The following is a 55,944-nucleotide window of genomic DNA, read 5'->3' as shown; positions in this document are numbered from 1 at the left end:
GGTCCCATGGACGACGTGGTGAACGGCGTGACGGAAGGCGTGACGGGCGAACCGGGGCAGTTCGGCGGGGAGTTACGCCGCCGGCGGCTCGCCGCCGGACTCTCCCTCGCCGACCTGGCGGGCCTCGTGCACTGCAGCCGGGGCTACCTCAGCCGTATCGAGAACGGCCACCGCCGGGTCACCCGTGAACTCGCCGAAGGCTGCGACGACGCGCTGGACGCCAAGGGCGAACTGCTCGACCTGGCCCCCGAGTCGCGCGGTGACACCCCCGACGTACCGCCCGCGCGAACACCTGGTCTCCGGCGCGCGACACCACTGCCCACCTCTAGTACGGTCCCGGCCCAACCCTCCCGGTACGGCGCGGAGTTCGACCGGCTGCTGGCCCGCGGCGACACCAGCTACCTGGCCGGACGCATGGAGGAGGCGGACGCCTACTACCGCCAGGCCCACCAGTGGGGCGCGGACAACCCCGAGGCGCAGGCCGTGGCCGTCGTACGGCGGGCCCGGCGCTGGTCCGATCCCGGCCGCGTCGACCACGAACTCCTGCACCTGATCCGGGAGACCCTCGCCGCGCTCAAGAGCCGTGACGGCGCCGAGGCGGCCGGACTTCGCCTCCGCCTCGGCGCACATCTGGCGAAGAAGCTCTCCATGGCCGTCAGTGAGGACACCGCCTGGCCCGGCGCCGGACCCGAACGCGGCGCGGACCTGGCCCGCCGGACGTTGGAAGGCCTGGCCACCGGCGGCCAGGACGAAGAGACGCGCTGCGAGGTGCTCACCGAGTGCCGCTGGGGCCTGTACGACTTCGTCCCGGCCATCGAATCGCTGACCGTCTCCCTCCGCCTACGGGACTGCGCCCTGCGCGCCCGCTCCCCGTACTTCCTGGGCGAGTCCCTCGTCGCGCTCGCCATCGACCAGCTCCGCGTCGGCCGGGTGCACGGCGCCACGGGCACGGTGGCCGAGCACCGCAGGCACGCGGCCCGTACGCGCAGCGCCCTCGCGCGCTGGCAGCAGTGCACCCTGGACACCCTGCTCGACCTGTGGTGCGGCCGGTTCGACTCCGCCACCGACTGGATCTTCGGCGAGTCCCGGGAGATCGTCGCGAGCCTGGAGGCGGACCTCGCGGTCCCCGCCGACACCCTGCTGCAGACCCGGCTGGGCCAGGTGTACTGGCTGCTCAGAGAGCAGGGCAGGATGGCCGAACTCTTCAGCTCCGGGCTCGCCGACGGCGTCGAACGGCACGGGTACTTCCCCGTCTGGCGGGCGGGGTTCGCCCTGGCCCGCTGCGAGGTGGGCGACCACGACGAGGCGGCCGACCGCCTGCTCGCCTTCCTCCGGGAGACCGCCGACTGCACCTCCCTCCCCCCGCACGGCTGGTCCGTACCGGCGCTGGTCCTGCTGGCGGAGGTCTGCGCAGGCCTCGACGCACACGGCGGCTACGCGGCCGAACTCGCCCACGCCGTACCGGTACTGCGCGAGGCGCTCGCCCGCAGACCGGCGGGGATCGCCCTCGCAGGCTGGCCTGTCGTCCTGGTCGGCCCGACAGAACGTGCCATGGGCCTGCTGTCCCTGGCGGAGGGCGACACGGCAACAGCCCTCGGCCACTTCCGCCAGGCCGAACGCCTGGTAGTAGGCAGCTCACCACCCCAGACGGCCCGCCTCAGGGCGAACGAGGCCCGCGCACTGCTCCGCGAGAAGGACAGCACACGCCGGGCCGAGGGCATGACACTCCTCCGGTCGGCACTGGTGGGAGCGGAGGCGAACGGAATGGGACTACTGGCGGCGGAATGCCGGGAGCTGCTGGCAGGGGAGGAGGGACCGCCCCTCGGCCCGCAGGGCCGCTAGGGGCGCGGGGAACTGCGCGACCAGCCCCCACGCACCCGCACCCGACAACGCACCGGCCCTACCCGTTCTGCCCAGCCGTCCCCGCGAGCCACTCAAACGCCGCCCTGGCCATGAACTCCCGCTGCCCACCCCGCACCAGCAACTCCGCCGCAGCGAACCCGGGATCATCGGCCTGTGCGGCGAGGTACGGGATCGCGACGCAGCGCATACCGGCCGCGTGCGCGGCGGCGGCGCCGGGAGCCGCGTCCTCCATGACCACGCAGTCCGCGGGTGCCACCCCGAGGCGCCGCGCGGCCTCCAGGAAGACGTCCGGCGCGGGCTTGCCGTGGGCGACCTCGTCGGAGGACACGACGGTCCGCAGATACGCGTCCAGGCCCGTGCCCGCCAGGGTCGCCTCGATGGTCCGCCGCGCGGAACCCGAGGCCACCGCCATGGGAACCCCCTCACCCGCCAGCAGCTCCACGAACTTCCGCATCTCGGGATAGACGGGAGTGTCGGCCCGGGCCAGCTCCAGATAGCGCCGGTTCTTCTCCGCGAGCAGTTCCTCGACCGGCGCGCGCAACCCGTACCGCTCCCGCCACAGCGTGACCGTCTCCCGGGTGCTGATGCCCACGGACTTCTCCTGATCGGCCCAGGTGAAGCCGGTGACGCCGTACGCGGCGAGGGTCCGCCGGCTCGCCTCGTAGTAGTTCGGCTCGCTGTCCACGAGGGTGCCGTCGAGATCGAAGATGACCGCGGTGGTGCCGAGAGTGCTCATGGCTCCCAGGATGCCAAGAGGCACAGACAAGAGGCACAGAGAGGTCAGCCCGCGGCCGTACGTCCGATCGACTCCACCAGCGGCAGCAGCCGGTACGGGACCCGCTCGCGCAGCGCCACCTCCGTGCGGGTGCGGACCACGCCCGGCACGCTGATCAGCGCCTGGATCACGTCCTCCAGATGCGCGTTGTCACGGGCCACGACCCGCGCGAGGAGATCACCGCCACCGGCGATCGAGAACGCCTCGACGATCTCCGGTACGGCCGCCAGCGCGTCCCCGACCTCGTCGAGATGGCCCTGGGTGACCTCGATGTGCACGAACGCGAGCACCGGGTGGCCGAGGGCGGCGGGGGAGAGGGAGGGACCCGTGCCGGTGATCACGCCGTCCCGTTCGAGACGGTCCAGGCGGGCCTGGAGGGTGCCGCGCGCGACGCCGAGGACCCGGGCGTACTCACGCACGCTGGTGCGCGGCTGCTCCAGCAGCAGCCGCAGGATGCGGGTGTCCAGCTCGTCCACGGCCATGGCGTCCGGCCTCCTCGTACCTGGTCGTGCATGGTCCGTTGGCTCGGCGGTGGACGCTCGAGGACCGAAATGTCTGTGCCAATGGTCCAGCTTATTCGATCGCACTTGAGCCAGTGGTGGCAGGGATGCTGCAATGTCCCCGTCGATGGCGCTGCGGACTCCGCGGCGCCTTTTGCATGCCGAATTTCGGATTTCAGACGGTGGGGGCGGGACAGCAGTGCTGAAGAGGGTGTTCATGGCGCCGGACCCGGGCCGCGCACGGCTGCGCTTCGCCGCGCGGGGCGTGCTCGGCATCGGTCTGGCCGTCACCGTCTGCGGCCTCGCGGGGCACTCGCTCACCGGCGCCGTGACCGGCGGACTCGCCGCGCTGCTCGCCCTGTTCACGGTCACCGACGCGACGGTGCGCGGGCAGGCGGTCACCACCGCGCTGCTGCCCGCCGTCGGCCTCCCGGTCCTCGCCGCCGCTGCCGAACTGCACGACCGTCCGGTCGCCCGAGGGCTGGTCTTCCTCGCCGTCGTCGGCGCGGGCGTCTACGCGCGCCGCTGGGGCCCGCGCGGCCACAGCCTGGGCGTCTTCGCGTTCATGACCTTCTTCGTCGCCCAGTTCCTGCACACGGGACCGGAGCAGCTGCCCGAGCTGTCCGCCGCCGTCGTGCTGTCCCTGCTCACCGCCTCGGCGGTGCGCTTCGCACTGTGGTGCTACGAGCGCCGTACGACCCCGGTGCCGGCCCCCGTCGCCCCGGCCGGCGAACGGGGCCTGGCCCGCGCCACCACACGCCAGGCCGTCCAGGCGACGGCCGCCGCCGGATTCGCGTTGGTCGTGGGCCAGCTGGTGTCCGGGGACCGCTGGTACTGGGCCGTCGGCGCCACCTGGTGGATCTTCGTGAACACCACCTCGCGCGGCGAGACCCTGGTCCGGGGCTTCCGCCGCGTCCTCGGCACGGTGCTGGGCATCGGGCTCGGCCTCGCCGTCGCGGTACCGGTCGCGGGGGCCGCCGTCCCCACCGCGGTGCTGGTCGCCGTCTGCGTGTTCGGCATCTTCTACTCGGCCGCCGTGTCGTACACGTGGATGATGCTCTCGGTCACTCTGCTCGCCGAACTGCTGTACGGGCTCCTGGGCGTCCTCGACCCGGCGCTGCTCGCCGTACGGTTCGCGGAGACCGGTGTCGGAGCCCTGGGTGCGCTGCTGGCCGTGCTGTTCGTCCTGCCGATCACCACGCACGCCACCACCGACGCCTGGATCCAGCGCGCCCTGCGCTGCGTCCACGCCTGCACCGCCGAGGCCACCGCCCGCCTCGCCGGTGCGCCGGGCGACGGTGCGATCCCCGACCCGGCACCGCGCGTGGCCGAACTGGAGCTGCTACTGGGGCGCGTCCGGCTCTCGGTCGCGCCGCTCGTGCATCCGCTCAACCCCGTACGCGCCCGTAAGCGCCGGGCGCACCGGGTACTGGCGCTGCTCGACGACTGCGCCCGCGAGATCCGCGGCCTGGCCGCCGTGGCCGCGGACCCGGAGGCCTCCCACGACATCCGGCTCGCCGCCGCCTGCCGACGGGTGGAGACGGCCGTGGAGGCGCTCACGGAGGGCCGCGCCGACACCGTCACGGCCCCCGCCGACCGGCCCCACGTCGCTGAACCCGCTCTCGCCCACCTGCACGGCCTGGAACGGGCCCTGGCCGAGCTGGCCAAGCCGCTGCGCGGCCCCTCGGGTTCGCCGCTGGTCGGCGCCTGAGGTTCCGGCCGTACGGACCCTCCGATGGTCTAGACCGATGAGGTACGGTCGCCCCGACCGATCAGCGCACCGAGAGGGGACGGCAGTGGGGCAACGGCGAGCGTTCATCGGCTCGTTCACGGCGGCCGGGGGACCGGGGGTCCTGGTCGCCGCCGTGGACGACGACAGCGGCGCCCTGACGGTGCTCGGCGCGGCGGACGACGTACCCGACCCGTCGTATCTCGCCCTCGCCGCCGACGGGAACACGCTCTACGCGGTCAGCGAGACCGCCGAGGGCGCGGTGGCCGCCTACCGCGTGACCGGCGACAAGCCCGAACTCGCCGGGCCGCCCGTGCCGGTCGGCGGTGACTCGCCCACGCATCTCGCCCTCTTCGCCGGGCACGTACTGACCGCCAACTACGGCTCCGGCAGCGTCACCGCGCTGCCCGTCCGCGCCGACGGCACCCTCGCCGGCAGCGCGTCCGACGTGCTGCGGCACACCGGCTCGGGCCCGGACCCGGCGCGCCAGCAGGGGCCGCACGCCCACCAGGTGCAGCCCGACCCGAGCGGCCGGTGGGCCGTCGGCGTCGACCTCGGCACGGACTCCGTCCAGGTGTGCGCACTGCGCGACGGCACCCTCGTACCGCACCGCGAGACCGCCCTGCGCCCCGGTTCCGGACCGCGCCACCTGGCCTTCCACCCGGACGGCCTGTACGCCTACGTGCTGAACGAACTCGCCCCGACCGTCACCGTCTGTCGCTGGGACGCCGCCGAGGGCCTCCTGACGCCTCTGGGCGAGACGCCGGTGCTGCCGGGCGCCCCCGACGGCGACGCCTATCCGTCGGGCATCGTCGCCTCGCCCGACGGCCGCTTCGTGTGGACCGCGACGCGCGGCCAGGACGTCGTCTCCGTGCTCGCCGTCGACGACGCCGGAGCGGCCCTGCGGCTGGTGGACACGGTGCCGTGCGGCGGCCACTGGCCCCGCGCCCTCGCCGCCTCCGACGGCTTCCTGTACGCGGCGAACGAGCGCTCCGGGGACGTGACCTGGTTCGCCCTCGACCCCGACACCGGCCTCCCGCGCCGAACCGGCTCGATCGAGGTCCCGGCCGTGTCCTGCGTGATCTTCGGCTGAGCACCCGCCCGCGCACGCCGGAAACGCCGAGGGCCCGCTCCTGGGAAAGGAGCGGGCCCTTCGGCGTACCGTGTTCCGGCCGTCGTACTGCGCCGCCGTACGGGGGTGCTGCCCAGGTCAGCGGACCGGGGCGCCCTGCGGCTGCGGGGCGATGCCCAGCGCCGTCGTGTACTTGGCCAGCGCCAGCTTGCCGATGGCCGGGTACGGGCCGAGCGCGTCGGAGGAGGCACAGCCCGCCTCCTTGGCCGCGGCCTCCAGCAGACCGGCGTCGATCTCCGGGCCGATCAGATACGGGGCCAGCGCGAGGTTCTGCGAGCCCGAGGCGCGCAGCTGCTCGGCGATGGCCGCGATCGAGCCGTCCTGGTCGAGGGCCGCCGCCATCACCGGCACGGCGAGCCGCGCGGCGAGCAGCATGCCCGTGATACCGGCCGCCTGCACGGCCTCCTCGCCGCCCACGGAGGCCAGGATGATGCCGTCCGCGGCGGTCGCCACGGTGAACAGCCGGGCCCGGTCGGCGCGCGCGAGGCCCGCCTCGGACAGCCGTACGTGGAGTCCCTCGGCGAGCAGCGGGTGCGGGCCGAGGACATCGGTCAGGTCGGCCGCGATCCGGCTCTCCATGACGGCCTGACGGACCTGGCGCAGCAGCGCGTTGTCCGGACCGGCGAGCAGCGGCACGACGACGGCCACGGGGCCCTCGGGCTGCTTGGCGTCCGCACCGGCGGCGAGGGCCTGCTCGTAACGGGCGGTGCGCTCCTGCGCGGTGTGCGTGAGCACGGACTGGAGCGTGGGGAACTCCGCGTCGTCACCGTCGAGGTACCCGATGCGGGCGTCGAGGCCGGGCAGCTCGGAGCGGGCGATGCTCACGACCTCCTCGGCGAGGCTGCGGGTGGCGGCACTGGGCGTGCCCGGCACCGCGAGGACGAGCGCGGGCGCACCCTCGGGAGCCGCCAGCGGTTCGGGGCGGCGGTGCCGGCCCGGCTGGCGGGGGCGCGGCATTCGTACGGGCAGGCCGGCGGGCCCAGTGGGGGAGCTCATGGCGCCGCATGTTACTGGCTTATTGGGCTCCCTTGTTCGGGGAGGGTGCAGGTGAGCGGTATCCGTCCGCTTTTGTCTGATGAGTTACGTGCGGATCAGAAGTGGTCAGTACGTGGTGACTTCGCCGCCGGGTGGAGGGGAAGGATTCGGCCGTGATGATCCTTCGGTGCTGGTCAACCGCGCGCGGCCGACAACGCCCGGTGGGGCGGGCGGACTTGCCCGACGGGGGGACGAGTCGCCCACTGTCCGACAATCCGGCATCAGGTTCGTATGCCGGTCATTCGGGCTCGTATGTCGGTCGATACGCGCGGTGTTCGGTCGTCACGCCCCCTGCCCGGTCAGGGCAGGCGCCAGTCCACCGGGGCTGCCCCCTGCCCGGTCAGCAGGTCGTTGGCGCGGCTGAAGGGACGTGAGCCGAAGAAGCCGCGGTCGGCCGACATGGGGGAGGGGTGGGCCGACTCGACCGACGGCAGACTGCCCAGGAGCGGGCGGAGGTTGCGGGCGTCGCGGCCCCACAGGATCGACACCAGCGGCTTGCCCCGCGCGGCCAGTGCGCGTATCGCCTGCTCGGTGACCTCCTCCCAGCCCTTTCCGCGGTGTGCGGCGGGGCTGCGCGGAGCCGTGGTGAGCGCCCTGTTGAGGAGCAGTACCCCCTGCTGGGTCCATGGCGTCAGATCGCCGTTGGACGGCTGGGGCGCCCCCAGGTCGGTGTTCAGCTCCCGGAAGATGTTGATCAGGCTGCCGGGCAGCGGGCGCACCTCGGGCGCGACCGAGAACGACAGCCCGACCGCGTGCCCCGGGGTCGGATACGGGTCCTGCCCGACGATCAGGACCCGGACGTCGTCGAAGGGCTGCTGGAAAGCCCTCAGGACGTTCGGTCCGGCCGGGAGATAGGTGCGTCCCGCGGCGATCTCCGCGCGCAGGAAGTCGCCCATCTCGGCGATCCGTCCGGCAACGGGTTCGAGGGCTTTCGCCCAGCCCGCTTCGACAATCTCATGCAACGGTCGTGGTGCCACGGCGTCACCCTACTGCCGTACATACGACAGAGATCAACCGGTGGTCTAAGCCCGACCGGGGATGACCGAACCGTTGCTGCTTCTGACCCTGCCCGTGCACACCGCCCCCTACAGTTCTGTCAGTTGGACCCGAGCCGTTTCTTTGTGACGGCGTCTCAGCTTCCCTGTTCCTCTGTGACTGTGTCTCAGTCGATCACCGCGGCTCGCACGCACAGCACGTCCGGCAGGTGGGACGCCAGCTGCTGCCAGCTGTCGCCGTCGTCCGCCGACGCGTACACCTCGCCGTTGCGGTTGCCGAAATAGACGCCCGTCGGGTCCGCGTCGTCCGTGCACAGGGCGTCGCGCAGCACCGTGCCGTAGTGGTCCCCCTGGGGCAGGCCCGCCGACAGGGGCTCCCAGTTCAGGCCCGCGTCCGCCGTACGGAAGACCCGGCAGCGGCGGTCGGCCGGGACACGGTCCGCGTCGGCGGTGATCGGGAAGACGTACGCCGTGTCGCCGCGGTGCGGGTGGGTCGCCGCCGCGAAGCCGAACGTCGAGGGGAGGCCCGCGCCGATGTCCGTCCAGTGCGCGCCCGCGTCGTCGCTCCGGTACACACCCCAGTGGTTCTGGAGGTAGAGCCGGTCGGGGTCGGCCGAGTCCTTCGCGATCTTGTGCACGCACTGGCCGAACTCCGGGTTCGGATCCGGCAGGAACACCGCGGAGACACCGGAGTTGGAGGGGGCCCAGCTCGCGCCGCCGTCGGTCGTGCGGAACACGCCGGCCGTCGAGACGGCGACCGTCATCGCACGCGGGTCGCGCTGGTCGGTGATGATCGTGTGCAGGCCCTCACCGCCACCGCCCGGCACCCACTGGGAGCGGGTGGGATGCTCCCACAGCGGGCGGACCAGCTCGAAGGACTCACCGCGGTCCTCGGAGCGGTACAGCGCCGCCGGTTCCGTGCCCGCGTAGACCACGTCCGCCTCCGCCGTGGACGGGTGGAGCTGCCAGACGCGCTCCAGCGAGGCGCCCGTGTCCTTGGGGAACTTCACGGCGGGCCGCTCCGGTTCGGTCCAGGTCCGGCCCAGGTCGTCGGAGTGGAACACCGACGGTCCCCAGTGGGCGCTGTCGCCGCCGACCAGCAGCCTCGGGATCTCGCGGCGGGTGTCGATCGCGATCGAGTACACGGCCTGCGCGTTGAAGGAAGGGCTCTCGTCGAACTCCCACGTGCCACCGCGCCGGTGCCCGATGAACAGGCCTTTGCGCGTGCCGACCGTGAGCAGTACCTCGGTCATTCCGATCACCTCCGGGACGTCTTTGTCCAGTCATCGGCCAGTCTGCACCCCACCACTGACAGTCACCTCTGGAGACGGCGTCTGTACAGGTCAGGGCGGTCTGTCGGCGGGATGTGACGGAGACCTCGGGGGAGCCCTGAGCAGGGGCGGGACATCGCGCGTATGGGAGGACGGCAGGGCATGTCCGTGTGCGCGTGAGGAGGATGCCTTCGATGGCGGCATTCCGTGGTCCGAGGGTGTGGCTGTGGCGTTGGCGGCGTAATCCGCTGAGGCGTCGCGTGGATGCCGTGGAGGGGTGGGCCGTGCTGGCCACCTGGGCGCTCACCGTGCTCACCGGAGTCCTCATCGGCCTGGTGGCGACCCACTCCGTCGAGCGGGGGCTGGCCAGAGAGCGGGCCGAGTGGCATGCCGTGACGGCGCTCGTCGTCGAGGACGCGCCCGGTACGGCCGGCAGCGAGAAGGTGTGGGCGAGGGTCCGCTGGACCGCCGCCGACGGCACCCGGCACACGGGCCAGGCCCGGGTCGACTCGGGCAGTACGGCGGGCAGCCCGGCGACGATCTGGACGGACCCGCAGGGCCGCCTGGTGACCAAGCCGGCCACCGAATCCGAGGCCCGCCTTCGCGCCGCCCTGGTCGGCGCCCTGGCGGGCGCGAGCGGGGCGACCGTGCCTTACGTGGCCTGGCGTCTTCTCCGTGGTCGTCTGGAGCGACGGCGGATGGAGGAGTGGGAGGAGGCGTGGGAGCGGTTTGATCCCATGTGGGGGCGGAACACACGCTGATCATCCGGCTGCGGGCGGGTGGGGGCTGGTCGCGCAGTTCCCCGCGCCCCTGGAAACCCTGCCCGTCCCGATTCGTTCGGCTGCGGGTCGGTGGGGGTTGGCCGCGCAGTTCCTCGCGCCCCTAAAAGCCTGCCCGTCCCGATCCGCCTGGCTGCGGGGCGGTGGGGGTTGCTCGCGCAGTTCCCCGCGCCCCTAGGAGGGCGCTCCGCGCCTGTCCAAGCCGCCCAGCCTGCGGGCATGCGTGCCGCCTGGGGCGGCACGGGTGGGCGCAGGCGGCACCCCGTAAGCGCCGGGCTGCGCGACCCACCCCCCCAGCCTTACACCAGTTCCCCGCAAGCTCGCAGCAACCGTTCGTCCTCCAGTACGTCCTGGGCGGAGAATCCCCCGGGACGTGCCCGGTGTCGGCGTCGCGTCGTGAGTTCCGTGCGTGGTAGGTCCCGTAAGGGTGCCGCTGCCGGGCCCATCGCGAGCAGGCAGGCGGCGATCGTGCCCCGGGTGTACCGGTTCCGCGTCCATGCCGAGCGGAGTACCGGGACGACCGGATCGGCGTCCCCGGTGATCAGCCACAGCGCGCACGCCGCCCGCGTCCGCTCCCACACCTCCTCGGACTCGCACAGCCGCAGCAGCCCCGGCACGGCAATCCGGGCAGCGGGGCCGAGCCGCGCCAGCACCTCGGCGGCGGCAGCGCGCCGGCGCCAGTGCTCGCCCGTCAACTCCCGCAACAGCACGGGCAGTACGGCATCCACATCCCCTTCCGCATCGCCTTCCACATCACCCTCCACCGACCACAGCGCGCCCGCCGCCCGCACCGCGTGCCCGGAATCGAGCAGCAGCCCGCGCAGCACGGGCACAGCATCCCGCGCGGCGGCTCCGAAAGCCCCCAGCGTCTCGATCGCCCGTTCCGTCAGCCACCCCCGCTGACGCTCGTTCAGCCCCGGGCCCGCCGGTATCTCGTGCAGCACCCGCAGAACCCGCAGCACCTCCGGCGTGGCCGCCCCGTCGCCCAGTGCCGTGAGCGCCGACAACAGCGGCACGGCACGGTCGTACGCGTCGGGGAGGTCGAGACGGACGCCCGCGAGTCTGGCGCGCAGCGCGGGGGCCAGGGAGGCGGCGGCCCGGCCCAGGTGCGCGATCGTGTGGCCCAGGTCGTCCGGTGCGGCGGGGTCGGCCAGCAGCTCCGCCAGGACGGGTATCGCCCGTGGATCCCCCGTGCGGGCCAGGGCGTTGAGCGGACTGCCCACGGTGGACGCGCCCCGCTCCCGTACGCGTACGCGGACCTCCGGGCGTGCGGTGACCAGGGCGAACAGGTCGTCGGCGGCGGGGGCGGCCAGGACGAACAGGTCCTCCAGGACGGCCGACGCGGCTTCCCGCAACCGGTCCTCGTCGGCGCCGAGTTGCCGCCCGACGAGGGTCACCGGTTCCGTGTAGTCGGCGCGCCATTCGCGGAACAGCCCCGCCGACATCCACACCGCGTTGCACCGGTCGGTCGGCGCGGGGCTGCTCAACTGCCCGTTGAGCAGGGCGATCCGGTCGTCCACCCGGTCGTCCAGGGCGAGATGGACGGTCCGCAGCAACTGTGAGCCCTCCTCGTCCGAGGGGCGCAGTCGGCGGAGGTGGCTCGTGAGGGTGTCCGCCGCCAGGAAATCGGAGCACTGTGCCCGTCCGGTACGGCGCGCCGATCTCTCCCGGAGGAGGGCCACGACCGTCGGGACCAGATCGGCGGGGCGGTGCTCGGGCGTGCTCAGCGCGAGCTGGCCCAGCGCGGCCAGACGCAGTCCCGGGTCGAAGGGCGGAGCGCTCAGCGTGACCAACTGGCCGACCGCCTCCGTCCCGTGCCCGCCGTGCAGGCGGGTGAAGAGGCCGAGGCTCTCCACCAGGGCGAGCAGGACGCTGTCGTTCCGCTCCACCGTGATGCGCTGCCGCAACACGGTCAGCACGCGCGTGGGTTCGTCGAGAAAGCGGACCAGAGCCGTCGGCGCTGCCCGCCGCACCCCGGTGTCGCGGTCCCCGACCAGCTCGACGAAGACCTCGGCACCGGCCCGGACAGCCGCACCGGCCTGTGCCGAACGGGCGCCGCCCGCCTCGCCGATGCTCATCAGCAGCTCCACGATCCCGCCCCGGTCCCGCACCTCCTCCCGGGCGGCGAGCGCGAGCAGAAACGGAACGCAGGCGAGCGTCGAGTCGTACACGGCCCCCTGGTGGTGCACCGAGCCGTACATCCCGTCGAGTGCCGACTCGCGCTCCCCGGGGTCCGCCGAGGCCAGTCCCCGCAGCAGTCCGGGCACGTCCTCCGCGCTGCCGTACGCATGGCGCATCGAAGCCCAGTCGACATCGTCGATCCCCGTGAACACGCTGCCCCTCCCGGACGAAGTACCACCTGATCGGGAGTCTGCACCACGGCACTGACAATCAAGCGGAATCCGGGGAGGGAGTACGAACGCATGGTCGACGCCCGGGATCCGGGGGCTTTTCGGGCACAGAAACGGCGGCCGTACGAGGCGGGTGCGGGCCGCCTCGTACAGCCGCCGGAGGGGGGTGGTTCGGTGGTGTCAGCGGTACGTGATGTCGCTGGTCGCGTACTTGCAGTAGGTGCCGTCGGCGCCCGAGCCGTTCGTGGTCGGCTCGCTGCCGGTGTTGTTGCCGATGTACTTCTGGCAGGGGACGATCTTCTTGCTGCTGTCCCCGACGATCGTGATGCCCTTCAGGGTCGCGCTGTCGCCGTAGTTGGTGTTGATGCCGACGAGCCTGCCGCCCGACCAGGTGGCCTCGATGGTGTTGAGGTTGATCGTCCGCTTGTACTGCGTCGAGCAGTTGCCGCAGGAGCGGATGAAGGTGCCGAAGTTCTGTACCGCGAAGTTATTGATGTTGAGCGTCCCGGCGCCGTTGAACTGGAACACCTTGTCGCTGGCGGACCGCGCGCCGCCGCCGGAGACGGTGTAGACGTTCGACGACGAGCTGCCCCGGAAGGTGGCGGCGTCCTCACCGACGTCCTCCCACCACACGTTCTGCAGCGTGCAACTGCCCGCGCAGTGGATGCCGTCCGCCGCGGGCGCGCCGATGATGACGTTCTTCAGGACCGTGCCCGCGGCCAGCGAGAGGATCGGCCCCTGGTCCTCGTCCTGCCCGCCGGTGCCGAGGTCTCCGGTGCCGTAGAGGCGGATCATCCCGTAGTCCTTGGTGCCGGACAGCGAGATCGTGGAGGAGACCGCCTGGGTGCCGCTTGCGGTGGGCCAGGTGGCGGCGCTCGCCGGTGGGGCGCCGAGTGTCATGATCATGCCAGCCGAGAGCGTGAGTGCGGCCAGCGAGCCGGTCAGTGCGCGCCCGCGGGCGCGCGGAGGTGCCGAAGAAGTCATGTCCCGATTCCTTCTTCCCTGTTGGGGGGTGGTCAGAGCTTTCCGGCGCCCGCGCCGCTCGTCACCGAGGCGACGACGGAGGAGGCGGGCTCCGCGGTGTAGCTGTACGGAGCGGTGGTGAAGGCGCCGACCTGCGAGACCTCCGTGGCGGCTCCGCCGAGGTCGTTGCCGCGCAGGTTGGCGTATCCGTCGACGTCACTGCTGCGGTTCGTGGTCACCGCGACCGGCGTCGAACGGAAGACGTTGTTCTCGACGAGCATCTGGGCGCCCATGCGGGAGTGCACGGCGGTCTCGGCCCCCTCGACGTAGTTGTCGTAGAAGTGGCCGGTGCCGAACCGCAGACTGGGGATGCGCGAGTAGACGTTGCTGAAGTGGTTGTGGTGGAACGTCACCTTCAGGTGACCGGTGTCCTCGGACGCGTTGTTGTCGCTGTGGCCGACGAGCGAGCCCTTGAAGTGGTCCTTGAAGGTGTTCCAGGACACCGTCACGTTGTCGGAGCCGTGGTTGATGTCCAGCAGACCGTCGTAGTAGTCCTTGTCGTGCGTGCGGTCCGCGGAGAAGGAGTTGTGGTCGATCCACACCTTCGTGGACTCCTGGACGGTCACCCCGTCGGAGGGCGCGAGCGGCTTGCTGATGTTGAGGTTGCGGACGACGACGTTCGTCTCCTCCTTGACCCTGAGGCCGCCGCCGGTGAACCCGGAGGACGAACCGACGCCCAGGACCGTGGTGTTGGAGCCGATGTCGACCTGACCGCTCAGCGTGATCAGACCGTTCACCCGCACGACCTTGGCCGCGTTGCCCGTGACGGCCGTCGTGAAGGCGGCGAGCGTCGTCACGGTGACCGGGGTGGCGCTGCCGCCGCCGGTCGTTCCGGCGCCGAATCCGATGGGCGCGTTCTCGGCCGCCCCGGCCGGCTGGGGGACGGCCAGAACGGCGACGGCCGCGAGAGCGGTGGCCACGGCCGTCACCGCCGCGGATCTTTGCGTCTGTGTATGTGGGGGGCGTGTACGCATGCGGGTGCGTCCCTTCGCGAGGGCTGACTGACCGTGGGAGAGATCAGGTATATGAATACCGTTCACCATGTTGTGTGTCGTGGTGCTTCCTCAGGGGGTGCGCCGTCCCTGTAGGTGTGGGCTCAAGGCTGCTTCGAGGTCGTCTCGTCGAATGCGGATCGACACCGATGGGTCACATCGATGAACGGAAGGTAGGGGGTAAGCGCTTTCTGGTCAACGCTTTGCGCGCGATGTGTGCCGGTCGGTTCCGCAACCGCTGGTCAGCGAATGTTTTCGACGTGTGGGAGCGCTTCCATGGTGGCCATGCCCATGCCACGATGCGGCTGGGCTGCCCCGCAAAGCGGGACTTCTGCTTCCGCCACGCGAACCCCACGAGCCGTGTTGAGGAAGGGACAAGGACGTGTCCACCACTGTCGGCAACATCGCGAAAAGACCGCTGCGTTCGGTGCTCGTCGCGCTTCTCGGAGGCCTGCTGCCGTTACTCGCGGCGACATTGCTCACCGCGCCCGCGGCGACAGCCCGTACAGCGACGCGCGCGGCGGCCCCCGTCGAGGCCGCCGCCACGCTCACCGAGGTCACGAACTTCGGGACCAACCCCAGCAATCTGCAGATGTACGTGTACGTGCCGGACACTGTCACCACGCGCCCGGCGGTCCTCGTGGCCGTGCACTGGTGCACCGGCTCCGGGCCGGTGTTCTACTCCAACACCGAGTACGCCTCGCTGGCCGACCGCTACGGCTTCATCGTGATCTACCCGTCCGTCACCCGCGCCAGCAAGTGCTTCGACGTCTCCTCGCCACAGGCGCTGACCCGGGGAGGCGGCAGCGACCCGGTGGGCATCAAGTCCATGGTCGACTACGTCACCCGGACCTACGGCGCCGACACCAGCAGGGTCTTCGCCACCGGGGTCTCCTCCGGCGCGATGATGACCAACGTCCTGCTCGGCGACTACCCCGACGTGTTCGCGGCCGGATCGGCCTTCGCAGGCGTGCCGTTCGGGTGCTTCGCCACCACCAACGGCTCGGAGTGGAACAGCGAGTGCGCCCAGGGGACGGTGATCCACACCGCGCAGGAGTGGGGCAACTTGGTGCGCAGTGCCTACCCCGGCTACACGGGGACCCGGCCGCGCATGCAGCTCTGGCACGGCACCGAGGACGACACCCTGCGCTACCCCAACTTCGGGGAGGAGATCAAGCAGTGGACCAATGTGCAGGGGCTCACCCAGACGCCGACCGCGACCGACTCGCCCCAGTCCGGCTGGACCCGCACCCGCTACGGCGCCACCGGTGACAGGGCGCCCGTCGAGGCCATCAGCCTCCAGGGCGTCGGCCACAACCTGATCACCACCGGCATGGCCGCCCGCGTGATCACCTTCTTCGGCCTGGACAGCGGCGGCACCGTGCCCCAACCCCCGGCCGGCCCCTGCAAGGTGGCCGTCACGGTCAACGCCTGGAACACCGGACTGACCGCGTCGGTGACCATCACCAACACCGGCACGACAGCGGTGAACGGCTGGAATCTGGGCTTCACCCTGCCTTCCGGCCAGACCATCACCTCCGGCTGGAGCGCCACCTACGCACCGGCCTCCGGCGCGGTGACCGCCACCGACGCCACCTACAACGCGGCCATCGCGCCCGGCGCGAGCGTCGGCATCGGCTACCAGGCGAACCACACCGGCAACAGCGCCGCGCCGTCCGGCTTCACGCTCAACGGCACGGCCTGCACGACCGGTTGAGCCCGAGCTGCCGGGTGCGCACCACGAGCGCGCACCCGGTCACCTCGCCCGGAGTTCCGAAGAACGCACCCCAAGCGCCCCGAACAGCCTGAAGAAGACGCCCGGACAGAAGAACCAGATAACAGAAGAACCAGACAGAGGAAGGCCCCGGCCCGTGAAGTCCCCCCGCCTCGCGCAGTCGCCCCGCTCCCAGCGGCCGTCCGGAAAGGCAGCGCTCGCCTACCTGGTCGCCACCTGCGTGTTCGTGCTGGCCCTCGCCGTGGCGTCCTCCGCCGTGGTCGCCCTGGTCAGAAGCCCGCAGCCGACGGTCGCCGACCCGGGCCGGCCCGCCCCGCGCTGGGTCAACACCTGGACGTCGATGCCGCAGCTCACCGAGCCCGGCAACATGCCGCCCGCGCCCTTCACCGGGGAGCGCGCCACCCTCGTCGACACCACCCTGCGCCAGACCGTGCGCGTCTCCACCGGCGGCGAGCGCATCCGCCTGCGCTTCTCCAACGCCTTCGGCACCACCCCGCTGCCCCTGACCGCCGTGACGGTCGCCCTCCCGCTGGACGGCCGGGCCGGGGTCAGCGCCGTCGAACCCGGCACCCTGCGCGAGGTGACCTTCGCCGGACGCCGGTCCACCACCGTCCCCGCCGGGGCCCAGGTCGTCTCCGACCCGCTGGACTTCGGGCTGCGCCCCGCGACCAACCTGACCGTGACGACGTACCTCGCGAACGGCCAGACCTCGCTCGCGCTCACCTCGCACCCGGGCTCGCGCACCACCTCGTACCTGCGCAACGGCGACGGCACGGCCCAGCAGGACCTGCCCGGGGCCACCCCGGTCAACCACTGGTACCTCCTCAGCGACGTCGAGGCGCTCTCCCGGCCGGACACGCGGGCCGTCGCCGTGCTGGGCGACTCGCTGTCCGACGGCCGGGGCTCCACGACCAACGGCAACAACCGCTGGCCCGACCAGCTCCTGGACCGGCTCAGGGGCCTTCCGGGCGGCGACCGGATCGCCGTACTCAACCAGGCCGCCGGCGGCAACCGGGTCCTCAACGACGGCCTCGGACCGAACGCCCTCGCCCGGCTCGACCGGGACATCCTGGCGCACAGCGGGGTCTCCTGGCTGATCGTCTTCGAGGGCGTCAACGACATCGGCACCGCCGAGGCCACCCCGGCCGCCCAGCAGCGCGTCACCGACGACCTCATCGCCGCCTTCCGGCAGATCGCCGTCCGCGCGCACGCCCAGGGCATCCGCGTCTACGGCGCCACCGTGACGCCCTTCGGCGGCAGCACGCCGTACGACGACCCGGGAGGTCTGCGCGAGACGTCCCGGCAGGCGGTCAACGACTGGATCCGTACCGGAGGCGCCTTCGACGCCGTCCTCGACTTCGACCGGGCCGTCCGCGATCCGGCCGACCCGCGGCGGCTGCGCGCGGACCTCCACGACGGGGACTGGCTGCATCTGAACCCCGAGGGGTACCGGATTCTGGCCGCGACCGTGCCCGCGCACCTGTTCCGGAAGAGCTGACAGCCGCCGACCCGGGTTGTTGCCGGTCGCCAATGCCCTCATCCTGGGACATATGGCTACTGGGCCGCGGGAGGAAGAGCGGGTGGTCCCGTCCGGTGATGCCCTGGCGGTGATCGACGCGCACGGCACCCTCACGGGCTGGAGCGAGGGCGCCCGCAGGCTCACCGGGTACACCGCCGCCGATGTCACCGGCCGCCCGGCGGCGGACCTGGTGGCGGGCGACCCGCGCACGGCCTGGCGGGAGCTGCGCGCGTCGGGCGCCGCCGTCGTCGCCGTACGGCACCGGGACGGGCGGCGGGTGGAGTCGGCGCTGCGGCTGAGTCCGGTGCTGGGGCAGCGGCGGGCGTACGTCGTCACGGCGGCGCCCGACGACGCGCGGCGGGACCTGGGCGAACTGGCGTTCCGGCAGGCCTCGGTGTCGATGTCCGTGTTCGACACCGAGCAGCGGTATCTGCGGATGAACGACGTGGCCTGTGCCGTCATGGGGCAGCCCGAGGGCGCCTTCCTGCACCGGTACTTCCCCGACACCGTCGAGGACGCCGAGCACAGCCGGGGCTTCCTGCGCCATCTGGAGATCGTCGCGGAGACCGGACGGCCGGTCCACTACGAGAGCTGGACACGGTCGCCATCGGGGCGGCGCATGCACGCCTGGAACTTCGAGATGTGGCCGCTGCGCGATCCGGCCGGCGAACTGCTCGGCGTCGCGCTCGCCGGCTTCGACAGCAGCGAGCAGCACTGGGCGCGGCAGCGGCTGGCCATGCTGAACGAGGCCGCCGCGGGCATCGGCACCCGGCTCGATGTCGCCCAGACCGCCCGCGAACTTGCCGAACTCGTGGTGCCCCGGCTCGCCGACTTCGCCAGCGTGGACCTGCTGGACTCGGTCCTCCAGGGCGACGAACCGGCGGTCGGGCCGGTCGACGCCGACGTCGAGCTGCGCCGGGTCGCCCACCACTCGCTGACGGCCGGGGTGCCGGAGGCCGCGATCGGCCTCGGCGCGGCGGACGTCTACCCGCCGTACTCACCGCCCGCCCGCGCACTCGCCACCGGCCTGCCCGTCCTCGCCCGCACCGGCGAACCGGACCTCGACCGGTGGTTCGGCCGGCACACGGCCCGCTCCGCGAAACTGCGCACCAACAGCGGCACGGCCACCCATGACCTCGCGCTGATGGCCGTACCGCTGACCGCACGCGGGACGACGCTCGGCGTGGCAGTCTTCGTACGGCTGCTGACCCCCGAGAAACCCGACGTGTTCGACGAGGACGACGTGTCGCTGGCCCGCGAGCTGACCAGCCGCGCGGCTGTGTGCGTGGACAACGCCCGCCGCTACACCCGCGAACGCACCACCGCCCTGGCCCTCCAGCGCAGCCTCCTGCCCCAGACCGTGGCAGGTCAGGCGGCCGTCGAGTTCGCCTCCCGCTATCTGCCCGCACTGTCCCAGGCGGGCGTCGGCGGCGACTGGTTCGACGTGATCCCGCTGTCCGGGACCCGGGTCGCGCTGGTCGTCGGGGACGTCGTCGGCCACGGCCTGCACGCCTCGGTGACCATGGGCAGACTCCGTACGGCGGTCTGGACGCTGGCGGACGTCGATCTGCCGCCCGACGAACTGCTCACCCACCTCGACGACCTGGTCGGCCACCTCGGGACCGACGAGAGCGGCGAGGCCGGCGAGATCGGCGCGACCTGTCTGTACGCGGTCTACGACCCGGTGTCCCGGCGCTGCACGCTCGCCGCCGCCGGACATCCGCCGCCGGTCGTCCTCTATCCCGACGGCCGAGTCGAGGTGATCGAGGTGAGCGCGGGCCCCATGCTCGGCGTCGGCGGGCTGCCCTTCGAGGCGACCGAGCTGGAGCTGCCCGAGGGTGCCGTGCTCGCGCTCTACACGGACGGGCTGGTCGAGGCCCGCGATCTCGACCTGGACACCGGAACGGCCGCTCTGTGCACGGCACTTGGGGTCCCGGCCGGCAACCTGGAGGAGGTCTGCGACACGGTGCTCGACTCCCTGCTCCCGGAGACGCCGGGTGACGACGTCGCCCTGCTGGTCGCCCGCACCCGCGCGCTGGACGCCGAGCAGGTCGCGGTCTGGGACCTGCCCGCCGACCCGGCCGTGGTCGCCACCGCCCGCAAACACGTCACCGACCAGCTGACCCGCTGGGGCATCGACGAGGCCGCGTTCGTCACGGAGCTGGTGGTCAGCGAGCTGGTCACCAACGCCATCCGCTACGGCGGCGAACCCATCCAGCTCCGGCTGATCCGCGACCGCACCCTCATCTGCGAGGTCTCCGACGCCAGCAGCACCTCGCCGCATCTGCGCCGGGCCCGCACCTTCGACGAGGGCGGACGCGGCCTCCTCCTGGTCGCCCAGCTCACCGACCGCTGGGGCACCCGCCCGACGGGCACGGGAAAGACCATCTGGGCGGAACAGGCGCTGCCGCCAACTCTCTGAGAAATCGAGGGACTTACGCCCCTCACCTTCAGACGGACCGGTGGTACTGGTCGGGCACATGCACCTCGCCGCCCAGTTCACGGGCCGCGTGCCGGGCCCATGACGGGTTGCGCAGCAGCTCGCGGCCGAGCAGCACCGCGTCGGCCTCGCCGTTGGCCAGGATCTTCTCGGCCTGCTCGGCGTCGGTGATCATCCCGACGGCCGCGACGGGCAGCGAGGTCTCGGACTTCACCCGGGCGGCGAAGGGGACTTGGTAGCCCGGACCGGTCGGGATGCGTACGCCGGAGGCGTTGCCGCCGGTGGAGACGTCGAGGAGGTCGACGCCGTGCGCGTGCAGTTCGGCGGCGAAACGGACGGTGTCGTCGGCGCTCCAGCCGCCCTCCTCCAGCCACTCGGTCGCCGAGATACGGAAGAACAGCGGCTTGTCGTCCGGCCACACCTCCCGTACGGCGTCCACGACTTCGAGCGCGAAGCGCACCCGGTTCTCGTACGAGCCGCCGTAGGCGTCGGTGCGCTGGTTGGAGTGCGGGGACAGGAAACCGTTGATCAGATAGCCGTGCGCGCCATGGATCTCGACGACCTCGAAGCCCGCGTCGAGCGCGCGACGAGCCGCCTCCGCGAACTGCCCGACGATGTCCCGGATTTGATCGACCGTCAGCTCGGCCGGAACCTGGTGATCCTCGTTGAACGGCACCGGGCTCGCGCCGACCGGCTGCCAGCCGAGCGCGTCCGGACCGATCGGCGCGCCGCCCTTCCAGGGCAGACCGGTGGACGCCTTGCGACCGGCGTGGGCGAGCTGGATGCCGGGCACGGTGCCCTGCGAGACCAGGAAGCGGTTGATCCGGCGGAACGCCTCAACCTGGGTGTCGTTCCAGATGCCCAGGTCGTACGGGGTGATCCGGCCCTCGGGGCTGACGGCGCTGGCCTCGACGACGATCAGGCCGGTGCCGCCTGCGGCGCGTGCCGCGTAGTGCGCGAAGTGCCAGTCGTTCGGCGCGCCGGTCTCCGGGCCCTCGGGTGCCGCCGAGTACTGGCACATCGGGGGCATCCACACGCGGTTCGGGATGGTCAGGTCGCGGAGGCGGTAGGGCTCGAAGAGCGCGCTCACGGCGGACTCCAATCGTCATCGTCGTTCGTCACGGGGTCGCTGGACGACTCGTACGATAGGCATCGTAGTACGGCGAGTGTCAAACTACGAGAGTTCTCGTACAATGGGATTCCCGACGAAGTGGAGCCGCCGTGACCACCGCAGCCCCCGCCCCCAGCAGCCGTGACCTGCCGCACCCGGTGCGTGAGGAGATCCGGCTGGAGGGTGTGCTGCACGCGCTCTCCGACCCGATGCGGCTCCAGGTCGTGCGAGAACTCGCCGCCGTGAGCGACGAGTTGTCCTGTTCGCACTTCGACCTGCCCGTGACCAAGTCCACGACCACGCATCACTTCCGGGTGCTGCGCGAGAGCGGGGTGATCCGGCAGGTCTACTGGGGCACGGCCAAGATGAACGGCCTGCGCCGGGACGACCTAGACGACCTCTTCCCGGGGCTTCTCGACAGCGTCCTGACCGCCGCTGCCAGTCAGGCCGTCCGCCTCGGCGGTGTCACCGTCCGCTGACTTGCCGTCGGCTGAACTTCCCTTCCCTGCAAGGTGGTTGAAGAGCAGGTTCAGCACGATCGCCGTCAGACAGCCCGCGCTGATACCGCTGTTCATCACCGTCTGGAACCAGTCCGGGAACTTCGCGTACACCGTCGGCACGCCGACCGGCAGCATGCCCACGGCCACCGAGACCGCCACGACCGTCAGGTTGTGGTTGTCCTTGAACTCGACCGTGGCCAGTGTGCGCAGCCCGCTCGCGGCGACCGTCCCGAACATCACCAGACCCGCGCCGCCCAGTACCGGTGCCGGTATGGCCGCGACCACCGCACCCAGCTTGGGCAGCAGACCGAGCAGCACGAGGATGCCGCCGGCGGTCGCCACGACCCAGCGGCTGCGCACCCGGGTCATCCCGACGAGGCCCACGTTCTGTGCGTACGCCGTGTACGGGAAGGTGTTGAAGATGCCGCCGAGGACGGTGGAGAAACCGTCGGCGCGCAGCCCGTCGGCGAGGGAGCGCGGCTCGACCTTCCGGCCGGTCATCTCGCCGACCGCGATCAGGTCACCGGTCGTCTCGGTCATCGTCACCAGCGCGACCACCAGCATGGAGATGATCGCCGACGCCTCGAAGGTGGGCGCCCCGAAGTGGAAGGGCGTGCTGATGCCGACCCAGTCGGCGTCCCCGACCCCGTCGAAGTCCGTGAACCCGAACGGCACGGCGACGGCCAGCCCCACCACGATGCCGATCAGCACCGCGATCCGGCTCAGGAACACCGGCGCGAAGCGCTGCACGCCGAGCACCACGGCGAGTACGAAGGCAGCCAGCCCCAGGTTCTTCGGTTCGCCGAACTCCGGCGAACCCAATCCGCCGGCCGCCCAGTTGCCCGCCACCGGGAGGAGTGACAGGCCGATGATCAGGATCACTGTGCCGGTCACGAGGGGTGGGAAGAAGCGCAGGAGTCGTCCGAAGACGGGCGCCAGCAGAACGATCGCGAGCCCCGCGACGATCACCGAGCCGTAGATGGCGGGGAGTCCGCCGCCCGTCGTACCGATGAGGACCATCGGCGACACGGCCGCGAAGGTGCAGCCCTGCATGATCGGCAGCCGGACGCCGAAGCGCCAGAAGCCGACGCACTGGATGAGGGTGGCGATGCCGCACACCAGTAGGTCGGCGGTGATGAGGTACGCCAGGTCGGCGGGGGAGAGCTTCATGGCTCCGCCGACGATCAGGGGGACGGCCACGGCGCCGGCGTACATCGCGAGCACGTGCTGGAGGCCGAAGGCGGCGAGTTGGCGTGCGGGTGGGATCTCGTCCACGGGGTGCACAGGTGGTGGGGGTGCGGTGGTGGTCATGCGTACTCCAGGAGCGGCGGCGGGTGAGCGGAGCGTGCGGATGGCGTGGGGCAGTGCCCGGACAGACGAGACCGTAAGGGGCTTGAACAGTTTGTTGATTTCTGAGCTGTTGCCGGTGTGTGTCATGCCCATCGAGGTGCGTTTGACTCTGCGGCGCCGCCGTGGCTTGTCGCGCAGTTCCCCGCGCCCCTTACGGGGCGCTTTCCGCCGCCCTCAGTAGTGAGTCCCAGTCGGGGAGCTTTACGACACTCCGGCCGAGCGTGGCCCCCAGGGCCGCCTCGGCTCGCTCGATGGCCTGCCAGCCTGCCCACTCCACCGGTCGGAATCCCTCCGCGTGCAGCACCGTCAGTGGGTCCTCGGGGCGCTCCTGGCGTACGAGCATCGTGGCGTCCGCCAGTAGGGAGGTCGCCGTTTCCTTGGCGCACGGGCGGTTGGTGCCGATGACGCCGGTCGGGCCGCGTTTGATCCAGCCGGCCACGTACTCGCCGGGGGAGGGGTTGCCGTCGCGCAGGACGCGGCCCGCGAGATGGGGGACTGTGCCGTTGGTCGCGTCGAAGGGCAGTCCGTCGAGCGGGACCCCGCGATAGCCGACCGAGCGGAGTACGAGCTGTGCCTCGATGTCCTCGTACTGGCCTGTGCCCGTCACACCGCCGGTTCCGTCAGGCACCGTCCGCTCGAAACGGACCGCGCCCACTCGGTCCCCGGCGGCCAGCAGTTCGACCGGGCGGCGGAAGAAGCGCAGGCGGATGCGGTGCGTGGCGTCCGTCGAGGGCAGGGCGGCCCAGGTGTGGAGTGCCTCCACGTTGCGGCGCTGGGCGGCCGGCAGGGCGGAGGGGTCCCTATATGCCGGGTCGAGCGTCAACTCGGCCTCGTCCACGACGACCTGGGTGTCCGGCAACGTGCCCAGCTCGCGCAGCTCCTTCGTGGTGAAGCGGGCCTGGGAGGGGCCGCGTCGGCCCACCATGTGGATGTCGGTCACCCGGCTCGCCGCCAGTGCGGTGAGCGCGGCCTGCGGGATGTCGGTGGGGCTCAGTTCGGCCGGGCCGCGTGCCAGCATCCGGGCCACGTCCACCGCCACGTTCCCCACGCCGATGACCACGGCCGACCGCGCTCCTTGGACGAAGTCGTCGTCGACCGCGTCCGGATGGGCGCTGTACCAGGCCACGAACTCGGTCGCCGACCAGCTGCCCGGCAGCTCCTCGCCGGGAATCCCCAGGTGGCGGTCGGTCGCGGCGCCCACGCAGTACACCACCGCGTGGTACAGCTCCCGCAGCCGGGCGCCCGGCAGCTCACCCGGGCCGGAGCCGATCCGGACACCGCCCAGGAAGCGCACCCGCTCGTGCTCCAGGACCGTGCGCAGGTTGTTCTGCAGCGACTTGATCTTCTCGTGGTCCGGCGCCACGCCGTACCGCACCAGACCGTACGGGGCCGGCAACCGGTCCAGGACGTCGACCAGCACCTCCGGATCCTGCTGGACCAGGCTCTGGGCGGTGTAGACCCCGCTCGGACCCGAACCCACGACGGCGACACGCAACACGGCGGAACCCCTCACTGCGGGACGCTGTGGAACTCCCTGTTGCTGACACCTTCAGGATCGCACCGCAGGCGCTGCGCTGACAGGGTTCTGGGCGGGGCGGGCGTGCGTGTCCGTTCGTATGGAAAGTGATCATGCGGTTACGTTCCGTATGTGCTAGAAGCATCCTTTCTTAATCTTTCCGGTCGTTGCCCGACGGACGGCACCGTGTCGGTGCGGCCCGCCTGGGAAGTGCAGGAGCACGAGGGCTCGGCGACCACGGCGTGGTTCGACGTCCGGCTGGCCTTCGCCGACGGCGCCCAGGTCGACGTACTCGCCGTGGTCCGGGAGGCGGGCGTCTCCATCGAGGACGTACGGGCGCAGCCGGCGCTGTCGCTCGACGATCTGGCGGCGCTCGCGGACTGGATCGAGGGGCCGCTCTTCGAGGCGTGCGGCGACGGGCCGGTGGAGGACGGGGAGGCCGAGGTGTGCCTGCGGCCTCGTCGTGCCCGGCCGGCCTGGCCGCGGGGCATCGAGGGGCGGTGGCTGGTCGCGGAGGAGTACCGGGCGGCCCAGGAAGAGGGCGCGGACCCCGTTCTCGCCGTGATGTGCGCGACCGGGCGCAGTCGCCGTCGCTCCCTCAGACTGATCTCGCAGGCTCGCGACGCGGGATTTCTGACACCTCGTCACGCCCGGCGCTGAACAAGGGGTTTGAGGGGTTCAGGCAAGGGTCTTGAGGGAGTCGACCGCCCAACTCGCCGCGCCCGGACTACATTTCGCGCATCCTGTTGATCTCCGTCGTCTGCTGCGCGATCACGTCGTCGGCCATCTCCTCGACCCGGACGTTGTTGCCCTGGCCCTTCACGTCGGTGGCCATGGTGACGGCACCCTCGTGATGCGTGATCATCACCGTCAGGAACAGCTCGTCGAACGCCTTGCCCTTCGCCGCGCGCAACTTGGCGAGTTGGGCGTCGGTCGCCATCCCGGGCATCGTCTCGTGAGTGTGCTCGGTGGTCTTCCCGTCGTCGCCGTTGTCCTTCAACCAGCCCTGCATCGCGGCGATTTCGGGGCGCTGAGCGGCGGCGATGCGCTCGGCCAGCCGCTTCACCGGTGTCGACTCGGCGCGTTTCGGCACGAGTTCGGTGATCTCGATCGCCTGCGAGTGGTGCTCGATCATCATGCGGGCGTACGCGAGGTCCGCCGAGTTGGGCGAGTCGTCCGGCAGCTCCGCCTTCGCCTCGTCCGGGGAGAGTGTCCGGGCCGCCTCGCCGGGCAGGCCGGGCGCGATCACCGAAGGCCCCGTCGCCTTCACGGACTTGGCGTCCGCGTCGGAGGACGAGCCCGAGTCGCAGGCGCCGAGCGCGAGGGTGAGCCCGAGCACGGCCAGGACCGGACGGCAGGCACGGGACGTGCGGCGGACGGGCACAACGACCTCCTGAGTCAGCTGAGTTGACGGACACCTCGTGAGTGCTGTGTCCGTCCTAACACGCTTCCATTCGCTGGTGATCAGAAACTTTCATTACAAATGCGTTGCTCCCTTTTGATCGGTGCATGATGAAGACGATACTTCGGAGGACCGTGAACCGTTCTGACCAGAACGGCTACCAGGGAGGAAGCAGTGACCCTGTTGAACGAATCCCGAACGCGGCGCAGACGCCTGGGGGTTGTCGCCGCGGCGGCCGGACTCCTGGCCGCGCTGCTGACCGCAGGACCCGCCACCGCGAGCCCCGACCCGGGGGACGGCCCGACGGTGTCGGAGGAGATCTCCCAGAGCGTGCAGAGCCAGGTGAAGAAGGCCCTGGCCGAGGGGGAGATACCCGGGGTGGACGAGATCGTCCACTCCGACAACATCACGCACCTCACGAACATCCCCAAGGACGCGCTGCCCGGCACCAACTCGGACCTCGCCTTCCAGGGGAAGTACGCCTTCTCCGGCAACTACGACGGCTTCCGCGTCTTCGACATCAGCAACCCGAAGGCCCCGAAGACCGTCTCCCAGGTGCTGTGCCCCGGCGGCCAGAACGACATCTCCGTCTCCGGGAACCTGCTCTTCCTGTCCACCGACGCCTCGCGCAGCGACAGCAGTTGCAGCAGCGTCTCGCAGCCCGCGACCGAGAAGTCGTCGTGGGAGGGCATGAAGATCTTCGACATCACGGACAAGGCGAACCCCAAGTACGTCGCCGCGGTGGAGACCGCCTGCGGCTCGCACACCCACACGCTGGTGCCCGAGCGCAAGAACGTCTACGTCTACGTCTCCTCCTACTCGCCGAGCGCCACCTTCCCCGACTGCCAGCCGCCGCACGACGGCATCTCGATCATCAAGGTGCCCCGAAAGGCCCCCGAGAAGGCGGCGGTTGTCGGCTTCCCGGTCCTGTTCCCCGGTGAGGGCCCCGACGGCGGCGGCAACCCCGGCTCGCCCACCAACCCGGGCGTCTCCAAGACCACCGGCTGCCACGACATCACCGTGCTGCCCTCGAAGGACCTCGCGGCGGGCGCCTGTATGGGCGACGGCATCCTGTTCTCCATCAAGGACCCGGAGCACCCGAAGGTCATCGACCAGGTCCAGGACAACGTCAACTTCGCGTTCTGGCACTCGGCGACCTTCAACCAGAAGGCCAACAAGGTCGTCTTCACCGACGAGTTGGGCGGCGGTGGCGCGGCCACCTGCAACGCGGCGATCGGGCCGAACCGCGGGGCCGACGGCATCTACGACATCGTCGGCAAGGGCGACAAGCGCAAGCTCGTCTTCAAGAGCTACTTCAAGATCCCGCGCTACCAGGCGGACACCGAGGTCTGCGTGGCCCACAACGGCTCGCTGATCCCGGTCAAGGGCAAGGACATCATGGTCCAGGCCTGGTACCAGGGCGGTGTCTCCGTCTGGGACTTCACCAACTCCTCGAAGCCCAAGGAGATCGCCTACTTCGAGCGCGGCCCGATCACCACGGACCGCGTCACGACCGCCGGCCCGTGGTCGGCGTACTACTACAACGGCTACATCTACTCGAACGACATCGCGAAGGGCTTCGACGTCCTGAAGCTCAGCGACCGGCGCACCGACCCGGCCAAGAAGGTCCGCGTGAGCGAGTTGAACGTCCAGACCCAACCGGACTACTTCGACTGACCGACTGACAGTCGATACTGACTGTCGAGTCAGGAACGCCACAGATCCCTGTCACGCGTCCCGCCGGGCACCTCGGTGTCCGGCGGGACGCGCATGTCCGGGCAAGGCCATCGCGATTCCTCATTGACCAAGGGGCCGCGTGGGGACATGCTGTTACTTCTGCATTGACTTTTTGTCAGCTGGCACAGGTCAAAGCAGTCGAAACGGCTCCCTGGGGGCTGTTTCGGGCGGCCGCCTGTCTGGGGTGACGCGGGGGATCACCTCAGACCGGCGTGCCCTTCCCGGAGCCGAGTCTCAGCCGGCCAGGTCCAGCACCGGCCGCAGCCCGTCCGGGCGTTCGGACACCGGCAGATGGTCCACGAAGTGCACCGCGCAGCCCAGATCCGCCGCGCCACCGTCCGCGCGCCGGTCGTCGCCGACCATGAGCACGTCCTGCGGGGCCACGGCGAGCGCGTCGCAGGCCACCTTGAACAGGCGCGGGTCCGGCTTCTGGATGCCGTGCTCGTACGACAGGACGTAGGCGTCGACGTACGCGTCCAGCCCGTGCGCCCGGAACACGGGCCGCAGATCCCAGCCGATGTTGCTGACCACCCCGACGGAGATCCCGCGCTCCCGCAGCGCGCCCAGCACCTCGACGGCATCGGGGTACGGGGCCCACGCGGCCGGCGCCATGTGCCGCTCGTACAGGGCGTCGTACAACGCAGGGTCGGGGAGCGGCACTTGACGGGCGAGCCCGGTGTACGCGGCCCGGTGCAGCTCGGCACTCTCGTCGCGGATCGCCCACACGGCGGCCAGCTCCTCCGGCAACCGCTGCGGAGAGGCCCCGCCCGGCAGCGCCCCCGCCACCTCAAGCGCCCGAGCCGACGCGGCGAACTCCGCCTCCGGCAGGCCGAGTTCGTGCTCGGCGAGGACGGCGCGCAGCCAGGACTCGGTGGACTCGATGCGGAAGAGGGTCCCGGAGAAGTCGAAGAGCACGGCAGACATGCGCGGGACTTTACCCGGGCGGCCGTCCGGTCATGCGGTCAGCGCCGCTCGGGCACCCGTGCGAACCGCTCGTACGACACCACCGCCAGCGTCACCACCAGCGCCCCGAGGAGCCAGCCGGCGAGCACGTCCGACGGCCAGTGGACGCCCAGCCAGATCCGGGTCAGACCGGCGCCCAGGACCGAGACCACCGCGACCGTGACCGCCGTACGCCACACGGCGTGTCCGACGCCGTAACGGCGCAGCAGCCACAGCAGCAGGCCGCACACCACCGTGGCGGTCATGGCGTGGCCGGAGGGGAAGGCCGCGTAGTGCGCGGAGTCGACCGGGTCGGGCCAGACCGGGCGGGCGCGGCCGACAGCCGCCTTCAGGCTCTGCTGGAGCACCGTGCCCAGCGCGCAGGCGACCACCAGCCACAGGGCGAGCCACCACGCCGAGTGCCGCCACACCAGCCACACCACCACGGCCCCGCACAGCAGGCGCATCGTCAGCGGGTCCCACACCCAGTCCGTCAGGATCCGGAACGCGTGCGTGAGCCCGGGTTCGTCGACCGCCCAGCGATGGGTGGCGCGCGCGATGTCGCCGTCGAGGGCGATCAGCGGATGCCAGTCCACCGCGACCAGGGTCAGGAGAAGCGCGGAGGCGAGGGCCAGGGCGACGGCGACGCGGACGGCCGGGTGACGGGCCGAGCGTCGGAGCCGGGGGACGAGGTGCGTGGAGGGCATGGTGCGATCCTCGCCGACCCATGGGGCGGGAGGCCAACCGAGGGGGTGGCGGGAGGCCGGCGCGCTATCCGAGTGCCCGGAGTCCCGGGACGAATGCCACCAGCACGGGGACCACCGGCACCAGGGCCGCGGCTGCCGTCAGCCGCAGCCTGCGGAACGGCGGCAGCCGGTCCGGTGCGGTCAGCAGCCGGTGCACACGCAGGGGGAGATGGGCGTGCGGGGTCGGGGACGGCCCGAACACGCCCCGGTCCTCGTTGAGTTCGACCAGGGCGAGGGCGGTCGTGAGGCGGCCGAAGCGGCGGGAGGCCATGTCGTCGGCGGCGAGTTCCACCAGCCGGTGCATCTCGGCCCGGAACGAGGCGAAGACCGGCACCTGCGGAAACCCGTTGGCCAGCGCGCCCGAGCAGTGCAGCAGCCAGTCGTGCCGGGCCCGTGCGTGCCCCTGCTCGTGCGCGAGTACGGCGTCCAGCTGACGCCCCTTGAGGCGGCGCAGCGCGGCCGTGGTGACGACCAGTCCGGGCGCCGTGCCGGTCAGCCACCAGGCGTCGGCACGCTCGCCCTCCAGGACCACGAGCCGGTCGGGCCGCGGCTCCTCGCCGGGCAACAGCGGGGCGCGGACAAGGAGTTCGGTCCGCCGGGACCTGCGCCGCCCGCGTGCCCGTACGACCTCACGGACCAGCATCGCCGCGGTCCACAGCCCGCCGCAGGCGAGCGCCACGGCCGTGGCCGCGGCCCAGGGACGGGAGGCGCCGAGGACGTACGCCTCCACGACCGCACGCGGTGCCGGGGCGAACACATGGCCGCGCACGGCCTGCCAGGCCGCCGCCGCGCTGAGCGTCATCGACAGCGCGCAGCACATCAGTACGGCCGCCACGACGCACTGCCACACCCACAGGGCGACCACCGGTTCGTGGTCCGGCCAGTCGGCGCGGGCGAGCAGCCGCGGGGCGACGACGGCGGTCAGCGCGCCGAGCAGCAACAGTGCTGCGGGGACCATCATGAGTGCACCTTATGAGCGGGGCGGCGCTCGGACCTACGGTCCGTCGCGGCAAAGTGACGCAGACCACGGATTCGTACAGTCAGAGCGTGACCAGCATGGCGACCGTCGCGATGCCCATCGACAACCGGCAGGCGCGCGCCAGTTCGGGCCGGTCGCCCCAGCCCGGCGAACCGGTCCGGACCCCGCCACCGCCACCGCCACCGACGGCGAGCACCGGCACCGACAGCAGCCGGACGCCGGACAGCAGGACGTACCCGGTGAAGTAGAGGAGCAGCGCCGTCGTCAGCAGCGGGACTCCGGCCGTGCCGGACCCGTGGTGGTGGCCGGGGGCGGCGGCCATTGCCGCCGCCATGTAGGCCATCGCGAACGCGCCCATCAGATGGTGCAGATGGTGCGGCCCGGTGCGGGCCGCCCACAGGGAGTGCAGTGCGGCCGAGCCGAACACCGCCGTGTACACCAGCCAGGCCCAGCGCGGCGGGGTGAGTACGGCGGCGGGCACGGCCATCGCGGCCATGCCGAAGCTCATCAGCGCCTCGCCGCCCGCGGCCCGGCGCTGTTCCTCGACGGTGCTGCGCATCCGCAGCAGGCAGTACGCCCCGGTCGCCGCGCACAGCGCGACCAGCAGCCACCCGGGCGAAGCCGGACCGTGCACACGAACCTCCCCCTCGACCCCCGAGCCCTCCGCTGAAGAGATGCCCACGCCGGGCGGTGCGCATGCGAGCGCAAGGGTGTACGCGGGGGAGCGTACGCCGGAGCATCGCAGGTGGGAGTATATGTTTTACGAGTAAAACACCTGCTAATCTTTGAGAGTGAGTCCCGATTCCGCCGCCACCCCGCCCGTACGACGCCTCCCGCTGACCGGCGTGCTGCGCGTCGGCCGGCCCTCCGAGATCTGGTTCAAACCGGCCCTGAGCGTGATCGCCGCCGTCGCTCCCCCCTGTCTGACCCTGGCCGCGCTCGACCGCCTCGACCTGGCGATGTACCCGATGGCCGGGGCGCTGTGCGCGCTCTACGCCCACAACCGGCCGTACGCCGCCAGGGCCCGCGTCCTGGCGGGAGTGGTCCTCGGCATGCTCGCCGGACTGGCCGTCGCGCTCGTCGCCGCCTCGCTCACCCGCAACGCCGTCGTCCTGGTCACCGTCGGCGCGCTGCTGGCCGCCGTGCAGAAGACGCTGTGCGACGCCACGCGCATCGGCCCGCCCGCGAACGTGGTGCTCACCTTCGTGTCGTCCGCCGCGCTGTTCGCCCCGCAGACCCTCGGCCAGGTGCCCGGCCATCTGGCGCTGGCCGCCGGGGCGGGTGTCTGGGCCTGGCTCGTCGGCATGGCACCCGGACTCGTCCGCCCGCACGGCCCGGAGCGCCGCGCGACGGCCCATGCCCTCAACGCCGTCGCCGCGCACATCGAGGCGCACGGCAGCGGCGACGGCATCGGCGGCCATGGGTATGTCCGGTCGCGGGTCGCCGCCGAGGCCGCGGTCCAGACGGCCCGGCAGACGCTGTCGTCGGCAGGTGGCAGCCCGGGCACGACTCGCGCCACGACCCGGAGCGCTCTCCAACGGCTGGTCGTGCGGGCCGAGTTCGCGCTCGCCGTGCCCGGAGGGAGCCGCCCCGACGAACTACGCGCCTGGGCACGGCAGTTGCGCGGTGGCGGACAGATCCCGACGCCCGGCGAACGACATGCGGGGAAGCCGCTCGACGCCGAACTCGCCGCCCCGGCGCAGCCGTTGTGGACGAGGCTCGGCCCGCTCGCGCCCTTCGCCGCACGCACCGCCTTGGGCTGCGCCCTCGCCGGATACGCCTCCCTCGCCCTCGGCATCGGCCGCCCCTACTGGGCCCTCGTCACCGCGGCCTCCCTCTACCAGGCCAACGTCACCCTCACCTGGAACCGGGCCGTGCAGCGGACCGTCGGCAACCTCGCCGGGTTGCTGCTCTTCGCCGCCGTCGTACCGCTGGCGCACCTCGGGCCGGTCGCCCTCGTCCTGTGCTGCCTCGCCCTCAACTTCGGCGCCGAGGCGCTGATCAGCCGCAACTACTGGCTCGGCAGCGTCTGTGTGACCCCGATGGCGCTGCTCGTCACCGAGTTCACGGGGTTCCAGGAACCCGGCCGGCTGATGACCGAACGGATCGTCGACACGGGCGTCGGCGCGCTGCTCGGCTTCCTCGCGGCCGTCGCGGTCACCAACCACCGCGCGGGCCTCCGCGTCGAGCACGCGCTGACGGCGGTGGAACACGCCCGCACCCACGCCGAACGCGCTCTGACGGACGTACATCCTGTACCCGAACGCCTGGACGAAGCGCGTCGCGGCCTCGCCGCCGCCCTCTCCGACCTGCGCACCCTCGCCGACACGGCGGCCGGGGAGTGGTGGCAACGCACCCGACCCCAGGAGCGGGTCGTGCTCGCCGAACGGTCCGGACACCGTACGCTCGCGGCGACGGCACGAGGCCAGGGGCTACGCCCGTAGGCGGCAGCCGGCCTGGACGATGCTGGACGGACGACAGGGCGACGGAGGACGTAGGGCCATGACGGCAGTGAACGGGGGCACACCGCCCGGCAGAGGCGCGGCGGCCGAGGAGACAGCCACCGGGTCGCGAGCCCCCCTCGGCCCGGCGTACGACACCGTGGCCGGAGTCGTACGCCAGTGGCAGACCGTCCATCCCGGCCTCGACACCGGGCCCATGGAGATCATCGGCCGGATCAACCGCTGCGCCGCCCTCCTCCAGCAGGCCGAGGACGCCCCGCTGCGCCGCGTGGGGCTCACCCGCCCCGAGTTCGATCTGCTCGGCGCGCTCCGGCGCACCGGCCGCGAACTGACCCCGAGCGAACTCACCCGCGAAACCTTCTCCTCCGGGGCCGCCGTCACCAAGCGGCTCAAGCAGCTGACCGAACGGGGCCTGGTCGAGCGGCGCGGCGACACCCGGGACCGGCGGGTCGCCCACGTCCGCCTCACCGACGCCGGACGCGACCTCGTCGACGGTGTGCTGCCCGAGCAGCTCACCTACGAGACCGCCGTGCTGTCCGGCCTCGACAGCACCGGACAGCAGGAACTCGCCGGACTGCTGGGGGAGTTGCTCGGCCGACTGGAGGGGCGGCTGGGCGCGCTGCGGTTCTGAGCCGGCGCCCGGATCAGCCCTCCGCCGACTCCCGGTGAATGCCGAGCACCGCGCCACCCGGATCCCGCAGCACCGCGATGCGCGGACCGTTCGGGATGCTCGTGGGCTCCATGACGATGGTGGCTCCTGCTCCGGCCGCCGCGTCCGCCGAGGCGTCCACGTCCTCGACCACGAAGTACGGCAGCCAGTGCGGCGGCACCTCCGGCGGGTACATGTCGTTCATCGCGAGCATCCCACCGAACTCGGCACCGTCGACGCCGAAGTGCGTGTACTCGGGGGAGGCGGTGACGGACCAGCCGAAGACCGCGGTGTAGAACGTCCGCGCCCGCTCGGTGTCGCGCGTCGCCAGCTCCACCCAGCCGAGCGAGCCCGGCGCGTTGAGCAGGCCCGCGCCCGCGAAGCCCTGGTCCCGCCACAGCTGGAAGGCCGCGCCGTCGGGATCGGCGGCGGACGCGAACCGTCCCATGCCCGGCACGTCCCCGGGCTCCATGGCCACCGAGCCGCCCGCCGCCCGCACCTTCGTCAGCGTCGCGTCCACGTCCGCCACGGCGAACGTCACGTACCAGGCGACGGGCTGCTTCTCCTCGCCCAGCGGCACGAACGCGGCGACGGGGGCGTCCCCGAGGTGGGCGATGGTGTAACCGCCCATCTCCGCGCTCGGGTCCGTCTGGGGCCGCCAGCCGAAGAGGTCGGCGTAGAAGCGCTTGGTCGCCTCCAGGTCGGTGGTGCCCAACTCGGCCCAGCAGGGTCCGCCGGTCACGGGCTTGTCGAACTTCATGGCGTCACGGCCTTCCTCAGGGCGTGTGCGGTCCACTGTTCTCCCGCAGCACGCTAGTCCGGCCCGTCCACCGGCGCACCCCAGCGGGTGCCCCTCAGATGCCCGGCCGGTACCGCAGCGGATGGTCCGCCGGCACCTCCACCAGCACGATCCGCGTGCCGTCCGGATCCGCGATCCACATCTCGACGAGCCCCCACGGCTCCTTCACCGGCGGCCGGACGATCTCCACGTCCCGGGACACCAGCTCGTCATGCGCGGCCGTCACGTCGGCCACCTGGAGCCACAGCCGTACGGACGGCGACGGCGGTTCCTCGGCCCGTCCCGACAGCTCCAGGAACCCGCCGCCGAGGAAGTAGACTGTGCCCCGCTCCGGCCCCGTCCCGAACTCGCGGTGGACGGCGAGCCCCAGCCGCTCGCCGTAGAAGACCCGGGAACGCTCCGGGTCGAGGGGCCGGAGAAGAACCCGGCTGCTCAGTACATGCACCATGCAACCGGAGCCTAGAGCCTGCCCGGCGTCGGCGTTACGCTCATCGGTGCCCGCGCAGCGCACCAGAAGCACGAGAAGCCGGAGAACCGCCGCCATGGACACCGCAACCACCGGACCGACCTTCCGAGACGCCACCGAGGCCGACATCGACACCCTGGTCGTGCTGATCGAGTCGGCGTACCGCGGAGACAGCAGCCGGGCGGGCTGGACCACCGAGGCGGACATCCTCGAAGGACAGCGCACCGATCCGCAGGGCGTGCTGAACGTCATCAAGTCGGCCGACAGCCGGCTGCTGACCGTCGAACAGGACGGCCGTGTGGTCGCCTGCTGCCAGCTCGAACACCGCGGCGACCACGCCTACTTCGGCATGTTCGCGGTCAGCCCGGTGCTCCAGGGCGCGGGCCTGGGCAAGGTGATCATCGCGGAGGCTGAGCGGTCGGCGCGCGAGACGTGGGGCGCGCGTGAGATGCACATGACCGTGATCTCCGTACGGAACGACCTCATCGCCTGGTACGAGCGGCGCGGCTACCGCCGTACGGGAAAGATGACCCCCTTCCCGTACGGCGACGAGCGCTTCGGCATTCCGCAGCGCGACGATCTGCAGTTCGAGCTGCTGGTGAAGGAGCTTGTGTAGCCGCTACGCGGTGAAGCGGCCCGTGCGTTTGATCTGCGGGTAGTCGGTGGTCGCGCCGTCCAGCTCCAGGGCCCGTACGAGGCGCAGCTGGTCCTGGGTGTTGACCACCCAGCCGATGATCCGCAGGTCCGCCTTCCTGGCCCGCTCGACGATCTCCAGGGTGAGGCGGCGGATGTTGAGGCAGACGGTCGAGGCGCCGACGCGGGTGGCGCGGTCCACGACGTCGGTGCCGTAGCGGCTGGCGATGAGCGCCGTGCGTACCCCGGGCACCAGGCGGGTGATCTCGGCGATCGCGTCCTCGTGGAACGAGGACACCTCGATCCGGTCGGCCAGCTCGCGGCGGTCCAGCACCTCGGCCAGCGCCCGCGCCGCCGCCGTGTCCTTGATCTCGGCCTGGAGCGGTGCGCCGACCGCGTCCAGGACCTCCTCGAACACCGGGACGCGCTCGTCGCGGCCCGCGTCCAGGGCGCGCAGCTCGGCGAGGGACTTCTCGGCGACGGTCCCGGTGCCGTTCGTCGTGCGGTCCACGTCGGCGTCGTGCATGACGACGAGGGCGCCGTCCCGGCTGAGACGCAGATCGAGTTCGATCATGTCGAGGCCCGCCTGCTCGGCGGCGACGAACGAACGCAGGGTGTTCTCGGGCTCGACGCCCATGATTCCGCGGTGCCCGATGGTCAGGAAGTTCAAGGTCAACTCGCTTCCGTCGACGGCGGCTCGGCTGCCGCAGCCTAACCGCCTGCCCGGGCATTGAACCCGTACAGACGCGCCGGAACCGCTGGCCGGAAGTGGTGGGTTGGGAAGGGGGTGTGGAGCGGCCACTGCCGGGTACCGGAAGTAACCGTCCTTTTGGTTTCCGGCAGGAAAATACGCGGTGACCATGGGGGTGGGCAGGATAATCTCTCCTGTCTCGCCTTGTGATCGGGAACCTCGTGCGCATACGGTGTTCTTACGCGAGGTTCTCCCGGGGAGGATGGGACATGACGGAAATTCTTGTGCAGGCGGTTCCGGACGAGCGGGTTCTTCCGCTCGGCAGGGTGGTGGAGCACCCGGCATGGCCCGTGCTCAAGGACGCCGTGGAACAGATCCGGCCATGGCAGGCCAAGGACGGGTCGATCGACTTCGACCGGGAGGACGCCCCGGACCCCGCGGACATCGATCTCGCCGTCCGCCGGATCGTGGACGCCGTCGCGGAACTGTCCCCGCTGCTGCCGCACGACACCGCCTACCACCAGGCCCTCGCCAAGGATCTGCGCCGCTGGTCCGACGGCGGTTTCAAGGTGCCGGACTTCCTCGATTCGCTGCTGGCCTTCCAGCCCGCCGCGAGCCGCGCGGACGGCCTCCAGCACCTGGTCGTCTTCCCGATGTACACGCAGAACGGCAACCCGGACCGCAACTTCGAAGCGGTCGTCCTGCGCATGGTCTGGCCCGACTGGCTGGCCGAGCTGGAGCGCACCCGCTACGACAACCCGCTGTTCTGCGGCATCACCTTCGAGGACTTCACGGCCGGGTACGACACCAATTCCGCCGTCCTCTTCCCGGAGACCATCGCGGTGCGCGAGGCGCCGGAACGGTTCACCTGGGGCGGCATCTTCTGCGACCGCGAGGCCGCCCGCTTCCGCCGGGTCACCGACGCCGCCGTCGACATCCTGGGCCTCGACCTGCCCGCGGACGTCGCCGCGATGGTCCACGACCAGAAGCGCTGCGAGGAGGCCTTCGTCCTGTGGGACATGGTCCACGACCGCACCCACAGCCGCGGCGACCTGCCCTTCGACCCCTTCATGATCAAGCAGCGTCAGCCGTTCTGGATGTACGGCCTCGAAGAGCTGCGCTGCGACCTCACCGCCTTCAAGGAGGCCGTGAAGCTGGAGGCCGAGGGCATTCCCCAGGCCCGTGACGTGCAGTTCGCCGTGCTGTTCGACCGGATGTTCCGCTTCCCGGTCACCGGCGAGCGCGTCCGCAACTACGACGGCCTCGGCGGCCAGCTCCTCTTCGCGTACCTCCACAAGCACGACGTGGTCCGGTGGACCGACAACAAGCTGCACATCGACTGGCAGCGCGCCCCGCAGGTCACCAACCAGCTCTGCGCCGAGATCGAGACCCTCTACCGCGAGGGCATCGACCGGCCCAAACTCGTCCACTGGTTCAAGGCGTTCGAGCTGGTCTCCACCTATCTCGCCCCGCACCCGGGCTCCCGTTGGGCCAAGGGTCCCGACGCCCTCGACCTGAACCAGCCGCCGCGCAAACTCGTCGACGACGTGCTTCCGGACGAGTTTCCGCTGAGCATGTTCTATGAGGCCCTTTCCAAGAAGCTGAAGAACGTGATCGCCTCAACCCGGGGGATCACCGCGGAGAGCGCCGAGCGAGTCGCCGCGTGAGCGACCGCACCACCGAAAACACTGCTCAGGAGGCGATGAAGATGGGGAACGGGGCTCTCAGCGGTGCGGTGATCGCGGTCGCGGGCGCCGGCGGACCGGCCGGCCGGGCGGCACTGCTCAGGCTCGCCGAGGCGGGCGCGACCGTCGTCGGCGCGGACAACGACCCGGAGCGGCTCGCGGAGGCCGTGGACGCGGCGAGCTACGCGCACGGCGGCGCCGATGTCGTCGGCGACACCGTCGACCTGCTGGACCTCCAGTCGACCCGGGACTGGGCCACGCGCATCGAGAAGGACTTCGGGCGCGTCGACGGCCTGGTCCACCTCGTCGGCGGCTGGCGCGGCAGCGAGACCTTCACCAAGACGGTCCTCGATGACTGGGACCTGCTGGAACTGCTGCTCATCCGCACCGTCCAGCACACCTCCCTCGCCTTCCACGAGGCGCTCCAGCGCAGCGAACGCGGCCGGTACGTCCTGATCAGCGCCGCCGGTGCGAGCAACCCCACGGCGGGCAACGCCGCGTACTCGGCCGCCAAGGCCGCCGCCGAGGCGTGGACGCTGGCCATGGGCGACTACTTCCGCAAGGCCGGCGCCTCGGAGGGCGCGGACGGGGCGACGTCGGCGGCTGCGATCCTGGTCGTGAAGGCGTTGGTGCACGACGCGATGCGCGCCGAGCGCCCCAACGCGAAGTTCGCGGGCTTCACGGACGTCAAGGAGCTGGCCGAGGCCATCGTCGGCGTCTGGGACCGGCCCGCCGCCGAAGTGAACGGGAAACGTCTGTGGCTCACCGAGAAGCCGTGAACCCTCCGAAGACCGACGCACGCCGTCATCACGACCCGGAGGCCCGAGGCTTCGCCAGCGACAACTACGCGGGGGTCCACCCCGAGGTGCTCGCCGCCCTGGCCCTGGCCAACGGCGGGCACCAGGTCGCGTACGGCGAGGACGACTACACGGAGAACCTCCAGCGGATCGTCCGCAGCCACTTCGGGGCCACCGCGGAGGCGTTCCCCGTCTTCAACGGCACCGGGGCCAACGTCGTCGCGCTCCAGGCGGTCACCGACCGCTGGGGCGCCGTGATCTGCGCCGAGAGCGCGCACATCAACGTGGACGAGGGCGGCGCCCCCGAGCGCATGGGCGGCCTCAAGCTGCTCACGGTGCCCACACCCGACGGCAAGCTGACCCCCGACCTGATCGACCGGCAGGCGTACGGCTGGGACGACGAGCACCGTGCGATGCCGCAGGTCGTCTCGATCACCCAGAGCACCGAGCTGGGGACGCTCTACACCCCGGACGAGATCCGCGCGATCTGCGACCACGCCCACGCGCACGGCATGAAGGTCCACCTGGACGGCTCCCGCATAGCCAACGCGGCGGCCTCCCTCGACGTCCCGATGCGGACGTTCACCAACGCCGTCGGCGTCGACATCCTCTCCCTCGGCGGGACGAAGAACGGCGCGCTGTTCGGTGAGGCGGTCGTCGTCATCGACCAGGACGCCGTCAGCCACATGAAGCATCTGCGCAAGCTGTCCATGCAACTCGCCTCCAAGATGCGCTTCGTGTCGGTGCAGTTGGAGGCGCTGCTCGCCAAGGACCTGTGGCTGCGCAACGCCCGCCACTCCAACGCGATGGCCCAGCGCCTCGCGGAGGGCGTACGGGCCGTGCACGGGGTCGAGATCCTCCACCCGGTGCAGGCGAACGCGGTCTTCGCCCGCCTTCCGCACGACGTGAGCGAACGCCTGCAGAAGCGCTTCCGCTTCTACTTCTGGGACGAGGCGGCCGGAGACGTCCGCTGGATGTGCGCCTTCGACACGACCGAGGACGACGTGGACGCGTTCGTGGCGGCGCTGAAGGAGGAGATGGCGCGGTAGCCAGGGTGTGGTTCTCTGTGCATAGGTATGCGGTCACCTGAAAAGTCATTGACTGTCGGGTGATCGCTTTCCTATGCTCTGGACGCATGGAGCTGATCCAGAACACCCCTGACCTGTCCGCATATCTGGCCGCTGACGAGGTCATCGACCACCATCATCCAGTGGTACGAGAGACCGCGGCGCGTCTCGCCAAGGAAGCGTCGGACTCGTATGCCTATGCGCAGGCGGCGTACGAGTTCGTACGAGACACCGTCCCGCACTCCGGCGACAGCGGGGACCCGCGCGTCACCTGGCGGGCCTCCACCGTCCTGGAGCAGCGCACCGGCATCTGCTACGCCAAGGCCCACGCGCTGGCCGCGCTGCTGCGCGCCGAGGACATCCCCACGGCGCTCTGCTACCAGCGGCTCGCGCACGACGACGGGGCCGGTCATGTCGTGCACGGCCTGGTCGCCGTACGGTTCAACGGCGCCTGGCACCGTCAGGACCCGCGAGGCAACAAGGCGGGCGTGGACGCGCGGTTCTCCCTCGACGGCGAGCGCCTGGCGTGGGTCCCGGATGCGAAGTCCAATGAGGTGGACTATCCAGTACTGTACGCTGAACCTCATCCGGTCGTGCTGGGCGTGCTGAAGGCCGCGCCCGACAGGCCGTATCTCTGGAAGACGCTCCCCACCGCACTCTGAGGCAAGCGATGACACTCACCCTTACCGTGTCCGACGAGGTGCGCGCGATCGCGCCCGGCTTCACCCACGTCGCCATCGAGGCACACGGACTCGTCAACGGGCCCAGCACCGACGCCAGTTCGGCGCTCCTGGACGACGCGGCCCGTCGGCTCGCCGTACGCCTGGACGGCCGCGCCCCGCACGAGGACGCGCACATCGCCGCCTGGCGCGACACGTACACGGCGTTCGGCTCCAAGCCGTCGCGCACCCGCAACTCGGCCGAGGCGCTCGCCAAGCGGGCCCTGACGGATGCCGGTCTGCCCCGGATCAACGTCCTGGTCGACCTCTACAACGCGATCAGCGTGGCCCATCTGATCCCGGTCGGCGGCGAGGACCTCGACCGGATCCAGGGCGGGATGCGGCTCGTACGCGCCACCGGTACCGAGGACTTCGTGACCGTGGCCGGCGGCGAGGAGGTCGTCGAGCACCCCGACGCCGGTGAGGTCGTGTGGTGCGACGAGGCGGGCGTCACCTGCCGCCGCTGGAACTGGCGCCAGGGTCCGCGCACGAGGCTCACCGAGGAGACCACGTCCGCGATCTTCCTGCTGGAGTGCATGGCCCCGCCGATGACGGTCGCCGAGGCGAATGCCGTCGGCGCGGAACTGGCCGAACTGCTGGAGAAGTTCAGCCCCGGGGCGCGGATTACGGTGCGAAACGCGTGAGTTCGTCGGCTGCGGGCCCGTGGGGGCTGGTCGCGCAGTTCCCCGCGCCCCTAGGGGGTTTCAGCTGGCGCCTTTTTCGCTGACCTCTTCCGGCGTCGGGGCCGTCCCACCGAGGTGCGCCGGCATCCACCAGGTGTCGTCCGGCCCCTTGGGGCGAACCGGGTACGCCCGCTGGGCCGCTTCCAGAAGCTCGTTCACGCGCTCGCGCAGCTGGCGCGTGATCGCGCCCGCGTACTTGTCGCGGGACGCCTCTATGGCCTCGCCGACCCGGATCGTGATCGGGGTGTGGCTGCGCTTGAAGTTGCGCGGGTGGCCCTTGGTCCAGAGGCGCTGGGTGCCCCACACGGCCATCGGGATCAGCGGGACGCCCGCCTCCTGGGCCATGCGTGCAGCGCCGGACTTGAAGCTCTTCAGGGTGAACGACTGAGAGATCGTGGCCTCGGGGAAGACGCCGACGATCTCGCCGGAACGCAGCGAATCGAGGGCGTGCTGGTAGGCCGCCTCGCCGTTCTTGCGGTCCACCGGGATGTGCTTCATGTTCCGCATCAGCGGGCCGGAGATCCTGTGCCGGAACACCGACTCCTTCGCCATGAAGCGCACCAGCCGCTTCTGCGGGAGAGCCGCCAGGCCGTCGAAGATGAAGTCCAGGTAGCTGATGTGATTGCTCACCAGCACCGCGCCACCCGAACGCGGGATGTTCTCCGACCCCTTGCAGTCGATCTTCAGGTCCCAGGCCTTGAACAACGTCTGGGCGAGACCGACGGCGGGACGGTAGACAAGCTCAGCCATGGACGGGGTGGACCCTTCTCTCTGTTCTGCCTGGGAAGGGGGTTCCCGGCGGGAAACTTACGCAGCCGTAGGTTTTACGGCATTGCGCAGATCGTGCCCCAAGAACGGACGAGTGGCCAGCCCTCGTGCCTGTGAACGGCGAGATTCTTGTCACTCACCCCTTGATCCACCTCGCCCTTTTAAGCCGCCTTTACTCCGCGCGTACCGTCATCTACTCCGTCCGCACCGTCATCCGGCGTACGACCAGGTACATCTCGCATCCGAGGCAGTACCCGAACGCGGCGTTCAGAAACGCCGCCGCCAACGCCGCCCCGGTCGCCGCGATTCCCAGCCACTCGGGACCCAGCGCGTACCCGGCGAGCCCCACGCCCGCGAAGACCAGACCGACCGCCTGCGCGAACCGCGGCGGCTCCGGCGCCTCGAACTCCGTCGGCGGGCCGAGCCGCGGGCGGACCACCTTGCGGAACAGCCAGCCGTACGGGGAACGCCCCACCCCACCCGCCGCGCCCAGCGCGAACGCCAGCGTCTGCCAGGCCAGCAGCCAGGCGCTCCCGGTGATCAGCACGACCGCCAGCACGGCGGTCGTCACGGCCGCCCCGAGGCACGGCCCTCTCACATCGATGTCCATGAACCGATCATTCCGCAGCGGAAGCGATGTGAGTGCACGGGAATCTTTTCAGTCACGTGAATGCTGCAGCCGAGGATGACCGGAATCATGGTGTGCGTGGCGGTGCTCGCGGCGGCGAGCGCCTTCGGAGTGCTGCATCGGCGGCGGAGCGGGAGAGTGCGCGTGCGTGGGCGCGACGACGGAAAGCGGCTCGACGCGGCCGAGTTGGGCGAGAGCCTCGGCGAACGGGCGACGCTCGTCCAGTTCTCCAGCGCCTTCTGCGCGCCCTGCCGGGCCACCCGCCGCGTCCTCGGCGAGGTGGCAGGGCTGGTCCCCGGCGTCGCCCACGTCGAGATCGACGCCGAGGAGCACCTGGACCTCGTACGCAGGCTCGACATTCTCAAGACGCCCACCGTGCTGGTGCTCGACGCCGACGGGCGGATCGTGCGGCGTGCGACCGGGCAGCCGCGCAAGGCCGATGTCATCGCCGCGCTGGGGGAGGCCGTCTGAGGTGTGCCAGGTGTCCGAGTATCCCGATCCCGCCGCTGATGGTGTGTTCGGTGATGCATCTCCCAGATGCCGGAAGCCACTTGACTGTGCCCGCCATCTATCGTCAGCCTGACCCTATGCCTCCGGAACTCCTTCTCTACGCGCGAGTCCATGTGGATCTCGTACGCACCGCGAGCGCGCGCTGTCCGGGTCGTTGAGCAGCCACCGCCCAGCTCACCGCCTCCCGCAGAAGGACACGCCCATGACGGCCACGCCCGGCCTCGGCACCCCTCGGTCCACCGTCCCCGCCTCTCCCGACCTCCTGCGCTCCGTCTTCCGGCAGCACGCGGCCGGAGTCGCCGTGATCACCGCGCAGGGGAACGCCGGCCCCGTCGGCTTCACCGCCACCTCCCTCGCCTCCGTCTCCGCCGAGCCCCCGCTCGTCTCCTTCGGCGTCAGCACCGGCGCCTCCAGCTGGCCCGCGATATCCGGCACCGGCCATGTCGGCGTGCACATACTCGGCGAGCACCAGCACGACCTCGCCGCGACCTTCGCCCGCAGCGGCGCCGACCGGTTCGGCGCGCCCACGGTCTGGCGTGAGGGCCCCGAGGGGGTGCCCGTCCTCGACGGTGTCCTCGCCTGGCTGGTGTGCCGGATCGTCGCGCGCGTGCCGGCCGGGGACCACCGGATCGTGCTGGCCGAGGTGGAGCTGGGTGATCCCGCGGGTCCCGGCCGGCCGCTGCTCTATCACCAGGGGCGCTTCAACGGGCTGCGGGACTGACCCTTTGTGATCGACCGATCGGTACAATGTGATTTTGGCGATGCTGCGAGACCGCCGGGTTCCGGTTACGCTGCGTTGCGAAGGTCACACGTCAAAGCGCTTGCTCAGTGGGCGCCGAGTGGGTGTACTGGCGAGTAATATTTCGTTCGGAGCGCGGGTCGCCCCGACCGGGACCGGCCGCTTGAGGCGCCTATGCTGCCTTCAGGAAGGCAGCCCGGAACAGACGATGCAGTAGGAGAGCCGGCGTGAGCTTGAGGATCGTTGTCACTGTGAAGTACGTGCCCGACGCCACTGGCGACCGGCACTTCGCCGATGACCTGACCGTCGACCGCGACGACGTGGACGGTCTGCTCTCGGAACTCGACGAATACGCGGTCGAGCAGGCGCTGCAGATCGCCGACGAGGCCGACGACGCAGAGATCACGGTCCTGACCGTCGGTCCCGAGGACGCCAAGGACGCGCTCCGCAAGGCCCTTTCGATGGGCGCCGACAAGGCGATCCACGTCGAGGACGACGACCTGCACGGCACCGACGCCATCGGCACCTCCCTGGTGCTGGCCAAGGCGATCGAGAAGGCCGGGTACGACCTGGTCATCTCCGGCATGGCCTCCACCGACGGCACCATGGGTGTCGTACCGGCGCTGCTCGCCGAGCGTCTGGGCGTTCCGCAGGTCACGCTGCTCTCCGAGGTTGCCGTCGCGGACGGTGTGGTCAAGGGCCGTCGTGACGGCGACTCCGCCTCCGAGCAGTTGGAGGCCTCCCTCCCGGCGGTCGTGTCGGTCACCGACCAGTCGGGCGAGGCGCGTTACCCGTCCTTCAAGGGCATCATGGCCGCCAAGAAGAAGCCCGTTCAGGCCTGGGACCTCTCCGACCTCGACCTGGAGGCCGGGGAGGTCGGCCTGGAGGGCGCGTACACCGGCGTCGACTCCGCCACCGAGCGCCCGGCGCGCACGGCCGGCACGATCGTCAAGGACGAGGGCGAGGGCGGCAAGCAGCTCGCCGAGTTCCTCGCGGGCCAGAAGTTCATCTAGGCCCCGTTCGAGGCTCGTCGAGCCCCGTTGCGCAGACCGCCCCTCATCTTCCGCAAGCAGGAGAGTAGAAGTCCCATGGCTGAAGTTCTCGTCTACGTCGATCACGTGGACGGTGCCGTCCGCAAGCCCACCCTGGAGCTGCTGACGCTGGCCCGCCGCATCGGCGAGCCGGTCGCCGTCGCGCTGGGCAACGGCGCCGCCGCCACCGCCGGCGCGCTCGCCGAGCACGGCGCCGTCAAGGTCCTCACCCACGAGGCCGCCGAGTACGCCGACTACCTGGTCGTCCCGAAGGTCGACGCCCTCCAGGCCGCCTACGACGCCGTCTCCCCGGCCGCCGTACTGGTCCCCTCCTCCGCCGAGGGCAAGGAGATCGCCGCCCGCCTCGCGCTGCGCATCGGCTCCGGCATCATCACCGACGCCGTCGACCTGGAGGCCGGCGACTCCGGTCCGGTGGCCACGCAGTCCGCGTTCGCCGCGTCCTTCACCACCAAGACCCGCGTCGCCAAGGGCACCCCGGTCATCACGGTCAAGCCCAACAGCGCCCCGGTGGAGGCCGCCCCGGCCGCCGGCACGGTCGAGGCCCTCGCCGTCACCTTCTCCGCCCAGGCCACCGGCACCAAGGTCACCGCGCGCACCCCGCGCGAGTCGACCGGCCGTCCGGAGCTGACCGAGGCCGCGATCGTCGTCTCCGGCGGCCGTGGCGTCAACGGCTCGGAGAACTTCGCGATCATCGAATCGCTCGCCGACTCCCTCGGCGCCGCCGTCGGCGCCTCGCGCGCCGCGGTGGACGCGGGCTGGTACCCGCACACCAACCAGGTCGGCCAGACCGGCAAGTCCGTCTCGCCGCAGCTGTACATCGCCAACGGCATCTCCGGCGCCATCCAGCACCGCGCCGGAATGCAGACCTCGAAGACGATCGTGGCGGTCAACAAGGACGCCGAGGCCCCGATCTTCGACCTCGTCGACTACGGCGTCGTCGGTGACCTCTTCGACGTCGTCCCGCAGCTCACCGAGGAGATCAACACCCGCAAGGGCTGATCCTCCTGAGCCGTCCGAGGCCCCCGCGACCGCACGACCGGTCACGGGGGCCTCGTCTCGTCCCAGGGTCGGTTCATCCCAGAGTCAGCGAGGCCTGCACCGGCAGATGGTCGCTGGGGTACATCCCGTCGACGGAGAAGTTGTTGATCGCCGCCCAGTGCGTGGTCACCCCGGGCGAGGTCAGGATCCAGTCGATGCGCCGACCGCCGGGCTTGGGCGTCCGGTAGGCGGGGAACGTCCCGTACAGCGGACTGCGGGAGTCCGCCGTGTCCCAGGTGTCGACGAGCCCGTTCGCCAGCATCAGGTCGTACACCCGGTTGTCGTGGGCGGCCGAGTTGAAGTCGCCGGTGACGACGACCGGCACCGACGGGTCCCAACCGGCGATCGTCTCGCCGATGAGCCCCGCGGAGCGCTCCCGGGCGTACTGGCTGACGCTGTCCAGATGGGTGTTGAGGACGTAGAACTCCCGCCCCCCGTCGGCGAGATCGGCGAACTTCACCCAGGTCACCATGCGCAGCCAGTCCGCGCCCCAGGTGTTGGAGGCGATCGTGTACGGGGTGTCGGACAGCCAGAAGTGATCGAACTCGATCGGGTCGAGTCTGCGGGTGTCGTAAAAGACGGCCATGAACTCGTCCTTGCTGCCACCCCCGCGGCCGGTGCCGATCCAGTCGTAGTGCCCGCCGAGGTCCTTCTCGATCATGCGCACCTGCTGGTAGAGCCCCTCCTGGGTGCCGATGATGTGGGGACGCTCGCGCCGCAGCAGCTCCCGCATCACCGGCCTGCGCACGGTCCAGCGCGGTGTGTCGTCCACGACGGTCGCGAAGCGCACGTTGAACGTCATGACGTTCAGGGCGCCCGGGTGCTCGCCGGCGACCGCCGGTTTCGACGAGCCCGCCGTGGTCAGCAGCGGCACGGCGATGGCGACGGCCGCCGCGGACTTGAGTCCTTGACGACGCGTCACTCCGACCTCTTTCGGCACGCGATCTCCTCCCCTTGAGAGTCAGGATGAACCTTGCCGAATGAATACGGAAGAAGCGGCCGGGACAGCAGTGATCTGGGGGATGACATGGGGAATCCCACTTCGAGACGGTGTTGACCGAGGTGAAGATCGACAGTTAGCTTCGTTATACGGATTGTTGATTCCGCAGTGCGGAAGACGGAGGGTGTGGAATGGGGCAGGGCCGGCAGGAGAACGTGGCGACGAGTCTCGCGGGCGCCGTCAGCGAGGAGATCAGCGCCTCCCTCGCCCCCGTCGACGCGGAGCTGGAGCGCCGCTACCCGGGCGACCCGGGCACCCGTCAGCCCGTGCACACCGTCTACGTCCCCGGGGACGCCTTCGCCGCCGACACCATCCGCTCCTGGGGCGACCAGGCCCTCGCCGCCCTCGACGAACACGCCCCGGACGCCGCCTCCTTCGCCGCCGTCCTCGATCTCTCCGACGACCTCGCCGAAGCCGTCCACGACCGTGTCCGCGCCAAACTGGTGCGCGAGCCGATCGAAGACCTGCGCGTCGACTTCGAGGACGGCTACGGCCCCCGCCCGGACGCCGAGGAGGACGAGACGGCGGCCCGCGCGGCCCGGCTGATCGCCGAGGCCTACGCGAAGGGCACGGCGGCCCCGTACATGGGCATCCGGATGAAGTGCATGGAGGCGCCGGTCCGCGACCGGGGCATCCGCACCCTCGACATCTTCCTGACCGGCCTGATGGAGGCCGGCGGTCTGCCCGACGGGCTGGTCCTCACCCTCCCCAAGGTGACGTACGCCGAGCAGGTCACCGCCATGGTCAGGCTCCTGGAGGAGTTCGAGAAGGCGCGCGGGCTCACGCCCGGCCGGATCGGCTTCGAGATCCAGATCGAGACCAGCCAGTCCATCCTCGCCACCGACGGCACCGCCACGGTCGCCCGGATGATCCAGGCCGCCGAGGGCCGCGCCACCGGCCTGCACTACGGCACCTTCGACTACAGCGCCTGCCTCGGCGTCTCCGCCGCGTACCAGGCCAGCGACCACCCGGCCGCCGACCACGCCAAGGCGATCATGCAGGTCGCGGCGGCGGGCACCGGCGTACGCGTCTCGGACGGCTCCACCAACGTCCTGCCGGTCGGCCCGACCGAACAGGTCCACGCGGCCTGGCGACTGCACTACGGCCTCACCCGGCGCGCCCTGTCCCGCGCCTACTACCAGGGCTGGGACATGCATCCCCGGCACATCCCGACCCGGTACGCGGCCGTCTTCGCCTTCTACCGCGAAGGTTACGAACAGGCCGCGGCCCGCCTCTCCCGCTACGCCAACCGCGCCGGCGGCGACGTCATGGACGAGCCCGCCACCGCCAAGGCCCTCAGCGGCTATCTGCTGCGCGGCCTGGACTGCGGCGCCCTCGACGCCGCAGAGGTGACCCGGGCGACGGAGGGGCTGACCAGGGCCGACCTGGACGGCTTCGCACGGCCCAGGCGTGCGGACCTGACGGCGTCGCCCAGGTAGCACCCCTGTCACAAGAGCGGCCACGATCTTCCGCTGTCACACCCGCCCCGTAGTCTGTACGGACACACGGGTGGGTCACAGGAACGGGGCAGCGGTGTCTTCGGGGGAGCAGGGACAGACGGCCGGACGGCCGGAAGAGCGGCCGGAGGCACGGGCGGTGGAGCAGAAGGACGGGACCGGTCGGCTGCTGGCCGGCCGTTACCGGGTCGTGGCCCAGCTCGGGCGCGGCGGCATGGGCATCGTCTGGCGTGCGGTCGACGAGGTCCTCGGCCGCGAGGTCGCCGTCAAGGAACTGCGTACGTTCACGGACGCCGCCGCACCCGAACTGGCCGCCCTGCGGCTGCGGATGCAGCGCGAGGCCCGCGCGGCGGCCCGAATACGGCACTCCGGAGTCGTCGCCGTGCACGACGTCGCGGAGATCGACGGCAGCCCGCTGATCGTCATGGAGCTGGTGGACGGCCTCTCCCTGGACGACGTCCTGCGCGAGCGCGGCACCCTGGACCCGCGCGAGGTCGCCCGGATCGGCGCCCAGGTCATGGACGCGCTGGCCGCCGCCCACCGCGTCGGAGTCCTGCACCGTGACGTGAAGCCCGGCAACATCCTGCTGGAGGACTCGGGCCGGGTCGTCCTCACGGACTTCGGCATCGCCACGATGGAGGACCCGGGCGACGGCTCGGCCACCCACCTCACCCGCAGCGGCGAACTCGTGGGCTCCCTGGACTACTTGGCCCCCGAACGGGCCCAGGGCAACGACCCCGGCCCCGCCTCCGACATCTGGGCCCTGGGCGCCACCCTGTACGCGGCCGTCGAGGGCGCCTCGCCCTTCCGCCGTACGTCGACCTGGTCCACGCTCACCGCGATCGTGGCCGATCCCGTCCCGGAGCCCCGCCAGGCCGGTGACCTGGGCCCGGTCCTGCGGCTCCTGATGGCCAAGCGCCCGGAGGAACGCCCGGACGCGGCGACGGCGCGGGGCCTGCTGGAGGCGGTGGCGTCGGCCACGAGCGGGGTCACGGACATGCCCACGACGGGGCTTCGGCAGCACGGGGCCGCCACGGCCGGGGTGCCCGAGGTGCAGGCGGAGGAGGCGGCAGAGTCCGCTGTCCCGGCGGTGCCGCCAGGGTCCGGACCCGCCGAACAGGTTCCGCCCGCCCCCGAAGCCGCACAGCAACCGTCCCCCGGCTTCGGCCCGCCCGAGCCCACGGCATCCGGAACACCCGGAATCGGCCCCGCCGGGCCCATAACGACCCTCGTCGACCAGGACTCCGACCACCTCGCGGACCCGACCACCTTCGCCGCCCCGGCTCCCGCCTCCGCCCGACCCCGCCGCAGGGGACGCGCGCTGCTCACTGCCGCGGCCGTCACCGTCGCCCTCGCCGCCGGAGTCACCGTGGCGCTGATCGGCGACGGCGGCGACAGCGAGGCGAGCGCCGGGCCCGTGGCATCGCAGAAGGGCCAGGTCGGTGCGCCCGCCACGGACACCGGCCGGGCCGACCCGGACCCCTCCGCCACTCCGACGCCCACCGGCAAGGGCGCCGGGAAAACCCCGTCCCCGGCGGCGACGCCCAGCACAGGGGACGACACGACCGCTCCGAGCGAAGACGCGCCCCCCAGCCCCGCCACCGCGTGCGTGTCCATCGGCGACGGCAAGTACAACTGCACGGTCTGGCGCACCGCGAAGTCCTACAACGCGTCCGGCACCGAGGTCGGCGTCCTCAACTCGGGCACCAACTACTTCTATTGCCAGCAGGACCTGGGCCGGCGCGAGACATCCGGCGAGTGGACGAACACCTGGTGGGCGAAGACCGACGACGACAGCGGCAACGCTGATGTCCATGTCAGCGCTGTCTACATCGAGGGCGGCGCCAACGACGAACCGGTGCCCGGACTGCCGGTCTGCTGATTCCGTACGTACGGCTCGACGTACGGCTCCAGACCGGACGCGACCACCAGCCCCTCCGCCGCGAACAGCCGGGTCCCCCGGTCGCACCGGTCCCGGTCGAAGCGGGCCCGGGTGCAGAACTCCTCGGGCGTGCCGCCGAACAGCTCCCTCAACCCCGGTGATCCGGCGAGGAGTTCGGTGAGCAGCCGGCGTTCTCCCGGATGGCGGCGCGGACTTCCGGAACCGCCGCGCAGCACTCCGCGCCGGTTGACGTACGCGTACACGCCGGGCAGCCGCTCGCCGGACTCCAACTCCACGGTCACGTCGGGGGAGGGGAGCAAGGCGCGGTCGTACGGGCCTGTCGGCGCCGGCACTCCCTCGCTGGCGTCGATGACGGCGAGCTGGTCCGTGTCGAGCCAGGTGACGAACAACTCCCGTACGTTTCCGGGGGCGTTGAAGGGCGATGCGGAGACATACCCGAGCAGGCTCACATGGGCCGAGACGCCGACCTCGATGCCGGTGACCTTGGCCCGGGTCATCGGGAGCGGCGCGCGGATGTCGAACTCCGCCATCTTGTGCCGGAGTTGACCGGGGGAGGCGTTGGAGCCGACGGCGAGGACGGGCACGCGGCCGGCGGACAGAAAGGGATGGGGGAGGGGGAGGAAGCGGTCGCCGTCCAGGATTCCGGACTCGGTCGGCCAGGCGCCCGGATAGGTGAGCGGGTGATCGCGCGGGGCCTCGGCGAGGCCCAGCGACTCAAGGGTGCGCATCGGCGGCTCAGTCCGCCGGGGGCAGTTCCCCCGAGCCCCGGGTGATCAGACGGGTCGGGAGTTCGATGCGCTCCGGGGTGAGCAGGGTGCCGTCCAACTGGCGGAAGAGGCGTTCGGCGGCCGTACGGCCGAGCAGGGCCGCGTCCTGGGCGACGACCGTGACACCCGGCTGGAGCAGATCGGCGAGTTCGAAGTCGTCGAAGCCCACCAGCGCGACGGGGCGGCGATGCTCGGCGAGGACCCGGACGACCGTGACCGTCACCCGGTTGTTGCCCGCGAAGATCGCCGTGACCGGGGACGGCCCGACGAGCATCCCCTCGGCCGCGCGGCGCACCCGCTCCGGGTCGGTGACACCGAGCGACATCCACGCGTCCTCGACCGGTATGCCCGCGTCCTCCATCGCGGCGCGATAGCCGCGCAGCCGCTCGGCGGCGGTGTGGATGCGGGGCATGTCACCGATGAAGCCGATCCGGCGGTGACCGTGCGCGATCAGATGGGCGACGCCGTCGCGGGCGCCGCCGAAACTGTCCGACAGGACGACATCGGCGTCGATCTGCCCGGCCGGCCGGTCCACGAACACCGTGGCGACGCCCGCCTTCAGCTCGGGCTCCAGATACCGGTGGTCGTCACCGGCCGGAATGATCACCAGCCCGTCCACGCGCCGTGCGCACAGCGCCAGCACCAGCTCCTGCTCGCGTTCCGGGTCCTCGGCGCTCGACCCGTTGATCAGCAGGGCGCCGTGCGCCCGGGCGATCTCCTCGACGGCGCGGCTCAGGGGTCCGTAGAACGGGTCGGCGAGGTCCTCCAGGACGAGGCCGATGCTTGCCGTACTGCCCTTGCGCAGCACCCGCGCGCTGTCGTTGCGGCGGAAGCCCAGCGCGTCGATCGCCTCCTGCACACGGCGCTCGGTCTCCGGGGTGACGCCCGGTTCGCCATTGACGACACGCGAGACCGTCTTCAGTCCGACGCCGGCCCGTGCGGCCACGTCCTTCATGGTCGGACGGTTGCCGTAGCGGTTCTCCGGGCGGCGGGCGGTGTCGGCCACGATGCGCTGTCCTGTCCTGTCGTCCACGGGATTACGGCGATCCACGGTGATCCATGGCGGTTCACGGCCGTCCACTGCCGTGTTCCGGTCCACGTTCTGGTCCGGGGGGTGCGTCGTCCCTTTGTATGTATGAGGATGTGGCGTCGAGCATAGAGCCTGGACAACGTTGTCAGATGCGGGAGACACTGTCCAGCGCTATCTCCGGCCTGCGCCCCCACCGTCAGACCGGCCTGCCCCTTTGCCATGGTTGACAGGGAGATCTGACACTGATGCACACCGACCTCGTGGCCGCGCTCGACATCGGCGGCACCAAGATCGCCGGAGCGCTGGTGGACGGCCACGGCCGGATCCTGCTGCGCGCACAGCGCCCGACGCCCGCGCGGGAGGACGGCGAGACGGTGATGCGGGCCGTCGAGGAGGTCGTCGCTGAGCTGACCGGGTCGCCGCTGTGGGGACGCGCGAGCGCCGTCGGTATCGGCAGCGCGGGACCGGTGGACGCCTCGGCGGGCACGGTGAGCCCGGTGAACGTACCCGGCTGGCGCGGCTATCCGCTCGTCGCACGCGTTCGGGCCGCGACCGGTGGCCTGCCCGTCGAGCTGATCGGCGACGGGGTGGCGATCACGGCGGCCGAACACTGGCAGGGTGCCGCACGCGGTCACGACAACGCGCTGTGCATGGTCGTCTCGACCGGGGTCGGCGGCGGTCTGGTCCTCAACGGGCGGCTGCACCCCGGCCCTACCGGCAACGCGGGCCACATCGGGCACATCAGCGTCGATCTCGACGGCGACCCCTGTGCCTGTGGCTCCCGTGGCTGCGTGGAGCGCATCGCCAGCGGCCCCAACATCGCCCGCCGCGCACTGGCGGACGGCTGGCGGCCGGGTCCCGACGGCGACACCTCGGCCGCCGCCGTGGCCGAGGCGGCCCGGGCCGGCGATCCGGTCGCCGTCGCCTCCTTCGCGCGCGCGGCCCAGGCACTCGCGGCGGGCATCGCCGCCACCGCGACCCTGGTGGAGATCGACGTCGTCGTGATCGGCGGCGGCGTGGGCAAGGCCGGCGACGTCCTGTTCACGCCGCTGCGCGCGGCCCTGAAGACCTACGCGACCCTGTCGTTCGTCCAGCACCTGGAGATCGTCCCGGCGCAGATGGGCACGGACGCGGGCCTGGTCGGCGCGGCAGCGGCCGCGCTGACGCGGAGGGTGGACGACACGGCCGAGGCGAGCGTCTGAGGGGGCGTGGGGCGGGTAGCTCCTTCACCGGGCCGATGTCCGTCGCTCCTTCTCCCGGTCCGGCGTTGACGCGGAGGGTGGACGACGCGGCTGAGGTGAGTGTGGGGCAGGTACGGATGTCGGCCGGAACGACCCTTCGTCGGCTGACATCCGTACCCCTCTCACCCCTCCCGGGCCGACTGAACGCCGAAACGGTTCAGTGGCCGTGGGTACCGGCGACCGGCCGGCTCAGCAACTCACCACCGCATCCGCCCAGTCCGCGTGGTCCGAGTCGATCCCGTCGCCGCCGTCGGTCACGACCAGGCGGACCGTGCGGGCGCCCGTCACGTCCGCCGAGAGGTGTTCGGCGGGCATGGCGTTGGTGAGGACGCCGGTCGAGGCGACCTTCGTGTCGTCCGCCCAGATCTCGAAGGCGACGGTGCCATTGGCGCCCTTCTCGTCGTCGACGCCGACGTCCGCGCCGACCGTCTCGCAGGCCGCCCCGGTGTAGAACTCGACGGCGCTCGCCGCGTGCACGCCGAGCCCCTTGGCGTACACCACACCGCCGACGGTGATCGGATGTCCGTCGCCCGCCGCGCTCTCCCCGTTGCTGGTGTTCCGTTCGGCGGGACCGTACCCGTTGGTGGCCGACAGCCAGGGCAGATCGCCGAGCGAGGAGATGCCGGCGGGCGGCGTCACCACCACGGACGCGGTCAGCGGCAGCGCACTGTCGACGCGTGCACCGGCCGGCGACCGGTAACTCGCCCTGAGCGCAAGGTCGTACGAGCCCGGGGGCGCCCCCTGCGGAGGAGTGAGCGTCCACCGCGTGCGGAGGGATTCGCCGGGCCGTACGACGGGGGCGTTGGTCGGTGACTTCGCCCGAACTGTCCATCCCTCGGGGGCTGTCAGGGCGACCGAGGCACGGGTGGCGGGTGTGCGGCCCAGATCGGTGAGCGTCGTCGTGAGGGTGGCCGGCGTGCCCGCCTCGATCAACAGGGCGTTGTCCACGGCGAGTTCGACGGCGGGCGGGTACTGGGACCAGCGCCGGTCGGCGGCCACCCGTACGAGGACCGTGCCGTGTGCCGGGACCGTCGCCGAGACGGTGCCCGCGGTGTTGTACGTGCGGTGCTGCCACAGGTCGCGCAGGGTGTACGCGTCGGCTGCGGGCAGGCCGACGGCCGTCGCGGTCGTCGCGATCCGCCGGGCGCTGCCGGTCTCGTTGAAGAGGGCCACCGTGCGGCTGCCGTCCGCCATCTCCTTCGCGACGACCCAGCCGCCGCCCTCGGACGAGACGACCGTGCCCTGTCGGCCCAGCGGGTCCTGGTCGACGGCGACGACCTCGTGGTTGCCGAGGATGTCGAAGGTCTCGTCGGACGCGGACCGCAGGTCGGAGCCGATGAGGAGGGGCGCGGCCATGATCGCCCACATCGAGAAGTGGGAGCGGTACTCGGTGTCTGTCATGCCGCCGTTGCCGACCTCCAGCATGTCGGGGTCGTTCCAGCGGCCGGGACCGGCGTACCGGTCGAGCGGCAGGTTCCTCTTGAGGATCGACAGCATCGACCCCCAGGTGTCGCTGATGTCCCCGGTCGTACGCCACAGCTGGCCGACGTCCGCCGCCCACTCCCAGGGGTTGTTCTCGCCCCACTCGCAGATGCTGTAGACGATGGGCCGGCCGGTCGCCAGGAGCGCGTCGCGCATGGTCGTGTAGCGCGACTTGGCGTCCACGCCCTGGTTGTTGCAGTTGTCGTACTTGAGGTAGTCGACGCCCCAGTCGGCGAACTGCTGGGCGTCGCTGTACTCATGGCCCAGCGCCCCCGGGAACCCGGCGCTGTTGCACGTCTTCGTGCCCGCGCTGGTGTAGATGCCGAGCTTGAGCCCCTTGGTGTGCACGTAGTCGGCAACTGCCTTGATCCCGTTGGGGAATCGGACGGGGTCGGGCACGAGCTTCCCGTCGGCGTCGCGCTGCGGCAGGGCCCAGCAGTCGTCGAGGTTGACGTACTCGTAGCCGGCGTCCTTGAGGCCCTTAGCCACGAAGATGTCCGCGATCCCCTTGACCATGGCCTCGTTGAACTCCGCCCGGCAGTGCGTGGAGTTCCAGTTGTTGAAGCCCATCGGAGGGGTGAGCGCCAGGCCGGCGGTCGGAGAGGGAAGGGTGGGCGCTGTTTCCGGGGGAGTGGCCAGTGCCGGGGCGGTGAACCCGGCGGTGAACAGCAGGGTCGTCGCGGCGAATGCTCCGACCACTCTGTGACGGGTTGTGCGGGTGTGAAGGTGACGCATCGTTACGTTCCTCCGTACTCGCGAGATATGGGATGACGTCATGTCCGCGTCATCGGTGCGAGTTCACGGTAGGCCGTATACCGACGGGCAGCCAGACCTCCGATGTCCCGGCAACTCGGTGGGAGTCGGGGAGTCGGAGCCGATCAGGGCGTGACCCCCGCCCCGGTTCCGCAGTTGAACCGGGCATGAAGAAGCGCAGCATGCTCGCCATCGCCTCCCTCGCCACCGGGTTCGTCGTCGCGGCGATCACCCCGTCCCACGGTCTCGGGGCCGACGCCCTGGGTGATCTGAACGTGGACGACACACTCAGTGCCCTCGACCACACCGTCGCCAGCGACAGCCTGGCCGTGGACGACGACGCGCTGGGAGGCGACAGCACCACCGGCTGACGTGCCGGAAGGTGTCCAAGTGGCGCCGGTGTCCCGTGTGACGGGGCATGTGCGGGTGCGGCCCCCGAGGCCGGAGCGGTGCTGTACGACGGGGAGTCGGGGAGAGTCGGGGAGTACCGGGCGAAGGCAGGC

51 protein-coding genes are annotated in these 55,944 nt (G+C 71.3%); 26 read left to right on the top strand and 25 right to left on the bottom strand.

Annotated features, from left to right (window positions below; all coding sequences use genetic code 11):
• The first annotated feature begins 6 nt into the window (after positions 1-6).
• Positions 7-1,842: a helix-turn-helix domain-containing protein gene (locus ACWDR4_RS24005; protein WP_450411444.1), complete on the top strand. Its 1,836-nt coding sequence runs from the start codon at positions 7-9 to the stop codon at positions 1,840-1,842.
• A 58-nt stretch (positions 1,843-1,900) separates the two neighbouring features.
• Here ACWDR4_RS24005 and ACWDR4_RS24000 read toward each other — a convergent pair whose 3' ends face one another.
• Both ACWDR4_RS24000 and ACWDR4_RS23995 read right to left on the bottom strand, forming a co-directional pair.
• A complete protein-coding gene (locus ACWDR4_RS24000) occupies positions 1,901-2,599 on the bottom strand; it encodes an HAD family hydrolase (RefSeq protein WP_450411443.1) in 699 nt (232 codons plus the stop codon).
• A gap of 44 nt (positions 2,600-2,643) precedes the next feature.
• A complete protein-coding gene (locus tag ACWDR4_RS23995; protein WP_450411441.1) occupies positions 2,644-3,120 on the bottom strand; it encodes an Lrp/AsnC family transcriptional regulator in 477 nt (158 codons plus the stop codon).
• 217 nt (positions 3,121-3,337) lie between these two features.
• On the opposite strand from ACWDR4_RS23995, the gene ACWDR4_RS23990 reads away from it, so the two are divergent.
• Together ACWDR4_RS23990 and ACWDR4_RS23985 are read left to right on the top strand one after the other, a co-directional pair.
• Positions 3,338-4,849 (top strand): FUSC family protein, encoded by a 1,512-nt coding sequence (locus tag ACWDR4_RS23990; RefSeq protein ID WP_450411439.1) that lies wholly within the window; start codon positions 3,338-3,340, stop codon positions 4,847-4,849.
• Between the two features lie 37 nt (positions 4,850-4,886).
• Positions 4,887-5,960 (top strand): lactonase family protein, encoded by a 1,074-nt coding sequence (locus ACWDR4_RS23985; protein WP_450411438.1) that lies wholly within the window; start codon positions 4,887-4,889, stop codon positions 5,958-5,960.
• A 117-nt stretch (positions 5,961-6,077) separates the two neighbouring features.
• On the opposite strand, the gene ACWDR4_RS23980 is transcribed toward ACWDR4_RS23985, so the two are convergent.
• The 3 genes from ACWDR4_RS23980 to ACWDR4_RS23970 form a co-directional block, all read right to left on the bottom strand.
• Complete coding sequence (locus tag ACWDR4_RS23980) at positions 6,078-6,995, bottom strand: sirohydrochlorin chelatase (RefSeq protein WP_450411436.1); 918 nt, start codon at positions 6,993-6,995, stop codon at positions 6,078-6,080.
• Between the two features lie 338 nt (positions 6,996-7,333).
• The gene (locus ACWDR4_RS23975; RefSeq protein WP_450411434.1) at positions 7,334-8,011 is read right to left on the bottom strand and encodes a uracil-DNA glycosylase; all 678 of its coding nucleotides are present in this window, start codon (positions 8,009-8,011) and stop codon (positions 7,334-7,336) included.
• A gap of 185 nt (positions 8,012-8,196) precedes the next feature.
• A complete protein-coding gene (locus tag ACWDR4_RS23970; RefSeq protein ID WP_450411433.1) occupies positions 8,197-9,282 on the bottom strand; it encodes a WD40/YVTN/BNR-like repeat-containing protein in 1,086 nt (361 codons plus the stop codon).
• Positions 9,283-9,494: 212 nt separating this feature from the next.
• Between ACWDR4_RS23970 and ACWDR4_RS23965 the strand changes: the two genes are divergently transcribed.
• Positions 9,495-10,061 (top strand): Rv1733c family protein, encoded by a 567-nt coding sequence (locus ACWDR4_RS23965; protein ID WP_450411431.1) that lies wholly within the window; start codon positions 9,495-9,497, stop codon positions 10,059-10,061.
• A 317-nt stretch (positions 10,062-10,378) separates the two neighbouring features.
• On the opposite strand, the gene ACWDR4_RS23960 is transcribed toward ACWDR4_RS23965, so the two are convergent.
• The 3 genes from ACWDR4_RS23960 to ACWDR4_RS23950 form a co-directional block, all read right to left on the bottom strand.
• Positions 10,379-12,412 carry a HEAT repeat domain-containing protein gene (locus tag ACWDR4_RS23960; protein WP_450411429.1) on the bottom strand — a complete coding sequence of 678 codons (2,034 nt, stop codon included), beginning with the start codon at positions 12,410-12,412 and terminating at the stop codon, positions 10,379-10,381.
• Positions 12,413-12,610: 198 nt separating this feature from the next.
• Positions 12,611-13,414, bottom strand: a complete 804-nt coding sequence (locus ACWDR4_RS23955) for a pectate lyase (protein WP_450411427.1) — start codon at positions 13,412-13,414, stop codon at positions 12,611-12,613.
• 32 nt (positions 13,415-13,446) lie between these two features.
• Entirely contained in the window at positions 13,447-14,427 is a 981-nt protein-coding gene (locus ACWDR4_RS23950) for a pectate lyase family protein (protein ID WP_450411425.1), read from the bottom strand.
• A gap of 400 nt (positions 14,428-14,827) precedes the next feature.
• On the opposite strand from ACWDR4_RS23950, the gene ACWDR4_RS23945 reads away from it, so the two are divergent.
• The 3 genes from ACWDR4_RS23945 to ACWDR4_RS23935 all read left to right on the top strand — a co-directional run bounded on the left by ACWDR4_RS23945 (position 14,828) and on the right by ACWDR4_RS23935 (position 20,121).
• The gene (locus ACWDR4_RS23945; protein WP_450411423.1) at positions 14,828-16,162 is read left to right on the top strand and encodes an extracellular catalytic domain type 1 short-chain-length polyhydroxyalkanoate depolymerase; all 1,335 of its coding nucleotides are present in this window, start codon (positions 14,828-14,830) and stop codon (positions 16,160-16,162) included.
• A 223-nt stretch (positions 16,163-16,385) separates the two neighbouring features.
• Positions 16,386-17,678 carry an SGNH/GDSL hydrolase family protein gene (locus tag ACWDR4_RS23940; protein ID WP_450411545.1) on the top strand — a complete coding sequence of 431 codons (1,293 nt, stop codon included), beginning with the start codon at positions 16,386-16,388 and terminating at the stop codon, positions 17,676-17,678.
• 52 nt (positions 17,679-17,730) lie between these two features.
• The gene (locus ACWDR4_RS23935; RefSeq protein ID WP_450411421.1) at positions 17,731-20,121 is read left to right on the top strand and encodes a SpoIIE family protein phosphatase; all 2,391 of its coding nucleotides are present in this window, start codon (positions 17,731-17,733) and stop codon (positions 20,119-20,121) included.
• A gap of 28 nt (positions 20,122-20,149) precedes the next feature.
• Here the strand turns inward: ACWDR4_RS23935 and ACWDR4_RS23930 are convergent, their stop codons facing one another.
• Positions 20,150-21,229, bottom strand: coding sequence for an NADH:flavin oxidoreductase/NADH oxidase (locus tag ACWDR4_RS23930; RefSeq protein WP_450411419.1), 1,080 nt, complete (start codon positions 21,227-21,229; stop codon positions 20,150-20,152).
• Positions 21,230-21,360: 131 nt separating this feature from the next.
• Here ACWDR4_RS23930 and ACWDR4_RS23925 point away from each other — a divergent pair, with 131 nt between their 5' ends.
• Positions 21,361-21,729 (top strand): ArsR/SmtB family transcription factor, encoded by a 369-nt coding sequence (locus tag ACWDR4_RS23925; RefSeq protein WP_450411417.1) that lies wholly within the window; start codon positions 21,361-21,363, stop codon positions 21,727-21,729.
• Here the strand turns inward: ACWDR4_RS23925 and ACWDR4_RS23920 are convergent.
• A complete protein-coding gene (locus ACWDR4_RS23920; protein WP_450411416.1) occupies positions 21,640-23,061 on the bottom strand; it encodes a nucleobase:cation symporter-2 family protein in 1,422 nt (473 codons plus the stop codon). The two genes, ACWDR4_RS23925 and ACWDR4_RS23920, sit on opposite strands and share 90 nt — an antisense overlap.
• A 190-nt stretch (positions 23,062-23,251) precedes the next feature.
• On the bottom strand, positions 23,252-24,598 hold the full coding sequence (locus tag ACWDR4_RS23915) for an FAD-dependent oxidoreductase (protein ID WP_450411415.1): 1,347 nt from the start codon (positions 24,596-24,598) through the stop codon (positions 23,252-23,254).
• Between the two features lie 204 nt (positions 24,599-24,802).
• On the opposite strand from ACWDR4_RS23915, the gene ACWDR4_RS23910 reads away from it, so the two are divergent.
• Positions 24,803-25,276 carry a DUF6214 family protein gene (locus ACWDR4_RS23910; protein ID WP_450411413.1) on the top strand — a complete coding sequence of 158 codons (474 nt, stop codon included), beginning with the start codon at positions 24,803-24,805 and terminating at the stop codon, positions 25,274-25,276.
• A 67-nt stretch (positions 25,277-25,343) separates the two neighbouring features.
• Here ACWDR4_RS23910 and ACWDR4_RS23905 read toward each other — a convergent pair whose 3' ends face one another.
• On the bottom strand, positions 25,344-26,000 hold the full coding sequence (locus tag ACWDR4_RS23905) for a DUF305 domain-containing protein (RefSeq protein WP_450411411.1): 657 nt from the start codon (positions 25,998-26,000) through the stop codon (positions 25,344-25,346).
• A 192-nt stretch (positions 26,001-26,192) separates the two neighbouring features.
• Here ACWDR4_RS23905 and ACWDR4_RS23900 point away from each other — a divergent pair, with 192 nt between their 5' ends.
• Positions 26,193-27,695 carry an LVIVD repeat-containing protein gene (locus ACWDR4_RS23900; RefSeq protein WP_450411410.1) on the top strand — a complete coding sequence of 501 codons (1,503 nt, stop codon included), beginning with the start codon at positions 26,193-26,195 and terminating at the stop codon, positions 27,693-27,695.
• A gap of 294 nt (positions 27,696-27,989) precedes the next feature.
• Here ACWDR4_RS23900 and ACWDR4_RS23895 read toward each other — a convergent pair whose 3' ends face one another.
• The 4 genes from ACWDR4_RS23895 to ACWDR4_RS23880 form a co-directional block, all read right to left on the bottom strand.
• The gene (locus tag ACWDR4_RS23895; RefSeq protein WP_450411409.1) at positions 27,990-28,679 is read right to left on the bottom strand and encodes an HAD family hydrolase; all 690 of its coding nucleotides are present in this window, start codon (positions 28,677-28,679) and stop codon (positions 27,990-27,992) included.
• 38 nt (positions 28,680-28,717) lie between these two features.
• Positions 28,718-29,404, bottom strand: coding sequence for a phosphatase PAP2 family protein (locus ACWDR4_RS23890; protein WP_450411407.1), 687 nt, complete (start codon positions 29,402-29,404; stop codon positions 28,718-28,720).
• 64 nt (positions 29,405-29,468) lie between these two features.
• Positions 29,469-30,404: a M56 family metallopeptidase gene (locus ACWDR4_RS23885; protein WP_450411405.1), complete on the bottom strand. Its 936-nt coding sequence runs from the start codon at positions 30,402-30,404 to the stop codon at positions 29,469-29,471.
• A gap of 79 nt (positions 30,405-30,483) precedes the next feature.
• A complete protein-coding gene (locus ACWDR4_RS23880) occupies positions 30,484-31,056 on the bottom strand; it encodes a DUF5134 domain-containing protein (RefSeq protein ID WP_450411403.1) in 573 nt (190 codons plus the stop codon).
• Positions 31,057-31,213: 157 nt separating this feature from the next.
• Between ACWDR4_RS23880 and ACWDR4_RS23875 the strand changes: the two genes are divergently transcribed.
• Together ACWDR4_RS23875 and ACWDR4_RS23870 are read left to right on the top strand one after the other, a co-directional pair.
• Positions 31,214-32,866, top strand: coding sequence for an FUSC family protein (locus tag ACWDR4_RS23875; RefSeq protein ID WP_450411401.1), 1,653 nt, complete (start codon positions 31,214-31,216; stop codon positions 32,864-32,866).
• A gap of 58 nt (positions 32,867-32,924) precedes the next feature.
• A complete protein-coding gene (locus ACWDR4_RS23870) occupies positions 32,925-33,515 on the top strand; it encodes a MarR family winged helix-turn-helix transcriptional regulator (RefSeq protein WP_450411399.1) in 591 nt (196 codons plus the stop codon).
• Positions 33,516-33,528: 13 nt separating this feature from the next.
• Here ACWDR4_RS23870 and ACWDR4_RS23865 read toward each other — a convergent pair whose 3' ends face one another.
• Complete coding sequence (locus ACWDR4_RS23865; RefSeq protein ID WP_450411398.1) at positions 33,529-34,293, bottom strand: VOC family protein; 765 nt, start codon at positions 34,291-34,293, stop codon at positions 33,529-33,531.
• A gap of 94 nt (positions 34,294-34,387) precedes the next feature.
• Entirely contained in the window at positions 34,388-34,780 is a 393-nt protein-coding gene (locus ACWDR4_RS23860) for a VOC family protein (protein ID WP_450411396.1), read from the bottom strand.
• A 94-nt stretch (positions 34,781-34,874) separates the two neighbouring features.
• On the opposite strand from ACWDR4_RS23860, the gene ACWDR4_RS23855 reads away from it, so the two are divergent.
• Positions 34,875-35,414 carry a GNAT family N-acetyltransferase gene (locus tag ACWDR4_RS23855; RefSeq protein WP_450411394.1) on the top strand — a complete coding sequence of 180 codons (540 nt, stop codon included), beginning with the start codon at positions 34,875-34,877 and terminating at the stop codon, positions 35,412-35,414.
• A 3-nt stretch (positions 35,415-35,417) separates the two neighbouring features.
• On the opposite strand, the gene ACWDR4_RS23850 is transcribed toward ACWDR4_RS23855, so the two are convergent.
• On the bottom strand, positions 35,418-36,101 hold the full coding sequence (locus ACWDR4_RS23850; protein WP_450411543.1) for a glycerophosphodiester phosphodiesterase: 684 nt from the start codon (positions 36,099-36,101) through the stop codon (positions 35,418-35,420).
• A 290-nt stretch (positions 36,102-36,391) separates the two neighbouring features.
• On the opposite strand from ACWDR4_RS23850, the gene ACWDR4_RS23845 reads away from it, so the two are divergent.
• The 5 genes from ACWDR4_RS23845 (at position 36,392) to ACWDR4_RS23825 (ending at position 41,034) form a co-directional block, all read left to right on the top strand.
• A complete protein-coding gene (locus ACWDR4_RS23845) occupies positions 36,392-37,789 on the top strand; it encodes a DUF6421 family protein (RefSeq protein ID WP_450411392.1) in 1,398 nt (465 codons plus the stop codon).
• A gap of 41 nt (positions 37,790-37,830) precedes the next feature.
• Positions 37,831-38,586 (top strand): SDR family NAD(P)-dependent oxidoreductase, encoded by a 756-nt coding sequence (locus ACWDR4_RS23840; RefSeq protein ID WP_450411390.1) that lies wholly within the window; start codon positions 37,831-37,833, stop codon positions 38,584-38,586.
• Positions 38,583-39,653: a threonine aldolase family protein gene (locus tag ACWDR4_RS23835; protein WP_450411389.1), complete on the top strand. Its 1,071-nt coding sequence runs from the start codon at positions 38,583-38,585 to the stop codon at positions 39,651-39,653. The genes ACWDR4_RS23840 and ACWDR4_RS23835 overlap by 4 nt, the downstream gene beginning before the upstream one ends.
• Positions 39,654-39,739: 86 nt before the next feature.
• Positions 39,740-40,333, top strand: coding sequence for a transglutaminase domain-containing protein (locus ACWDR4_RS23830; RefSeq protein WP_450411387.1), 594 nt, complete (start codon positions 39,740-39,742; stop codon positions 40,331-40,333).
• 8 nt (positions 40,334-40,341) lie between these two features.
• Positions 40,342-41,034 (top strand): B3/B4 domain-containing protein, encoded by a 693-nt coding sequence (locus tag ACWDR4_RS23825; protein WP_450411385.1) that lies wholly within the window; start codon positions 40,342-40,344, stop codon positions 41,032-41,034.
• 60 nt (positions 41,035-41,094) lie between these two features.
• Here the strand turns inward: ACWDR4_RS23825 and ACWDR4_RS23820 are convergent, their stop codons facing one another.
• Together ACWDR4_RS23820 and ACWDR4_RS23815 are read right to left on the bottom strand one after the other, a co-directional pair.
• Positions 41,095-41,823, bottom strand: coding sequence for a lysophospholipid acyltransferase family protein (locus tag ACWDR4_RS23820; protein WP_450411383.1), 729 nt, complete (start codon positions 41,821-41,823; stop codon positions 41,095-41,097).
• 211 nt (positions 41,824-42,034) lie between these two features.
• Entirely contained in the window at positions 42,035-42,451 is a 417-nt protein-coding gene (locus ACWDR4_RS23815) for a DUF4395 domain-containing protein (protein ID WP_450411381.1), read from the bottom strand.
• Positions 42,452-42,526: 75 nt separating this feature from the next.
• Here ACWDR4_RS23815 and ACWDR4_RS23810 point away from each other — a divergent pair, with 75 nt between their 5' ends.
• From ACWDR4_RS23810 to ACWDR4_RS23795, 4 genes are all read left to right on the top strand, one after another.
• Positions 42,527-42,940 (top strand): TlpA family protein disulfide reductase, encoded by a 414-nt coding sequence (locus tag ACWDR4_RS23810; RefSeq protein ID WP_450411542.1) that lies wholly within the window; start codon positions 42,527-42,529, stop codon positions 42,938-42,940.
• Positions 42,941-43,181: 241 nt separating this feature from the next.
• Positions 43,182-43,700, top strand: a complete 519-nt coding sequence (locus tag ACWDR4_RS23805) for a flavin reductase family protein (RefSeq protein ID WP_450411379.1) — start codon at positions 43,182-43,184, stop codon at positions 43,698-43,700.
• A gap of 245 nt (positions 43,701-43,945) precedes the next feature.
• On the top strand, positions 43,946-44,731 hold the full coding sequence (locus tag ACWDR4_RS23800) for an electron transfer flavoprotein subunit beta/FixA family protein (protein WP_450411377.1): 786 nt from the start codon (positions 43,946-43,948) through the stop codon (positions 44,729-44,731).
• Between the two features lie 75 nt (positions 44,732-44,806).
• Positions 44,807-45,769: an electron transfer flavoprotein subunit alpha/FixB family protein gene (locus ACWDR4_RS23795; RefSeq protein ID WP_450411375.1), complete on the top strand. Its 963-nt coding sequence runs from the start codon at positions 44,807-44,809 to the stop codon at positions 45,767-45,769.
• A 73-nt stretch (positions 45,770-45,842) separates the two neighbouring features.
• Here ACWDR4_RS23795 and ACWDR4_RS23790 read toward each other — a convergent pair whose 3' ends face one another.
• Positions 45,843-46,748, bottom strand: a complete 906-nt coding sequence (locus ACWDR4_RS23790) for an endonuclease/exonuclease/phosphatase family protein (RefSeq protein WP_450411373.1) — start codon at positions 46,746-46,748, stop codon at positions 45,843-45,845.
• Positions 46,749-46,939: 191 nt separating this feature from the next.
• On the opposite strand from ACWDR4_RS23790, the gene ACWDR4_RS23785 reads away from it, so the two are divergent.
• Positions 46,940-48,247 carry a DUF6986 family protein gene (locus ACWDR4_RS23785; protein WP_450411371.1) on the top strand — a complete coding sequence of 436 codons (1,308 nt, stop codon included), beginning with the start codon at positions 46,940-46,942 and terminating at the stop codon, positions 48,245-48,247.
• 94 nt (positions 48,248-48,341) lie between these two features.
• Positions 48,342-50,147: a protein kinase domain-containing protein gene (locus ACWDR4_RS23780; RefSeq protein WP_450411369.1), complete on the top strand. Its 1,806-nt coding sequence runs from the start codon at positions 48,342-48,344 to the stop codon at positions 50,145-50,147.
• Here ACWDR4_RS23780 and ACWDR4_RS23775 read toward each other — a convergent pair.
• Positions 50,093-50,896: a hypothetical protein gene (locus ACWDR4_RS23775; protein ID WP_450411367.1), complete on the bottom strand. Its 804-nt coding sequence runs from the start codon at positions 50,894-50,896 to the stop codon at positions 50,093-50,095. The two genes, ACWDR4_RS23780 and ACWDR4_RS23775, sit on opposite strands and share 55 nt — an antisense overlap.
• Before the next feature lie 7 nt (positions 50,897-50,903).
• A complete protein-coding gene (locus tag ACWDR4_RS23770) occupies positions 50,904-51,968 on the bottom strand; it encodes a LacI family DNA-binding transcriptional regulator (protein ID WP_450411365.1) in 1,065 nt (354 codons plus the stop codon).
• Positions 51,969-52,210: 242 nt separating this feature from the next.
• Here ACWDR4_RS23770 and ACWDR4_RS23765 point away from each other — a divergent pair, with 242 nt between their 5' ends.
• Entirely contained in the window at positions 52,211-53,167 is a 957-nt protein-coding gene (locus ACWDR4_RS23765) for an ROK family protein (protein WP_450411363.1), read from the top strand.
• A gap of 228 nt (positions 53,168-53,395) precedes the next feature.
• Here the strand turns inward: ACWDR4_RS23765 and ACWDR4_RS23760 are convergent, their stop codons facing one another.
• On the bottom strand, positions 53,396-55,423 hold the full coding sequence (locus ACWDR4_RS23760) for an NPCBM/NEW2 domain-containing protein (RefSeq protein ID WP_450411361.1): 2,028 nt from the start codon (positions 55,421-55,423) through the stop codon (positions 53,396-53,398).
• 185 nt (positions 55,424-55,608) lie between these two features.
• On the opposite strand from ACWDR4_RS23760, the gene ACWDR4_RS23755 reads away from it, so the two are divergent.
• On the top strand, positions 55,609-55,812 hold the full coding sequence (locus tag ACWDR4_RS23755; protein ID WP_389348262.1) for a hypothetical protein: 204 nt from the start codon (positions 55,609-55,611) through the stop codon (positions 55,810-55,812).
• Positions 55,813-55,944: the final 132 nt, after the last annotated feature.

Source organism: Streptomyces sp. NPDC000878 (assembly GCF_053599695.1).
This window is presented reverse-complemented; position numbering and strand designations above follow the sequence as displayed.

What these genes read in the sequence shown, in the direction of transcription:
- ACWDR4_RS24005 (WP_450411444.1), top strand. Translation starts at nt 7, where the DNA reads ATGGACGACGTGGTGAACGGCGTGACGGAAGGCGTGACGGGCGAACCG.
- ACWDR4_RS23825 (WP_450411385.1), top strand. Translation starts at nt 40,342, where the DNA reads ATGACACTCACCCTTACCGTGTCCGACGAGGTGCGCGCGATCGCGCCC.
- ACWDR4_RS23845 (WP_450411392.1), top strand. Translation starts at nt 36,392, where the DNA reads ATGACGGAAATTCTTGTGCAGGCGGTTCCGGACGAGCGGGTTCTTCCG.
- ACWDR4_RS23985 (WP_450411438.1), top strand. Translation starts at nt 4,887, where the DNA reads ATGAGGTACGGTCGCCCCGACCGATCAGCGCACCGAGAGGGGACGGCA.
- ACWDR4_RS23760 (WP_450411361.1), bottom strand. Translation starts at nt 55,423, where the DNA reads ATGCGTCACCTTCACACCCGCACAACCCGTCACAGAGTGGTCGGAGCA.
- ACWDR4_RS23895 (WP_450411409.1), bottom strand. Translation starts at nt 28,679, where the DNA reads ATGTCTGCCGTGCTCTTCGACTTCTCCGGGACCCTCTTCCGCATCGAG.
- ACWDR4_RS23765 (WP_450411363.1), top strand. Translation starts at nt 52,211, where the DNA reads ATGCACACCGACCTCGTGGCCGCGCTCGACATCGGCGGCACCAAGATC.
- ACWDR4_RS23970 (WP_450411433.1), bottom strand. Translation starts at nt 9,282, where the DNA reads ATGACCGAGGTACTGCTCACGGTCGGCACGCGCAAAGGCCTGTTCATC.
- ACWDR4_RS23980 (WP_450411436.1), bottom strand. Translation starts at nt 6,995, where the DNA reads ATGAGCTCCCCCACTGGGCCCGCCGGCCTGCCCGTACGAATGCCGCGC.
- ACWDR4_RS23950 (WP_450411425.1), bottom strand. Translation starts at nt 14,427, where the DNA reads ATGCGTACACGCCCCCCACATACACAGACGCAAAGATCCGCGGCGGTG.
- ACWDR4_RS23860 (WP_450411396.1), bottom strand. Translation starts at nt 34,780, where the DNA reads ATGGTGCATGTACTGAGCAGCCGGGTTCTTCTCCGGCCCCTCGACCCG.
- ACWDR4_RS23785 (WP_450411371.1), top strand. Translation starts at nt 46,940, where the DNA reads ATGGGGCAGGGCCGGCAGGAGAACGTGGCGACGAGTCTCGCGGGCGCC.
- ACWDR4_RS23955 (WP_450411427.1), bottom strand. Translation starts at nt 13,414, where the DNA reads ATGACTTCTTCGGCACCTCCGCGCGCCCGCGGGCGCGCACTGACCGGC.
- ACWDR4_RS23855 (WP_450411394.1), top strand. Translation starts at nt 34,875, where the DNA reads ATGGACACCGCAACCACCGGACCGACCTTCCGAGACGCCACCGAGGCC.
- ACWDR4_RS23830 (WP_450411387.1), top strand. Translation starts at nt 39,740, where the DNA reads ATGGAGCTGATCCAGAACACCCCTGACCTGTCCGCATATCTGGCCGCT.
- ACWDR4_RS23865 (WP_450411398.1), bottom strand. Translation starts at nt 34,293, where the DNA reads ATGAAGTTCGACAAGCCCGTGACCGGCGGACCCTGCTGGGCCGAGTTG.
- ACWDR4_RS23755 (WP_389348262.1), top strand. Translation starts at nt 55,609, where the DNA reads ATGAAGAAGCGCAGCATGCTCGCCATCGCCTCCCTCGCCACCGGGTTC.
- ACWDR4_RS23795 (WP_450411375.1), top strand. Translation starts at nt 44,807, where the DNA reads ATGGCTGAAGTTCTCGTCTACGTCGATCACGTGGACGGTGCCGTCCGC.
- ACWDR4_RS23820 (WP_450411383.1), bottom strand. Translation starts at nt 41,823, where the DNA reads ATGGCTGAGCTTGTCTACCGTCCCGCCGTCGGTCTCGCCCAGACGTTG.
- ACWDR4_RS23805 (WP_450411379.1), top strand. Translation starts at nt 43,182, where the DNA reads ATGACGGCCACGCCCGGCCTCGGCACCCCTCGGTCCACCGTCCCCGCC.
- ACWDR4_RS24000 (WP_450411443.1), bottom strand. Translation starts at nt 2,599, where the DNA reads ATGAGCACTCTCGGCACCACCGCGGTCATCTTCGATCTCGACGGCACC.
- ACWDR4_RS23935 (WP_450411421.1), top strand. Translation starts at nt 17,731, where the DNA reads ATGGCTACTGGGCCGCGGGAGGAAGAGCGGGTGGTCCCGTCCGGTGAT.
- ACWDR4_RS23815 (WP_450411381.1), bottom strand. Translation starts at nt 42,451, where the DNA reads ATGGACATCGATGTGAGAGGGCCGTGCCTCGGGGCGGCCGTGACGACC.
- ACWDR4_RS23810 (WP_450411542.1), top strand. Translation starts at nt 42,527, where the DNA reads ATGACCGGAATCATGGTGTGCGTGGCGGTGCTCGCGGCGGCGAGCGCC.
- ACWDR4_RS23870 (WP_450411399.1), top strand. Translation starts at nt 32,925, where the DNA reads ATGACGGCAGTGAACGGGGGCACACCGCCCGGCAGAGGCGCGGCGGCC.
- ACWDR4_RS23890 (WP_450411407.1), bottom strand. Translation starts at nt 29,404, where the DNA reads ATGCCCTCCACGCACCTCGTCCCCCGGCTCCGACGCTCGGCCCGTCAC.
- ACWDR4_RS23920 (WP_450411416.1), bottom strand. Translation starts at nt 23,061, where the DNA reads ATGACCACCACCGCACCCCCACCACCTGTGCACCCCGTGGACGAGATC.
- ACWDR4_RS23965 (WP_450411431.1), top strand. Translation starts at nt 9,495, where the DNA reads ATGGCGGCATTCCGTGGTCCGAGGGTGTGGCTGTGGCGTTGGCGGCGT.
- ACWDR4_RS23775 (WP_450411367.1), bottom strand. Translation starts at nt 50,896, where the DNA reads ATGCGCACCCTTGAGTCGCTGGGCCTCGCCGAGGCCCCGCGCGATCAC.
- ACWDR4_RS23885 (WP_450411405.1), bottom strand. Translation starts at nt 30,404, where the DNA reads ATGATGGTCCCCGCAGCACTGTTGCTGCTCGGCGCGCTGACCGCCGTC.
- ACWDR4_RS23995 (WP_450411441.1), bottom strand. Translation starts at nt 3,120, where the DNA reads ATGGCCGTGGACGAGCTGGACACCCGCATCCTGCGGCTGCTGCTGGAG.
- ACWDR4_RS23840 (WP_450411390.1), top strand. Translation starts at nt 37,831, where the DNA reads ATGGGGAACGGGGCTCTCAGCGGTGCGGTGATCGCGGTCGCGGGCGCC.